At 47.1% G+C, this 57,671-nt stretch carries 51 protein-coding genes (1 of these 51 running past the window's edge); 22 read left to right on the plus strand and 29 right to left on the minus strand.

The window, feature by feature from the left end; all coding sequences use genetic code 11:
- Positions 1-82, plus strand: an 82-nt coding sequence (locus GWG06_RS28755) for an IS3 family transposase (protein WP_160718007.1), incomplete at its 5' end; no start/stop codon positions are given.
- 145 nt (positions 83-227) lie between these two features.
- Here the strand turns inward: GWG06_RS28755 and GWG06_RS28760 are convergent.
- A complete protein-coding gene (locus GWG06_RS28760; protein ID WP_160717937.1) occupies positions 228-761 on the minus strand; it encodes a histidine phosphatase family protein in 534 nt (177 codons plus the stop codon).
- 102 nt (positions 762-863) lie between these two features.
- Between GWG06_RS28760 and GWG06_RS28765 the strand changes: the two genes are divergently transcribed.
- The 4 genes from GWG06_RS28765 (at position 864) to GWG06_RS28780 (ending at position 8,357) form a co-directional block, all read left to right on the plus strand.
- Positions 864-3,239 (plus strand): S9 family peptidase, encoded by a 2,376-nt coding sequence (locus GWG06_RS28765; RefSeq protein WP_160717939.1) that lies wholly within the window; start codon positions 864-866, stop codon positions 3,237-3,239.
- A gap of 388 nt (positions 3,240-3,627) precedes the next feature.
- Complete coding sequence (gene glmS, locus GWG06_RS28770; RefSeq protein ID WP_127042512.1) at positions 3,628-5,463, plus strand: glutamine--fructose-6-phosphate transaminase (isomerizing); 1,836 nt, start codon at positions 3,628-3,630, stop codon at positions 5,461-5,463.
- A 129-nt stretch (positions 5,464-5,592) separates the two neighbouring features.
- Positions 5,593-7,794 carry a DUF4954 family protein gene (locus GWG06_RS28775; protein WP_160717941.1) on the plus strand — a complete coding sequence of 734 codons (2,202 nt, stop codon included), beginning with the start codon at positions 5,593-5,595 and terminating at the stop codon, positions 7,792-7,794.
- Entirely contained in the window at positions 7,782-8,357 is a 576-nt protein-coding gene (locus GWG06_RS28780) for a DNA-3-methyladenine glycosylase I (protein ID WP_160717943.1), read from the plus strand. Before GWG06_RS28775 ends, GWG06_RS28780 begins: the two co-directional genes overlap by 13 nt.
- Here the strand turns inward: GWG06_RS28780 and GWG06_RS28785 are convergent, their stop codons facing one another.
- The 9 genes from GWG06_RS28785 to GWG06_RS28825 form a co-directional block, all read right to left on the minus strand.
- Entirely contained in the window at positions 8,358-9,410 is a 1,053-nt protein-coding gene (locus GWG06_RS28785) for a cytochrome-c peroxidase (protein WP_160717945.1), read from the minus strand. It lies immediately after the preceding gene.
- Complete coding sequence (locus tag GWG06_RS28790; protein WP_160717947.1) at positions 9,411-10,208, minus strand: MbnP family protein; 798 nt, start codon at positions 10,206-10,208, stop codon at positions 9,411-9,413.
- 69 nt (positions 10,209-10,277) lie between these two features.
- Positions 10,278-11,516 carry a sugar MFS transporter gene (locus GWG06_RS28795; RefSeq protein WP_160717949.1) on the minus strand — a complete coding sequence of 413 codons (1,239 nt, stop codon included), beginning with the start codon at positions 11,514-11,516 and terminating at the stop codon, positions 10,278-10,280.
- 52 nt (positions 11,517-11,568) lie between these two features.
- Positions 11,569-12,351, minus strand: a complete 783-nt coding sequence (locus tag GWG06_RS28800) for an L-fucose dehydrogenase (protein WP_127042500.1) — start codon at positions 12,349-12,351, stop codon at positions 11,569-11,571.
- A gap of 16 nt (positions 12,352-12,367) precedes the next feature.
- The gene (locus GWG06_RS28805) at positions 12,368-13,192 is read right to left on the minus strand and encodes an amidohydrolase family protein (protein ID WP_160717951.1); all 825 of its coding nucleotides are present in this window, start codon (positions 13,190-13,192) and stop codon (positions 12,368-12,370) included.
- 166 nt (positions 13,193-13,358) lie between these two features.
- On the minus strand, positions 13,359-13,688 hold the full coding sequence (locus GWG06_RS28810) for an L-rhamnose mutarotase (protein WP_160717953.1): 330 nt from the start codon (positions 13,686-13,688) through the stop codon (positions 13,359-13,361).
- A gap of 5 nt (positions 13,689-13,693) precedes the next feature.
- The gene (locus GWG06_RS28815; protein ID WP_160717955.1) at positions 13,694-14,545 is read right to left on the minus strand and encodes a fumarylacetoacetate hydrolase family protein; all 852 of its coding nucleotides are present in this window, start codon (positions 14,543-14,545) and stop codon (positions 13,694-13,696) included.
- 17 nt (positions 14,546-14,562) lie between these two features.
- Positions 14,563-15,315: a hypothetical protein gene (locus GWG06_RS28820; protein WP_160717957.1), complete on the minus strand. Its 753-nt coding sequence runs from the start codon at positions 15,313-15,315 to the stop codon at positions 14,563-14,565.
- A gap of 64 nt (positions 15,316-15,379) precedes the next feature.
- Positions 15,380-16,162, minus strand: coding sequence for an SDR family NAD(P)-dependent oxidoreductase (locus GWG06_RS28825; RefSeq protein ID WP_202183150.1), 783 nt, complete (start codon positions 16,160-16,162; stop codon positions 15,380-15,382).
- 147 nt (positions 16,163-16,309) lie between these two features.
- Here GWG06_RS28825 and GWG06_RS28830 point away from each other — a divergent pair, with 147 nt between their 5' ends.
- Positions 16,310-16,990 (plus strand): M15 family metallopeptidase, encoded by a 681-nt coding sequence (locus GWG06_RS28830; protein WP_160717959.1) that lies wholly within the window; start codon positions 16,310-16,312, stop codon positions 16,988-16,990.
- Positions 16,991-17,166: 176 nt separating this feature from the next.
- Here GWG06_RS28830 and GWG06_RS28835 read toward each other — a convergent pair whose 3' ends face one another.
- From GWG06_RS28835 to leuC, 6 genes are all read right to left on the minus strand, one after another.
- Complete coding sequence (locus GWG06_RS28835; protein ID WP_160717961.1) at positions 17,167-17,553, minus strand: hypothetical protein; 387 nt, start codon at positions 17,551-17,553, stop codon at positions 17,167-17,169.
- Positions 17,554-17,950: 397 nt separating this feature from the next.
- A complete protein-coding gene (locus GWG06_RS28840; protein WP_160717963.1) occupies positions 17,951-19,459 on the minus strand; it encodes a 2-isopropylmalate synthase in 1,509 nt (502 codons plus the stop codon).
- 25 nt (positions 19,460-19,484) lie between these two features.
- Positions 19,485-20,564 (minus strand): 3-isopropylmalate dehydrogenase, encoded by a 1,080-nt coding sequence (leuB, locus tag GWG06_RS28845; RefSeq protein ID WP_127037249.1) that lies wholly within the window; start codon positions 20,562-20,564, stop codon positions 19,485-19,487.
- A 42-nt stretch (positions 20,565-20,606) separates the two neighbouring features.
- Complete coding sequence (gene leuD, locus GWG06_RS28850; RefSeq protein ID WP_127037251.1) at positions 20,607-21,206, minus strand: 3-isopropylmalate dehydratase small subunit; 600 nt, start codon at positions 21,204-21,206, stop codon at positions 20,607-20,609.
- Positions 21,207-21,220: 14 nt separating this feature from the next.
- A complete protein-coding gene (locus GWG06_RS28855) occupies positions 21,221-21,970 on the minus strand; it encodes a class I SAM-dependent methyltransferase (protein ID WP_160717965.1) in 750 nt (249 codons plus the stop codon).
- 12 nt (positions 21,971-21,982) lie between these two features.
- Positions 21,983-23,377 carry a 3-isopropylmalate dehydratase large subunit gene (leuC, locus tag GWG06_RS28860; RefSeq protein WP_127037255.1) on the minus strand — a complete coding sequence of 465 codons (1,395 nt, stop codon included), beginning with the start codon at positions 23,375-23,377 and terminating at the stop codon, positions 21,983-21,985.
- A gap of 153 nt (positions 23,378-23,530) precedes the next feature.
- Between leuC and GWG06_RS28865 the strand changes: the two genes are divergently transcribed.
- Both GWG06_RS28865 and GWG06_RS28870 read left to right on the plus strand, forming a co-directional pair.
- Positions 23,531-25,084, plus strand: coding sequence for a hypothetical protein (locus GWG06_RS28865; protein ID WP_127037257.1), 1,554 nt, complete (start codon positions 23,531-23,533; stop codon positions 25,082-25,084).
- Positions 25,084-25,647 (plus strand): NADPH-dependent FMN reductase, encoded by a 564-nt coding sequence (locus GWG06_RS28870; protein ID WP_160717967.1) that lies wholly within the window; start codon positions 25,084-25,086, stop codon positions 25,645-25,647. Before GWG06_RS28865 ends, GWG06_RS28870 begins: the two co-directional genes overlap by 1 nt.
- A 79-nt stretch (positions 25,648-25,726) precedes the next feature.
- Here GWG06_RS28870 and GWG06_RS28875 read toward each other — a convergent pair whose 3' ends face one another.
- Both GWG06_RS28875 and GWG06_RS28880 read right to left on the minus strand, forming a co-directional pair.
- Entirely contained in the window at positions 25,727-26,626 is a 900-nt protein-coding gene (locus tag GWG06_RS28875; protein ID WP_160717969.1) for a hypothetical protein, read from the minus strand.
- 23 nt (positions 26,627-26,649) lie between these two features.
- On the minus strand, positions 26,650-28,413 hold the full coding sequence (locus GWG06_RS28880; RefSeq protein WP_160717971.1) for an O-antigen ligase family protein: 1,764 nt from the start codon (positions 28,411-28,413) through the stop codon (positions 26,650-26,652).
- A gap of 70 nt (positions 28,414-28,483) precedes the next feature.
- On the opposite strand from GWG06_RS28880, the gene GWG06_RS28885 reads away from it, so the two are divergent.
- The 5 genes from GWG06_RS28885 (at position 28,484) to GWG06_RS28905 (ending at position 34,726) form a co-directional block, all read left to right on the plus strand.
- On the plus strand, positions 28,484-28,705 hold the full coding sequence (locus tag GWG06_RS28885; RefSeq protein WP_160717973.1) for a hypothetical protein: 222 nt from the start codon (positions 28,484-28,486) through the stop codon (positions 28,703-28,705).
- A gap of 161 nt (positions 28,706-28,866) precedes the next feature.
- On the plus strand, positions 28,867-29,391 hold the full coding sequence (locus GWG06_RS28890; protein WP_160717975.1) for an SMI1/KNR4 family protein: 525 nt from the start codon (positions 28,867-28,869) through the stop codon (positions 29,389-29,391).
- A gap of 194 nt (positions 29,392-29,585) precedes the next feature.
- On the plus strand, positions 29,586-33,698 hold the full coding sequence (locus GWG06_RS28895; protein WP_160717977.1) for an RHS repeat-associated core domain-containing protein: 4,113 nt from the start codon (positions 29,586-29,588) through the stop codon (positions 33,696-33,698).
- Positions 33,699-34,187 carry a hypothetical protein gene (locus GWG06_RS28900; protein ID WP_160717979.1) on the plus strand — a complete coding sequence of 163 codons (489 nt, stop codon included), beginning with the start codon at positions 33,699-33,701 and terminating at the stop codon, positions 34,185-34,187.
- 212 nt (positions 34,188-34,399) lie between these two features.
- Positions 34,400-34,726, plus strand: coding sequence for a hypothetical protein (locus GWG06_RS28905; protein WP_160717981.1), 327 nt, complete (start codon positions 34,400-34,402; stop codon positions 34,724-34,726).
- A 209-nt stretch (positions 34,727-34,935) separates the two neighbouring features.
- On the opposite strand, the gene GWG06_RS28910 is transcribed toward GWG06_RS28905, so the two are convergent.
- The 3 genes from GWG06_RS28910 to GWG06_RS30905 all read right to left on the minus strand — a co-directional run bounded on the left by GWG06_RS28910 (position 34,936) and on the right by GWG06_RS30905 (position 37,652).
- The gene (locus GWG06_RS28910; protein WP_127037272.1) at positions 34,936-35,673 is read right to left on the minus strand and encodes a LytR/AlgR family response regulator transcription factor; all 738 of its coding nucleotides are present in this window, start codon (positions 35,671-35,673) and stop codon (positions 34,936-34,938) included.
- 17 nt (positions 35,674-35,690) lie between these two features.
- A complete protein-coding gene (locus GWG06_RS28915; protein ID WP_160717982.1) occupies positions 35,691-36,785 on the minus strand; it encodes a sensor histidine kinase in 1,095 nt (364 codons plus the stop codon).
- 672 nt (positions 36,786-37,457) lie between these two features.
- On the minus strand, positions 37,458-37,652 hold the full coding sequence (locus tag GWG06_RS30905; RefSeq protein WP_202183151.1) for a class I lanthipeptide: 195 nt from the start codon (positions 37,650-37,652) through the stop codon (positions 37,458-37,460).
- A gap of 559 nt (positions 37,653-38,211) precedes the next feature.
- Here GWG06_RS30905 and GWG06_RS28920 point away from each other — a divergent pair.
- Positions 38,212-39,396 (plus strand): lanthionine synthetase LanC family protein, encoded by a 1,185-nt coding sequence (locus GWG06_RS28920; RefSeq protein ID WP_160717983.1) that lies wholly within the window; start codon positions 38,212-38,214, stop codon positions 39,394-39,396.
- Between the two features lie 22 nt (positions 39,397-39,418).
- Here the strand turns inward: GWG06_RS28920 and GWG06_RS28925 are convergent, their stop codons facing one another.
- Together GWG06_RS28925 and GWG06_RS28930 are read right to left on the minus strand one after the other, a co-directional pair.
- Positions 39,419-40,537 (minus strand): hypothetical protein, encoded by a 1,119-nt coding sequence (locus GWG06_RS28925; protein WP_160717984.1) that lies wholly within the window; start codon positions 40,535-40,537, stop codon positions 39,419-39,421.
- Position 40,538: 1 nt separating this feature from the next.
- Positions 40,539-41,180, minus strand: a complete 642-nt coding sequence (locus tag GWG06_RS28930) for an ABC transporter ATP-binding protein (RefSeq protein ID WP_127037280.1) — start codon at positions 41,178-41,180, stop codon at positions 40,539-40,541.
- A gap of 432 nt (positions 41,181-41,612) precedes the next feature.
- Here GWG06_RS28930 and GWG06_RS28935 point away from each other — a divergent pair, with 432 nt between their 5' ends.
- The gene (locus tag GWG06_RS28935; RefSeq protein ID WP_160717985.1) at positions 41,613-42,587 is read left to right on the plus strand and encodes a ribonucleoside-diphosphate reductase small subunit; all 975 of its coding nucleotides are present in this window, start codon (positions 41,613-41,615) and stop codon (positions 42,585-42,587) included.
- Positions 42,588-42,737: 150 nt separating this feature from the next.
- Positions 42,738-45,113 (plus strand): ribonucleoside-diphosphate reductase subunit alpha, encoded by a 2,376-nt coding sequence (locus tag GWG06_RS28940; RefSeq protein WP_160717986.1) that lies wholly within the window; start codon positions 42,738-42,740, stop codon positions 45,111-45,113.
- A 92-nt stretch (positions 45,114-45,205) separates the two neighbouring features.
- Here GWG06_RS28940 and GWG06_RS28945 read toward each other — a convergent pair whose 3' ends face one another.
- Complete coding sequence (locus tag GWG06_RS28945; RefSeq protein WP_160717987.1) at positions 45,206-45,373, minus strand: hypothetical protein; 168 nt, start codon at positions 45,371-45,373, stop codon at positions 45,206-45,208.
- A gap of 127 nt (positions 45,374-45,500) precedes the next feature.
- On the opposite strand from GWG06_RS28945, the gene GWG06_RS28950 reads away from it, so the two are divergent.
- The 4 genes from GWG06_RS28950 (at position 45,501) to GWG06_RS28965 (ending at position 49,684) form a co-directional block, all read left to right on the plus strand.
- Positions 45,501-46,958, plus strand: coding sequence for a coiled-coil domain-containing protein (locus GWG06_RS28950; RefSeq protein ID WP_160717988.1), 1,458 nt, complete (start codon positions 45,501-45,503; stop codon positions 46,956-46,958).
- Positions 46,959-47,268: 310 nt separating this feature from the next.
- Positions 47,269-47,637, plus strand: a complete 369-nt coding sequence (locus GWG06_RS28955) for a hypothetical protein (RefSeq protein ID WP_127037288.1) — start codon at positions 47,269-47,271, stop codon at positions 47,635-47,637.
- Positions 47,638-47,669: 32 nt separating this feature from the next.
- Positions 47,670-48,266 (plus strand): penicillin-binding protein activator LpoB, encoded by a 597-nt coding sequence (locus tag GWG06_RS28960; RefSeq protein ID WP_127037290.1) that lies wholly within the window; start codon positions 47,670-47,672, stop codon positions 48,264-48,266.
- A gap of 20 nt (positions 48,267-48,286) precedes the next feature.
- Complete coding sequence (locus GWG06_RS28965) at positions 48,287-49,684, plus strand: COG3014 family protein (RefSeq protein ID WP_235938586.1); 1,398 nt, start codon at positions 48,287-48,289, stop codon at positions 49,682-49,684.
- Here the strand turns inward: GWG06_RS28965 and GWG06_RS28970 are convergent, their stop codons facing one another.
- The gene (locus GWG06_RS28970; RefSeq protein WP_160717990.1) at positions 49,685-50,056 is read right to left on the minus strand and encodes a winged helix-turn-helix transcriptional regulator; all 372 of its coding nucleotides are present in this window, start codon (positions 50,054-50,056) and stop codon (positions 49,685-49,687) included.
- Positions 50,057-50,101: 45 nt separating this feature from the next.
- On the minus strand, positions 50,102-50,452 hold the full coding sequence (locus GWG06_RS28975) for a hypothetical protein (protein ID WP_160717991.1): 351 nt from the start codon (positions 50,450-50,452) through the stop codon (positions 50,102-50,104).
- Between the two features lie 106 nt (positions 50,453-50,558).
- Between GWG06_RS28975 and GWG06_RS28980 the strand changes: the two genes are divergently transcribed.
- Entirely contained in the window at positions 50,559-51,344 is a 786-nt protein-coding gene (locus GWG06_RS28980) for an alpha/beta fold hydrolase (RefSeq protein WP_202183152.1), read from the plus strand.
- Positions 51,345-51,434: 90 nt separating this feature from the next.
- Here the strand turns inward: GWG06_RS28980 and GWG06_RS28985 are convergent, their stop codons facing one another.
- Positions 51,435-52,970, minus strand: coding sequence for a hypothetical protein (locus GWG06_RS28985; protein ID WP_160717992.1), 1,536 nt, complete (start codon positions 52,968-52,970; stop codon positions 51,435-51,437).
- 324 nt (positions 52,971-53,294) lie between these two features.
- Here GWG06_RS28985 and GWG06_RS28990 point away from each other — a divergent pair, with 324 nt between their 5' ends.
- On the plus strand, positions 53,295-54,062 hold the full coding sequence (locus GWG06_RS28990) for a M57 family metalloprotease (RefSeq protein WP_235938587.1): 768 nt from the start codon (positions 53,295-53,297) through the stop codon (positions 54,060-54,062).
- Positions 54,063-55,536: 1,474 nt separating this feature from the next.
- Here GWG06_RS28990 and GWG06_RS28995 read toward each other — a convergent pair.
- Both GWG06_RS28995 and GWG06_RS29000 read right to left on the minus strand, forming a co-directional pair.
- Positions 55,537-55,893: a hypothetical protein gene (locus GWG06_RS28995; protein WP_160717993.1), complete on the minus strand. Its 357-nt coding sequence runs from the start codon at positions 55,891-55,893 to the stop codon at positions 55,537-55,539.
- Positions 55,894-57,671: the 3' portion of an RHS repeat-associated core domain-containing protein gene (locus tag GWG06_RS29000; RefSeq protein ID WP_160717994.1), read on the minus strand. It continues 6,325 nt past the right edge of the window; only the last 1,778 of its 8,103 coding nucleotides appear in the window; the start codon falls outside the window, past its right edge; its stop codon occupies positions 55,894-55,896.

Below are 57,671 nucleotides of genomic sequence, written 5' to 3' on the forward strand. Positions count from 1 at the left end.
CATCGAGTATTACAATAATGACAGGATAAAACTTAAACTAAATGGCTTGAGTCCAGTAAATTACCGTACTCAAGCCGCTTAATTTTTAAAATCTAATAAAAGTGTCCAACTTTTTGGGTGCACTCCAATCGTAGATTAAAGATGATATTTAATACTTATCCCTAATAATCTACGATTAGCTCTTCGCTTCTACATTCGTAATTCGTAATTCGCAATTCGTAATTTCTTTAATAGCAGCTTTCCTCCAGCACCACTCCCACACTTGACTTTCGTACAATAAACAATCTATCGAATACGGTTTCACCGATGGCCTTAACAGCTGGTTTGGCTTTGAGGCTGTGCAGGAGAGGCAGTAACGTATTGCTGTGTCCTACTATCAGAATGCGTTTGCCCCAGTCGCCGTGGCGGGTGATTTCGTATATGAGGGATTCGCCGGTGGTATCGGCAGCATAGATGCACGTGTCGAGGTGCAGGCGGAGGCGAAGGCTGTCGGCCGTCTGGATGCTGCGGATGTACCGGGTGGTGTATATTTTCTGCAGGCCGGAGTCTTTCAGGCAGCGATACAGGGCGCCGGCACGCTGTAGCCCCTCCGGGGTAAGGGTGGAGTCCGGGCCGGGATTTTTCTCGGCATGCCGTACAAGGAAAAAGGTGCCCGTCAGAAAAGTGGTATCCTCGGATACTGCAACGGGTTGTCTGACAACCGGTTTCGGTTTACAGGCAATGAAAAGCCCGCAGCATAGTAACAGGAGGAGTGTGCGCATATGGTATTGCTGAGGTCAGGGAGGGCTTACGCCCATCCAAAAATTAAGGCAATATATGGATTAAACCGTTACATTTATTGCCCAACAAAATAATGAACCGCTATGAGAAAATGGGTATTACCCGCCGTTATTCTTTTATCAGCCAACAGCGCCTATGCCCAGCAATCAGGGCCGCTTACCGTAGAAAAGATTATGCGCGATCCCAAATGGATCGGCGCCTCCCCGGATAATATATTCTGGGCTCCCGACAACCAGACCGTTTACTTCAGCTGGAACCCGGACAAACAGCTGTCCGATTCCCTCTACTTTGCAGGTGTTAAAAATACCACGCCCGCCAAAACCGCAGCAACCGACCGCGCACTGGCGGAAGCCCGCTCAAACGGTATTTACAGCGCAGACAAGTCGCTGCTGGCGTACTCCTTTCGTGGAGACATCTATCTGCAGGAAGTAAAAAACGGCAGAACCACGCGCATCACCAGCACCGTAGATGCAGAAGTAAACCCGGTTTTCAGCTTCGGCGGCAAACAGATCGTTTACCAGCAGGGACACAACCTCTTTGCATGGGACAGAGCTGCCGGACTTACCACCCAGCTGACCAGCTTCGATACCGGCAACAAACCGCCGGCAGAGAAAGCGGATAAAGACAAAGGCAACGCTCAGGAAAGATTCCTGAAAGCACAGCAGCTGGAACTGCTGGAAGTAGTACGCGACAAAAAAACCAAAGCCGACGCTGCTACCGCCTTCAACAAACAATATGATCCCAAGCCGCTGCGCAAGCTGTACCTGAGCGATAAAAGGCTGCAATCCGTGCAGATAAGCCCGGACGGACGCTATATCTCCTATCGCCTGTACAAGCCTTCCACGGATGCCCGCAATACCATCATCCCGGATTTTGTCACCGCTTCCGGCTTCACTACCGACATACGCGGCCGCGATAAGGTAGGCGCACCACAAGGTACCTTTGAGAGCTTTATCTACGACCGGCAGCGCGATACCGTACTCCCCGTCGTTACCAACGACCTGCCGGGAATCAAAGACCTCCCAGACTACGTAAAAGACTATACGAAAAAAGATTCTGGCACTGTCCGCGATGTTATCGTGAATGGTCCGTACTGGTCTGAAAACGGCTCACAGGCTATTGTTGACATCCGCTCACAGGATAACAAAGACCGCTGGATTGCCCTGCTCGATCCGGCCACGGGTAAGCTCAGCTCCCTGAACAGGCAGCGGGACGAAGCCTGGATCGCCGGCCCTGGCATTGGCTGGAGTATGGGCGGCGCCAATATTGGCTGGATAGATGAAAGCAACTGCTGGTTCCAGTCAGAAGCCACCGGATACTCGCATGTATACACGGTGAACGTGGGCACCCGCCAGCAGCAACAGATCACCAGCGGCAACTATGAAGTACAGGAAGCACAGCTCTCCCGCGACAATAAACATTTCTATATCACCACTAACGAAGTGCATCCGGGAGAAAAACAGTTTTACCGTATAGCCGTTACCGGTGGTAAGGCGGAAAGAATCACGAGCATGCCCGGCGCACACGAAGTGATGCTGTCGCCTGATGAAAAATGGATCGCCTACCGCTACTCCTATTCCAACAAACCATGGGAACTGTACCTGCAGCCCAACACTGCCGGCGCCAAACCCATACAGATAACTAACCTTTCGCAGTCCGCCGAATTCAAAGCCTATAACTGGCGCGATCCGGAAGTCATTACCTTTACCGCCCGCGACGGACAGCCGGTATATGCTCGTCTGTACACGCCTGACCCGGCGAAGAAAAATGGTGCAGCAGTCATTTTCGTACATGGCGCAGGCTACCTGCAGAACGCCCATAAATGGTGGAGCAGCTACTTCCGCGAATACATGTTCCACAACCTGCTGACCGATAAAGGCTATACCGTTATGGACATCGACTACAGGGGCAGTGCCGGCTACGGCCGCAACTGGCGCACCGGTATCTATCGCCATATGGGTGGTAAGGACCTGGACGATGAAGTGGACGGCGCAAAATATCTGGCAGAAAAATTGCAGGTGGATGCCGGCCGTATTGGTATTTACGGTGGCAGCTACGGCGGATTCATGACGCTGATGGGCATGTTCACGACGCCGGGCGTATTCGCTTCCGGCGCAGCTTTACGCTCCGTGACAGACTGGGCCCACTACAATCATGGCTATACCAGCAATATCCTGAATGAACCATTTACAGACAGTATTGCTTACCGCCGCTCCTCTCCCATCTACTTTGCAGAAGGGCTGAAGGGCAACCTGCTCATGTGTCATGGTATGGTGGATGTAAACGTACATTTCCAGGACATCGTGCGCCTGTCTCAACGCCTGATAGAGCTGGGAAAAAACAACTGGGAACTGGCTGTTTACCCGGTGGAAGACCACGGGTTTACCACGCCCAGCAGCTGGACAGATGAATACAAGCGGATATTGAAGTTGTTTGAGACAACGATTGGGAAGAAATAATTACGAATTACGAATTGCGAATTACGAATGAAAAGCGAAGATTAAAGCGGATGTTAGAGCGAAGTTGTAACGGATAGAATAAAGATATGAGTTGATTTCATAACAGAAATTAATTATCTGATATTCCTCCATCGCTTTTATCTTCGCGTTGCATTCGTAATTCGTAATTCGCAATTCGTAATTCGAAGCACAAGGGGAAATAGTGAACGATGTAACCGATATTAACATTCGGTTAACCGTCATTATTTTCCCTTTTTCATTTTATATTACCATGTCATGCGACCAGATGCCATATCTTTAACTAAGCATATATTAACACTTACTGATTTTATTTTCACAAATTACGCGATATTGCAACATTAAAACCTCACCAAAACCTTATTAGCAAATGTGTGGAATAGTAGCTTACATCGGGCAGAGAGAAGCCTACCCGGTAGTATTGAAAGGCCTTAAAAGATTAGAGTACCGCGGTTATGACAGCGCGGGTGTAGCCATTATCAACAACGGGTTGCAGGTATACAAAAAGAAAGACAAAGTAGCCGCGCTGGAAGAATATGCAACTTCCTTCGATATGCGCAGCCCCATTGCCATAGGGCATACCCGCTGGGCAACGCACGGCGAACCCTGTGACCGCAACGCACATCCTCATGTTTCAGGCGATGGTAAACTGGCCATGGTTCACAATGGTATCATTGAAAACTATGTACAGCTGAAACAGGAACTTATCAACCAGGGTCACGTATTTCAAAGTGATACCGATACAGAAGTACTGCTTCATTTCATCGAAGAAATTAAAAAACAAAACCAGTGCCCGCTGGAAGAAGCGCTGCGCATAGCACTCAAAAGAGTGGTAGGCGCCTATGTGATTGTACTCATTGATGCAGACAATCCGGATACCCTTATTGCCGCCAGAAAGGGCAGCCCGCTTGTTATCGGCGTTGGTAAAGGCGAACACTTCCTTGCTTCCGATGCCTCCCCCATCGTGGAATATACTAAAGAAGTAGTATATGTCAACGATTACGAAATAGCCATCATCAAAGCAGATGAGCTGATTCTGAAAAACATCTCCAACGAAAGACAAACACCATACATACAAAAGCTGGACATTGAACTGGCAGCCATTGAAAAGGGCGGTTACGACCACTTCATGCTGAAAGAAATCTTTGAACAGCCACAGACTATCTTCGATAGCTTACGCGGCCGCCTCGATGCCAAAAAAGGCACGCTCACCATGGGTGGTATCCGGGAATATGCCGAAATGCTCAGCAAAGCCAACCGCATTATCATCGTAGCCTGCGGCACCTCCTGGCATGCCGGCCTGATAGCGGAATATGTGATTGAAGAGCTATGCCGTATCCCGGTAGAAGTGGAATATGCCTCTGAATTCAGGTACCGCAATCCGGTGGTAGGCCCCGGCGATGTAATCATTGCCGTATCCCAGTCCGGCGAAACTGCAGATACCCTGGTAGCCATCGAAAGTGCCAAAGAAAAAGGCGCTATCATTCTCGGCATCTGTAATGTTGTAGGCTCTTCTATCGCGCGCCTGTCTCACGCCGGCGCCTATACGCACGCAGGCCCGGAAATAGGCGTGGCCAGCACCAAGGCATTTACCGCACAGCTGGCAGTACTCTGCCTCGTTGCGCTGAAAATAGCCTCCGAAAAAGGTTCTGTCTCCGCACAACGCTTCCAGCACCTGCTCGATGAACTGGAGCAGACATCAGATAAAGTAGCTACCGCACTTAAACTGGATGACCAGGTAAAAGCTATCGCCGATAAATACAAAGATGCCCGTGACTTCCTCTACCTGGGCCGTGGATACAATTTCCCGGTTGCCCTGGAAGGCGCGCTGAAACTGAAAGAAATCTCCTACATACACGCTGAAGGATACCCTGCAGCCGAAATGAAACACGGCCCCATCGCACTGGTAGATGAAAATCTGCCGGTAGTCATCGTAGCCACCAAAGACAGCTACTACGAAAAAGTAGTTTCCAACATCCAGGAAATCAAAGCACGCAAAGGCAAAGTAATAGCCATCGTAACAGAAGGCGACCAAACCATTCCACCCATGGCTGACGATGTAATTTTTGTACCTTCAGCAGATGAAATTGTAGCACCCATCATCTCCGTCATTCCTTTACAACTCCTCGCCTACCACATTGGCGTACTGAAAGGCTTCGACGTAGATAAACCCAGGAATCTGGCGAAAAGTGTGACCGTAGAGTAAATGTGATCATTTTATTATTTGAGATTTGTTTCCATGTACCATATTCATCCGGTATCCCGGAAGACATCCTTCATGGCAATAAATCTCAAATAATAAAATAACTACATCTCAAATTAAAAGATCGTATCCATGAATAAAATCCAAAAACGCCCCTTGTCCGATCTGGGGTATAACTTCATTGAAACCACGTTACCGAAAGGCAAGGACGAATACTACCTGCGCAATGAACAATGGAACCGGCAGGATCAATACCGGAATCTTTTTGCATATGAAGTAGAGGCGCTGGTGCGCAATGATAACAGCTCTGACGACTGGAACAAGATTTTTGTTTCCAATGAATTCAATCCGCAACTGGTGCAGCACTGCCATTTTTTCGGGATGGTACGTATCGGTAAACTGGAACCCTACTATCTGGAATTCCATAACCTGCGCCTGCCGGTAGGATTATACAACAGCACCATCTGCGCCTGCGATTTCGGGGATAATGTAGTAGTGCATAACGTGAATTATCTCTCTCATTATATTCTCGGTAATGAAGTCATTGTAGCCAATGTGAATGAAATGGCCACAACAGATTATGCCAAATTCGGAAACGGTATTCTGAAAGAAGGAGAAGCAGAAGGCGGCAGAATTGTGATGGAGCTTTGCAACGAAAACGGAGGCAGAAGCGTTATGCCCTTTGATGGCATGCTGCCCGGAGACGCTTATCTCTGGACCCGCTACCGGGACGATCTGCAGCTGCAACAGCAGTTCAAGGCATTTACCGAAAAACAGTTTGATAAAAGAAGAGGATACTATGGCATGGTTGGCGACCGCAGCGTCATCAAAAACTGTAAGATCATCAAAGATGTGACCATCGGGACAGATGCTTACCTGAAAGGCGCCAACAAATTAAAGAACCTCACCATCAACAGCAGCAGCGAGGCCAAGTCGCAGATAGGCGAAGGCTGCGAGCTGGTAAACGGTATCATCGGATATGGCTGCCGGGTATTCTATGGTGTAAAAGCCGTACGTTTTGTGATGGCTTCACATTCGCAGCTCAAATACGGTGCGCGCCTCATCAACTCCTACCTGGGCAACAACGCTACCATCTCCTGCTGCGAAGTACTGAATTCACTGATATTTCCCGCGCATGAACAGCATCATAACAACTCCTTTTTATGCGCCGCCCTCATCATGGGGCAGAGTAACATGGCTGCCGGCGCTACCATCGGTTCCAATCATAACTCCCGCGGCGCCGACGGTGAAATCATCGCCGGCAGAGGATTCTGGCCTGGCCTGTGTGTCAGCCTGAAGCACAATTCCAGGTTTGCCTGCTTCACCCTGATCTCGAAAGGGAATTATATGTCAGAGCTGCATATCAATATCCCTTTCAGCCTGGTACTGAATGATGAACATGACAACCGGCTGAAGATCATGCCGGGATACTGGTTCATGCATAATATGTACGCCATTGCACGCAACTCCTGGAAGTACGTGGACAGAGACAAACGTACCGACAAAACACAGCTGATAGAATACGATTACCTGGCGCCGGACTCTGTAGAAGAAATGTTTACTGCACTGCAGATCATGGAAACAGCCGTGGGTAAAGCCTGGTATGCTATCGAAGAAAACAGGCCAAAGAAGGAACTAACGGAAAAGGATATACGTAAAAAAGGAAAAGAACTACTGACGGAACAACCCGAAGCGGTAGCGCAGCTTACCATCCTGGCCACCGGTATGGAAAACAGCTCCCGTGAAGTACAGCTGCTGAAAGTACATAAGGCGTATCCGCTGTTCCGCGAGCTGATCGTTCTTTATGGTATCCGGAACATCATGGCAGCCGGAAAGCCGTCATTCCTGGCTTTGCAGGCGGCCATTAAATCCGCGAAGCGTAGCGAATGGCACAACGTTGGCGGTCAGCTGATGAAAGCAGATACCCTGACGCTGCTGAAAAACAAGATCCGGAAAAACAAGATCTCCGGATGGCCACAGCTGCACGACGCCTATGCAGAAATAGGCCGTGAATATGCATCCGACAAATTACAACATGCGGTAGCCGCCATGCTGGAAATTAAAGACGTACCTTTGAAAAACTTTACTACGGCATTACTGGCGCAATGGCTGGAAGATTCCATCCAGACAATGGAATGGATCACTGCGAACATCCGCCGCTCCCGCGAAAAGGATTACCAGAACCCCTTCCGCAAAATGACATACGAGAACGATCAGGAAATGAATGCCGTGGTAGGTAGCCTGGAAAACAACAGCTTCATCAATGAAACACTGAATGAACTGGGCGAATACAAAAACCGCGTACGACAAATCATTAACGAATGGGAACTGTAGAAAAAAAACGTTGCAGCTGGTGCGAGAAAGATCAGCTGTACAAAGATTACCACGACAACGAATGGGGCACTCCTAATCATGATGACCGGCACCTCTTTGAGATGATTAACCTGGAAGGCGCACAGGCTGGCCTGAGCTGGTACACTGTACTCAGCAAAAGGGAAAACTACCGCAAAGCCTTTGATAACTGGGATGCAAAAAAGATTGCGAAATACGATGAAAAGAAAGTAGCGCAGCTCCTGGAAAACGAAGGCATCATCCGTAATAAACTCAAGATCCGCGCTACCATTGGCAATGCGCATGCATTCCTGGCAGTACAGCAGGAGTTCGGCTCCTTCGACAAATACATCTGGTCTTTCGTAAACCACAAGCCTGTTGTCAATCACTATAAAAGCATGGGGGAAGTGCCGGCTAAAACAGCTATTTCCGACGCTATGAGCAAGGATCTGCTGAAACGCGGATTCAAGTTTGTAGGATCTACCATCTGCTATGCATTCATGCAGGCCACCGGCATGGTAGATGATCATTTTGACGACTGCTGGAAAAAAGCAAGGAAGAAATAATTACTCTATCAGTATTTCTTTCAGGTCTGCATTGTTAATCAGTGTATAATCCGTGAGTGTGTTGAGAAAAACATACAGCTGGCGTTTCTGTTCCGCCGTGAGCTGAATGCCATCTCTTACCAACGGATCAATGTTATCATTCCGTTGGGTACCGTGATCGTAGAAGTCAAATACCTGGTAGATATCAAAAAAGCGGCCGTCATGCATATACGGCGAGCTTCTCAGGATATTACGCAGGGAAGGGACTTTGAATTTGAGGTAATCGGCGGTACTGCCGGTGATTTTCATACGGCCCACATCATTCAGCGAAGGCAGGTACGGCAATCCGTTACTGCGATAACTCAGATCGGTAAATAAAGGTTCTTTATGACAGGCGGCGCACTTCTGCTGGTAGAGCAGATAGCCCGCCTGTTCTTCTGCTGTAAACACTGCTCCACCCTGTTTACGCATTACGCTGTCGTAGCGGGAATTACCGGAAATCATGGTGCCTACAAACTGTGTGATCGCTTTGAATAGCCGTTCGCTGGTGATCTCTTCGGAGCCAAATGCTTCCCTGAACATATTGCGGTAACGCGGGTCGGTCTGCATTTTCTGCATCAGCTCCTTCAGGTCAACGCCCATCTCCTTATGATCAGTGAAGGGGGTAAGTGGTTGTATTTCCAGGTTATTGACGCCTCCGTCCCACATAAATTCCTTCTGCCAGATCATATTAAAAATTACCGGCACCGAGCGGCTGCCCTGTTGCCCGCCTACCCCATGGCTGAGGGCATGGTCAAAATGGCCGAAGGCGGCGAACTGCTGATGGCAGAAACCGCAGGACACTGTACTGTCACGGGAAAGGCGGTAATCGTAGAATATGAACCGGCCCAATGCCACTCCCTGGCGGGTGAGCGGGTTACGGGAGAAGTCATATACCGGCGCCGGGAAACCTTCCGGCAGCTGCAGCGTATATGCATCCGGGTTATACATGCTCCTTCCTTCCTTGCGGCAGGCATGGGCCAGGCAAAGCAGAATGGCAAATATGCCGGTGATATATGTTGCCTTATGGTTCATCTACTGTCCGTTGACAATACTTTTAACAGTAAACATGTGTTGATAATTAGCAGCCAGCTGCATGGCATCATTACCGGGGGCCATGATGACGGCCATTTTAGTAAAGCTGATGGTATTGGGTGTAAACCATTTGCCGGCGTTGGCCTGCAGATGCAGCTGCGGCAGCTTGCCGGCGGCTATCGTCAGGGGTTGTGGCAAAGGGATGGTAACCGGCTGTAAAACGCTGTAGGGAGGCTTATATCCCCCTACATGAAACTGAAACTCATGGGAAGCGGAATTAATGACCGGCGCTGTTCCTTCCAGCTGCGCCATGATGTAGCCGCTGTTCCAGGTCCAGAAGAGGCCGTGTTCAGGCGCGAGCGCGCCGGATTGTACTCCGCTGTTATTGCGGGCGCTGTCGACCCCGATGAGCAGGCGCACAGCAGTATAGCGACCGGCCGGAATACTGTCCAGCTGCAGCTGCCGGGTGCTGTCGATGGCATCATCCAGCAGAAAATAGGAAGGAGCAGATTTAATGATTCTTCCTGATTCATCTACAAAAGCAAAATTACTGAGATAATAACGGAAACGGGTAATCGTGAATTTCTCTCCGGAAGGATTGGTATACTCCTGGTTTCTCTGCAGGGGCTGGTCATTCATCACGTGGGTGACGTATAGCTGCAGTGAAGCATAGGTGACAGGGGCTGGCGGTGGGTTACCTCCGCCGGAATTACTTTTGGAACAACTGAAAAGACCGCAGCTCAGCAGACAAATCATCAGAAAGCACACGGTGTGGATAGTAAAAATCCGCAAAATCATGGTTTTCCTGTTTCTCTCAGGAAGTTACGATGATTTTGCGGATTTATCTTGTAAAAGAAAGCGTGGTTGTTAACTTCTGCGATAGCCTTTACAGCCGTAATAAAATACGACCATAAAGCAGAGCAACGGAATGCCGTAAGCCATGGCGGTTGATTTCCACTCTGTTACAATCCCCATCAGGTAAGGTACAGAAGCGCCGCCTACGATAGACATTACAATAAACGAAGCTCCCTTTTTGGTATGTTTGCCGAGGTCTTTCACTCCCAGTGCAAAAATAGTCGGGAACATGATAGACATGAAGAAAAACACCAGTATCAGGGCATATACAGCGGGTGCGCCGTTGCCTGTCATCACAAATGCGCATAATACCACGTTGATCAGCGCGTAGATAGCCAGCAGTTTATTCGGCGCAATTTTACGCATCAGCGCGGTACCTACGAAGCGGCCGGCGAGGAACAGCACCATACCGGCAGATAACAGGTAAGCGCCTTTTTCGTTGGAAGTGCCTTTCCAATATTCGGTGGCATAGTTGATGAACAACGCGCCAACACCTACCTGCGCAGCCACATAAAAGAACTGGGCTACCACCCCCCACACAAAATGTTTATGTGCAAACAGCGGCCGCTGGTCCTGCATAACGGCCTCTCCTTCCGCTTCCGCCTCTTTGATTTCAGGCAACGGGGTGCGGTAAAAGAAAGCGGCAATCAGCAATACAATCACGCCAATAACGATATAGGTCAGCTGAACAGTAGTCAGATCATCCTTACCACTGCCGAAGAACAATGCACCGCCGATCACAGGACCTAAAAAGGAACCCAGGCCATTAAAGCACTGGGACAGGTTCAGGCGCTGTTCGGAGGTTTCCTTCTCGCCCAATACGGTCACATACGGGTTGGCAGCCGTTTCCAGGCATGCCAGTCCGCAGGCCAGTATAAACAATGCCAGCAGAAAGAAATCGAAATTAAGGGCACGGGCAGCCGGATAAAAGAGGAATGCACCGGCAGCATACAGGAGCAGCCCCATGATGATGCCTTTCTTGTAACCGAATTTATTCATAAACATGCCGGCAGGAAGCGCCATAATGAAATATGCACCGAAGTAAGCGCCCTGCAGTAAAGTAGAGCGTTTAGGCGTGATATTCAATACTTCCTGGAAATGTTTATTCAGTACATCCAGCAGGCCATAGGCAAGGCCCCATAAAAAAAACAGGCTTGTAACCAGAATAAAAGGTAAAAGGTAGTTACCCGCCTTCGCCCCTTTACCGGGCGTGCTGGTATAGGTGGAATTACTTACTGCGCCTCCGGCCATAACGAAGAAAATTTAGTGTTTCAGGTTAAAGTAAAAGTTGGTTGGCAATCGCTCAGCTGATGGATCGGTCGAGGTGTGTATAACCTCCGTCAACGTATAGTATTTGTCCGGTTGTATGTGATGAGCGCGGCGACAACAGGAATACCGTTGTGTCGGCGATTTCTTCTGACGTGGTCATTCTTTTTTCAAAAGGAATTTTAGCGGTGATAGACGCCAGCTTCTCTTTCGGATCAGGTAAGGAGTTGATCCAGGTTTCATACAGCGGGGTCCATACTTCCGCAGGAATTACGGTATTGACCCGCACGGAATGCGGCAGCAGTTCTACTGCCCACTCGCGGGTCAGCGCATTGATAGCACCCTTGGAAGCCGCATAGCCGGAGGTATTACCCTGCCCGGTGGTAGCCACTTTGGAGCCGATGTTCACGATATTGCCCCTGGTGCTTTTCAGATACGGCAGCGCATAGTGCGCCAGGTTGTAATAATGGGAGAGGTTATTCTGTAATGACTGCATGAATTTCTCCGGGTTACCGCTTTCCAGCCCTACGCCATCATTGGCGCCGGCGTTGTTCACGAGTCCGTCTATCTTTCCGAATTGCGCTACGGTTTCAGCGATCACTTTCTGACAATCTTCTACTACAGACAATTCTGCTTTAATACCGACAGCTTTACCACCGGCTTTTACAATATCGTTCACGGTTTTGTTATTGTCTTCCTCATTTCTGCCGGCAATCACTGCTACGCCACCCTCTGCAGCTACCAGTCTGGCAATAGCTTCTCCTATTCCTTTGGCGCCTCCGGTAACAATAATTACTTTTCCCTGTAATCCTAAATCCATATTCGTGGTATTGATGTTATAGATAATAAAATGAGACGGCATTGCCTCCCATTATTTGATGTTGTTCTGTTGTTGTGAGCCTGGAGATGTAGCTGGTTACAATCTCTTTTACTTCCTGGTAGGAAGCTGCCAGCAGGCATACCGGCCAGTCGGAACCGAACATCAGGCGGTTGGGCCCGAATGCTTCCAGTACCACATCCAGGAACGGTGTAAACTGTTCCTGCTTCCAGTGATGCCAGTTGGCTTCTGTTACCAGTCCGCTGAGTTTGCAGTATACATTCGGGGATGCTGCTATCTCCCGCATATGTGCGGCCCATGCTGTAATATCCCCGGTTTTAAAATCCGGTTTCGCCATATGATCTATGACCAGCCGGTGTTCCGGGAACTGCTTCACAAAAACGGCGGTAGCGGCTAACTGTTTCGGATATACGAGAATATCATAAGAGAAATTAAATTTCGCCAGCGCACGGATGCCCCGGCAAAAATCTTCTCTCAGTAAAAAATCTGTATCCGGCTCTGCCTGCACAATATGCCGGAACCCTTTCAGCTTCGGATGCTGTGCATATGCTGCCAGTCTTTCTTCCACATCAGCAGCCCTGAGATCTGTCCAGCCCACCACGCCCCTGATAAAGGCGTGCCTGTCTGCCAGCTCCAGCAGAAATGCCGTTTCTGCTTCCGACTGATCTGCCTGTACGGCCACACATCCTTCCATACCGTTTTCTGCCAGCACAGGCTCCAGGTGTTCCGGAAAGAAATCCTTCCTGATCACCGGCATAGAGTCGTCTATCCAGGCGTCGCGGATGGGATTGTATTGCCAGAAATGTTGATGCGCATCCAACATGGGTTGTTTTGATTAATGGTCCTATTTTTATTAATTACTAATTACGAATTGCGAATTACGAATGAAAGCGAAGAACAAAATAAAGATTATGCTATCATCATCCGCTTTGTTCTTCGCTTTCATTCGTAATTCGCAATTCGTAATTCGTAATTAATAAAAATAGGATCTATAATGAAAATATCTTATCCATCATGATCCACTTCTCTCCTGGCTTCGCCACAGGCAATGCCTGCTGGTATTTCCACATGAGCTGCTCCCATTCCTGTACTTTAGGATTGGCAGCGTCCATAGCGCCTTTTTGCTGGAAGGAGAAGGTATCGTTTACTTCCATTATCATAAACAGGCGGTTACCGGCGCGGTAGATTTCCATGGCGGTGATGCCGCTGTCTGTGATACTCTTTTTTATTTCGGGCCATACTTCGCGGTGATAGGCTTCGTATTCGCTTATCAGCTGCGGATCATCCACGAGGTCCAGGGCCAGGCAATGTCTTTTCATGTGCGTTATTTGAAGGCTACAGCTGTTTGTCTGGATGTTCCCAGTCCGTCGATACCCAGTTCAATCACGTCGCCGGCTTTCAGGTATACCTGCGGATTCATGCCAAGTCCTACGCCCGCCGGGGTTCCGGTGGAGATCACATCTCCGGGGAGCAGGGTCATGAACTGGCTCAGGTAAGATACAACGAATGGTACGTTGAAAATGAAGTTGGAAGTATTGCCATCCTGCATTTTCTGACCATTAACGGTGAGCCATAAACGAAGATTATTGACATCGCCGATTTCGTCTTTGGTAGCGAGCCATGGACCAAGCGGAGCGAAGGTATCGCAGCTTTTCCCCTTTACCCACTGACCGCCTCTTTCTATCTGGAAGGCGCGCTCGCTGTAATCGTTGTGCAGGGCGTAGCCGGCTACATATTCCAGCGCATCTTTCTCTTCCACATAGGATGCCTTTTTACCGATCACTACCACCAGTTCCACTTCCCAGTCGGTTTTTTCACTGTTACGCGGAATGACGAGATCATCGTTCGGACCTACCAGTGCAGAAGTGCTTTTGAAGAAAACGATCGGCTCTGCAGGGATAGCAGCGTTGGTTTCACGCGCATGGTCTGCGTAGTTGAGGCCGATGCAGATAATTTTGGAAGGACGCTGAATAGGTGCGCCCAGGCGTGTGCCGGCAGGTATCTGCGGACAGCTGCCACTGTGCTGTGCCCACCAGGCGGACAGGCGTTCCAGTCCGTTGGTTTCAAAAAATTTCTCTCCGTAATCTTCTCCGAAAGCGCTCACATCGAACATATCGGCGTCTGTAACTACGCCTGGTTTTTCCTGTCCTGGCAATCCAAACCTGATCAGTTTCATTTCAGTATTTTTAATTGTTATTTTTCTATTTTCTTGAGCGTCTGCACCTGCAGGCGTCCATCTTCCACCTTCATATCGATGAAGGGTTCTACCTTACCGTCTTTCACGAGGGAGAAGTAGATGTGGTCCTGGTTGGCAGTTTCCTGTATCGTAGGCTGGTAGCCTGCCGGTACGGGAACGAACATACTTTTTCTGACACCGCCGAATTCCACATACAGCTCTACGCTGTCTTTGGTCGTAGCGTCAGGTTTAATTTCAGCGATAAAATCTGCGATGATCTTTCCTGACTGGAAATTTTTCCGGTAAGATTTTTTCAGATCACCGGCTGCACTTACTTTACCCAGGCCCATGGTATTTTCCATATATTTCCAGATACGTTCAGGCGGTGCGGTGGCCCATAGTATTTTCAGGTCATCGCCGCTCTGGCTCGCATGGTAATACCTTACCGCATGGTTAGGTTTCAGTACACCGATATAGCAGCTGTTAGGCTCATCCCACAACACTTTATAGAGTTCTGATTCAGCCGCATCTTTCAGTACAACCTGTTCAAAAGTTTTCTCTTTCTTCAGTTCTTTGATCTGAAATTTAATGGTAATCTCCTGGGTATCCTTTTCCTTACCGGAGATAACAACTGCCACCGAACCTGCCGGAGTGGCGGGTTGCAGCGCAGTGGCCGTATCAGCGGCATTTGCATTTTTATTATTGGTTCCCTGGTTGCAGGCAGTGAATCCGATGGCTGCCAGCGCCAGCCATACACGAAAATGTTGCATGATCTATAATTATAAATGAATGAATGTTAGGCTGTAAGATACCTACATTCATCACATTAATAAATTAATTATTCAACCGGATAAAGCCGCCATCAATCGGATAATCGCATCCGGTGATGAAGCCGGCTTCGTCGGAGCAGAGGTAGAGTGCGAGGTTGCCCACTTCCACCGGTTTTGCCATGCGGCCGATAGGCTGTGTTTTACTCAGCTTATCAAACATTTCCGCTTCCTTACCGGGATAGTTTTTAGCGATAAATCCATCCACAAACGGCGTATGCACCCTGGCCGGAGATACGCAGTTACAGCGGATGTTGCTGCCCAGGTAATCTTTAGCCACAGACAGCGTCATGGTGAGTACCGCCCCTTTACTCATAGAGTAGGCCAGCCTGTCAGGGATGCCTACACTGGAAGCGATAGACGCTATATTGAGGATCACGCCGCCACCCTGCGCCTTCATCTGTTTCACCACGGCATACATGCAGTTATACGTACCTTTTACATTCACCTGGTATACGCGGTCGAAGTCCTGTTCAGTAGTATTTTCCAGATTACCTACGTGGGCAATGCCCGCGCAGTTGACAAGAATATCCAGTTTGCCGGCTGTTTTCACAATACCTTCCATCACGCTGATCACTGCGGCCTGATCTGCCACGTTGCAGGCATGTACCTGCGCCTGTCCGCCTGCAGCCCTGATTTCTTCCGCCGTGCTTTTGCCTCCTTCTTCATTCAGCTCTATAATATGTACCTGCGCACCCTGAGCGCCAAAGGTTTTAGCGATTGCCTGTCCTATGCCGCTACCGCCTCCGGTGATAACTGCCACTTTGTGATCTAATCTGAACAGCTCCATAATAAAAAATTTAAGGGTTCTAAAATACCTATTTTAGCAAGGGCATTGCAATTGTATTTTCACTGTATTTCATACTTTCTTGCCTAATTTTCGCAAAATTCAATAATTTTCGGAGGAATTGAATGCATCTCATCAAATTTTCGAGTCATGAAACACCTGCTGCTGACCATCCTGGCAGGCGCTCTTTTCAGCGCTGCCCCTGCCCAACAGATAACGCCCAACAAATACGGGCTGCGCGTACTTACCACCTGGCAGCAATATGATACCCTGGTCAGCAAAGACAGCAGCCAGCAGCTGGTAGACCTGGAGACATTTATTCCGGGCATCAGGAAAGATGTGCGCTATGCTACCACCAACAATTTCACCAGGCAACAACTGTATACCGGCACCGCCATCTACCTGCGCAAACCCGCCGCTGTAAAGCTGAAAGCCATACAGGCAGCACTGGCGAAGAAAGGCTACGGCTTGCTGATATATGATGCTTACCGCCCCTATCACGTTACGGAGGCTATGTTTAAGATAATCCCCAATGATAAATATGCCGCCGATCCCCGGAAAGGATCCGGGCATAACCGCGGCGTAGCCGTAGACCTCAGCATGGTATCCCTGAAAACAGGAAAGCCCGTGGCCATGCCTACGGACTTCGACGACTTCACTATAAAAGCGCATGAAAACTATTACCCTTCCGACCCCACCATCACGGCTAACCGCAAACTACTGCGCGACACCATGAAACAATACGGCTTTAAAGGCTCCAGCACGGAATGGTGGCATTTTTATCTGCCAGATTATACGCGGTTCCCGCTGATGGACATTGTTTTGAATTAATTACGAATTGCGAATTACGAATGAGGAGCGGAGATTAACGGGGAGTTATTATTTGAGATTTGGTTATTTGAGATTTTGCAGCTTATCCTGGTTTTCTTTTGTACCGGTAAGTACAAGGGAAAACCAGGATAAGCTGCAAAATCTCAAATAACCAAATCTCAAATAAGTAAATGCATTTATCGTACAACAACGGTATCTATCTTAATATTATTGCTGCCCCATCTGAAGTAGTAGGTACCAGGGACGGGCTTTTTAATACTGTAGGTGGTGTTCATTACTATAATACCGGCCAGACAGCTTGTATTAGGTAAGGCGGGCAGTTTTTCCAGGTCCACAAGGCTGATTTTCGCAGAGTCTCTTACAAAAAACTTACCTAGCCTGGCGCAACCGCTTGATACGTAACTGATTTTAAAACGCAGGCTATCCGGGCTTCCGGTAGTAACTGCACTTACTTCCGCTACAGGAAAAATACCTTCTATTACCGGATCAACCGGTATCGGTCTTGTAGTGGCATCGTCTTTCTTACAACCCATAAAACCGGCAACCACGGCCAGTATAAGCATATTTTTACAGAAGAACATGGAATATCATTTGTCGTTAAACGACAAATGAAATCAAAAGGTTACAGATTGCCTGATATAATTACGAATTACGAATTACGAATTGCGAATGAGGAACCCATACTTATCAGGCAGGAATTTGGAATTAATTATGAATTAAGAATTATGAATTATGAGTTAAAGCGAAGAGCAGAGCGAATGATTTTTTACCTATCCGCTCTGCTCTTCGCTTTAACTCATAATTCATAATTCTTAATTCATAATTAATTCCAAATTCCTGCCTGATAAGTATGGGTTCCTCATTCGCAATTCGTAATTCGTAATTCGTAATTAAAAAAAAGAGGGACTACGGATGGCACTAAACATCCATAATCCCCTACTAAAGCTGCTTTATTGAGATTTAGTATATTTTGTTCAGCGCATCTACGTAGGCGTGAACGGAGGCGTTCACGATGTCGGTAGAATAGCCGAAGCCGTAGAATGACTGGCCTTTGTGTTTTACGCGCATGTTTACTTTGCTGATGTCTTCGCTGCCGCCGTGCATGGCCTGGATGCTGAATTCGTCCAGGTCGATATCATCCTGGATGATGGCGTGGATAGCGTTGATGGTAGCGTTTACGGGACCGTTTCCTGCGGCGCTGGCTTCTTTTTCTTCACCGTTGATTTTCAGTTTTACGGTAGCCATAGGGCGCAGCGGGTCGCCGCATACAACCTGCAGGAGCGTTACTTTGATAGCTTTGTTATCATCGTAGTGGTTGGCATCGCCGTCGCCCATGAGTTGTTGCAGATCGGCGTCGCTGATTTCCTTTTTGTTGTCTGCCATTTCCAGGAAGCGCTGGTATACTTCATCCAGGTTGATTTTCTCCAGCTTGTAGCCGAGGCGCACCAGATGATGTTTCAGTGCGTGGCGGCCGCTGCGGGCGGTAAGGATGATAGCATTGGAGTTGAGGCCTACATCTTCCGGGTTCAGGATTTCGTAGTTCTCGCGGTGTTTCAGTACGCCGTCCTGGTGAATACCGGAGCTGTGTGCAAAAGCGTTGCGGCCCACGATAGCTTTATTGGGCTGTACCGGCATACGCATCATGGTTTCCACGAGGTTGCTGATTTCGTAGATACCTTTTGAATTGATGTTGGTATGATAGCCGAGTGTGTGGTGTGTTTTCAGGATCATGGCCACTTCTTCGAGAGAGGTATTGCCGGCGCGTTCGCCGATACCGTTGATGGTGCACTCCACCTGTCTGGCGCCGTTCACTACACCTGCGATGGTGTTGGCAGTAGCCAGTCCGAGGTCATTATGGCAATGTACGGAGATGATGGCCTTATCGATGTTGGTGACGTGGTCAACGAGGTATTTTATTTTAGCGCCGTACTGGTCTGGCAGGCAGTAGCCGTTGGTGTCGGGGATGTTGACGGTGGTGGCGCCTGCAGCGATCACCGCTTCGATCATCTGAGCCAGGAAGGCGTTGTCTGCACGGCCTGCATCTTCAGCGAAGAATTCCACGTCGTCGGTGAATTTGCGGGCATATTTTACAGCTGCAACGGCGCGCTGAAGGATATCTTCGCGGGTGCTGTTGAATTTGTATTTGATATGCATATCGGAGGAGCCGATACCGGTGTGGATGCGTTTGCGTTTGGCGAAGCGCAGGGCTTCTGCTGCTGCGTCAATATCGGTGGTGTTGGCACGGGTCAGGGCGCAGATAACCGGTTCGGTTACCGCCTTGGAAATTTCCACCACGCTCTGGAAGTCGCCGGGGCTGGAGATGGGGAAGCCTGCTTCGATGATATCCACACCGAGGGCTTCCAGTTTTTTAGCAATCTGAATTTTTTCTACAGTAGTCAGCTGACAGCCAGGAACCTGTTCGCCGTCGCGCAGCGTAGTATCGAAGACGTATACACGATTTTTATCCATGATAGCGTAATGTTTTAGTGGATGATTAATTCAGGTTTTCCAGTACTTTAGCTCCCATCGCATCTGTACCCATTATGAAGTCGTTAACAGTGTGTTTGTTAGCGATGTCCATCGTTCTGTAGCCTTGTCTGAGGGTAGCTTCTACGGCTTTGATCACGCGTTGTGATTCTGTTTTCAGGCCGAAGGAGATATCCAGCAGGAGGGCAGCAGAGAGGATAGATGCCAGCGGGTTGGCAATTCCTTTACCTGCAATGTCGTGTGCGGAACCGTGGATGGGTTCATAGAATCCTACCTTGTCGCCGACGGAGGCAGATGCCAGCATACCCATGGAACCTGCTATCTGGGAGGCTTCATCGGTGAGGATGTCGCCGAAGAGGTTACCGGTGAGTACCACGTCGAAACGTTTAGGATCTTTTATCAGCTGCATGGCAGCATTGTCTATGAACATATGTTCGGTGGCTACATCCGGATATTCCTTTGCTATTTCCTGCACTACTTCTCTCCAGAGGCGGCTGGCTTCGAGTACGTTGGCTTTATCTACGGAGCAGAGGCGTTTGTTGCGGGTACGCGCGGCTTCATAGGCTTTGCGGGCAATACGCTCTACTTCATAGCGGTGATATATCATCAGGTCTGACGCAGTGTTGCGGTCTTCTGTCCTTTTCTTCTCCCCGAAATACACATCGCCTGTTAGCTCCCGGAAGAAGAGGATATCTGCTCCGCGTAATATTTCCGGCTTGATACTGGAGGCTTCCAGTAATTCATCAAACAATTTGATCGGGCGGAGATTGGCATACAGGCCCAGTTCCTTTCTGATTTTCAGCAAACCTTGTTCTGGTCTTACTTTCAGCGTAGGGTCGTTATCATATTTGGCATGTCCGATAGCGCCAAACAGGATAGCGTCACTGTTCTTGGCTTTTTCCAGCGTTTCATCGGGAAGCGGATTGCCCGTAGCTTCGATGGCTACGTGCCCCATGATTCCTTCTTCAAACGTGAAGTTGTGGTGATAGTTTGCAGCGATGGCCGACAGTACTTTTTGTCCCCATGCTGTTACTTCCTGTCCTATGCCGTCGCCGGGTATTACCAGGATTTTCTTCTCAACGCCCATAAATTACTTTTAGCTTTTAGTATATAGCTTGTTTGGTGTAGCTTAAAAATTAAATTCCCTTGTTGTTTCGTATTGTCCTATTTCCTGGCGCAGGCTCAGCAGGTAGTCGATATCATCGTATCCGTTGAGCAGGCAGGTTTTTTTATACGGGTTGATATCAAAGCTTTCCTTTTCGCCGGTAGCTTTGATGCTGATGAACTGGTTTTCCAGGTCTACTTCGATTTGTGTCTGCGGATCGGCTTCGATAGCGCGGAAAATGCTGTCGAGAAAATCTTCGCTCACCTGTACGGGCAGGATGAAGTTATTGAGCGCATTGTTTTTGAAGATGTCGGCGAAGAAGCTGCTCACCACTACTTTAAAGCCGTAGTCGGCGATGGCCCAGGCGGCATGTTCACGGGAGGAACCGCAACCGAAATTTTTACCGGCCACCAGCACTTTTCCGCTGTACATGGAATTATTCAGTACGAAGTCGGCTTTAGGCTGATTGTTGGCATCGAAGCGCCAGTCACGGAACAGATTTTCCCCAAAACCATCTCTGGTAGTAGCTTTCAGGAAGCGTGCCGGGATGATCTGATCGGTGTCAATATTTTCGATGGGTACGGGTACCGCGGTAGAAATCAGGTGTTGAAATATTTTACTCATGATGATGTTGCTGTTTAAATTTTTATGGCAGATACCCGCAGGCGAACGTAATCAGCATACAGGCTGCCATCGCGGGTGAGGGCGGGGGCCAGTTCCTGCTGCACCTGCTGCAGGATGCTGATTTTATCTTTTTCCGGAACGGCGGCAAAGAAATGATGTCCGAACATCTCCAGCCAGTCGATGATACCGGTTGCGGCGTCTGCCAGTTGTGTAGGGCGGTCAAAGAAATGGATACGGTCTATCCTGAATCCTGCCTTTTCGAGCAGGGTGGCGTATTCCGCGGGGGAAGGGAAATACCAGAACGGTATGTAGGTATGTCCGTGGGCAGCCATCACTTTTTCAAGTGTTGTGAGGATGCTTTGTACATTACCCTTTCCTCCCATTTCAATCACCAGTCTGCCACCTTTATTCAGGTGGGCATGCATGCGTTCAATGGCTTTTTCTTTTTCGCGGACCCAGTGGAGGGTGGCGTTGGAGAAGATGGCATCGAAGGTTTCCGGTAACGAAAAGCTGGTAGCATCGGCTACTTTAAAGGTTACGTCCGGGAAATGCTGTTGTGCGCTGTGCACCATTTCCACGGAGGCGTCGATCCCTGTTACGCTGGCGCCTGCGGCGGCCAGCTGTGAGGTAAGTTCGCCGGTACCGCAGCCCAGGTCCAGGATGGACTCTCCGGCCTGTGGTTGCAGCCAGTCTTCCACCAGGCTGTTGCCATAGCCGAAGACGAAGGCGTGCTTATCTTTATATAATGCTGCGTTCCAGGACATGATGCGGTTGGTTTATAAACTACGTACGTCTGTTACTCTTCCTGTCAGCGCAGCAGCAGCGGCGGTAAGCGGGCTGGCGAGGAAAGTACGTGCATTGGGTCCCTGGCGGCCTTCAAAGTTGCGGTTGGAGGTAGAGATACAGTACATGCCGGCAGGAACTTTATCTTCGTTCATGCCCAGGCAGGCGGAGCATCCGGGTTCGCGCAGCTGGAAGCCGGCGTCAGCAAAGATCTTGTCGATACCTTCCTGTTTAGCCTGCGCTTCTACCTGTTTGGAACCTGGTACTATCCATACCACCACATCTTCCGCCTTCTGTTTTCCTTTCACAAAATCTGCCACCAGCCGCAGGTCTTCGATGCGGGAGTTGGTACAGCTGCCGATGAAAACATAATCTATCTTCTTGCCCAGCAGTGCGCTGCCCGGCTGCAGATCCATATATTCCAGGGATTTCTTGAAAGAAGGTCTTTCCTTCTCTTCTACTTCACCCAGTGCCGGGATATGCTGCGTAACGCCCATGCCCATACCGGGGTTGGTACCGTAGGTAATCTGCGGTTCTATATCGGCTGCGTCGAAAGACAGTATCGTATCAAACTGCGCATCGCTGTCGGAATACAGGGTTTTCCAGTACGCCAGGGCTTTGTCCCAGTCTGCGCCCTGTGGAGCGAACTCGCGGCCCTTGATATAGTTAAAGGTGGTTTCATCCGGGGCGATGAGGCCTCCGCGTGCGCCCATCTCAATACTCATATTGCAGATGGTCATACGCGCTTCCATGCTCAGGCTGCGGATCGCTTCGCCGGCATATTCCACGAAATAGCCGGTAGCGCCGGAAGCAGAGATTTTAGAGATGATATATAAGATGATATCTTTTGACAGCACACCGTTTTTCAGCTGGCCGTTCACTTCAATTTTCATGCGTTTGGGCTTGTATTGCAGGATGCACTGCGTAGCAAGCACCTGTTCTACTTCGGAAGTGCCGATACCAAAGGCCACTGCGCCAAAAGCGCCATGGGTGCTGGTATGGCTGTCGCCGCACACGATGGTCATGCCTGGCAGGGTGATGCCCAGCTCAGGTCCTATCACGTGTACGATGCCCTGGTACGGATGGCCGAGACCATACAGCTCAACGCCGAATTCGGCCGTATTTTTGGTCAGCATCTCTACCTGATGACGGCTGAGCGCCTCTTTAATAGGCAGGTGCTGATCCATTGTCGGCACGTTGTGATCTGCTGTGGCCCTGGTTTTCTGCGGACGAAACACCGGAATTCCGCGTTTGCGCAAACCATCGAATGCCTGCGGACTGGTTACTTCGTGAATAAAATGCGTGTTAATGTACACGGCATCCGGATATCCCGCCTTGCTCATCACAATATGACTATCCCAGATTTTATCAAATAACGTTTTTCCCATCCTTATTGCTTCCTTTTAAAATGTTTATACCTTCAAATCTAATGGTCTATCTTTGATTGCCATATCGCTAAATTTGCTTTAATTACAACTTTTAAAACACCTTGATACACATCAACTAACTGTATATCAATTATTTATAAGATTTTATTAACGATGCCCAACAGTCAAAGCGACGCCTTATTCATATTAATAAAAACTCTTACAAAAGCAGAAAAACGCAATTTTCAGCTGGCGTTCAACAAAAACAACACAAAGGACGATGTACTGTTCATCCAGCTTTTCAATACGCTGGACAAAATGAAAGAGTACGACGAGGAACAGATACTGAAGAAGGTACCCGATTTAAAGAAACAGCAGCTAAGCAATGTAAAGGCACACCTTTACAAACACCTGCTGTCCAGCCTCCGGCAGCTGTACAAACAGAAAGATCCGCTGATAGACCTGCGCGAACAGCTGGACCATGCCCGCGTACTCTATAACAAGGGGTTATATAACCAGAGCCTGAAAATCCTGGCCAAAGCCAAAACACTGGCGATGGAACAGGAAGAAGTAATGCTGGGGTATGAAATCATTGAATTTGAAAAACTGATTGAATCCAGACATATCACCCGCAGCCTGGAAAACCGCGCCGAAGCGCTCAGCGCAGAGTCGCGGCAGATAGAACTGCAGCTCACCAATATCAGCCGCCTCAGCACCCTGTCATTACGGATGTACGGGCTATACCTGAAATTAGGCCACGCCCGCAACGAACGGGACGCCGAGATGGTGAAGTCCTTCTTTGAAAGCCAGCTGCCACAGCGGGATTACTCCCTGATGAGCTTCTATGAGAAAATATACCTGTATCAGGCATCTTCCTGGTACTATTATATTTTGCAGGACTTCGTCATGTATTACCGTTACACACAAAAGTGGGTAGACCTGTTCAAACAATATCCGTCCCTGCAACGCACGGATATGGACCTGTATATCAAAGCCCAGCACAACCTGCTGACCGCCCACTTTTATACCTCCAATTCGGAAAAGTTCAAGAGCGCACTGTGCGACCTGGAGAGCTTCATCAAAGCGAATGAAGAACATTTCCATGAGAATACCCGCACCTCTGCCTTTGTATACCTGTACACCGCAAAAATCAACCGGTACTTCCTGGAAGGCACATTCAGCCAGGGCCTGGCGATGGTGCCGGAGCTGGAAACAGAGATCAGCAACCATACCCTCAAGATTGATCAGCACCGCGTACTGGTATTCTATTATAAAATAGCCTGCCTGTATTTTGGTAGCGGCGACAACAGCAAGGCCATCGTTTATCTGAACAAGATCATTAACCTGAAAATCGGTAACCTCCGCGCAGATATACAGTGCTTTGCCCGTATACTTCATCTCATTGCGCACTACGAGCTGGAGAATTACAGCCTGGTAGAATACCTGATCAAATCAGTATATCATTTTATTTCCAAACACAAAGACCTTGGGCTGGTCATGGAAGAAATCATGAAGTTCCTGCGCAGGTATATCTATGCGAACCCGAAAGAGCTGCGCAGCGCCTTCGTAGACCTGAAAGACAGGCTGGAACAGATCTCCGAAGATCCCTACGAACGCCGGTCCTTCCTTTACCTCGATATTATTTCCTGGCTGGAAAGCAAGATAGACAGCATTCCCGTACAGGAAGTGATACATAGAAAATTCATCAATAAAGAAAAAAGAATCTGATGTCCGAACAGAAAAAGTACCATTTTATTGCCATATCCGGCAGTTTAAGAAAAGGCTCCTACAACACGATGACCCTGAAAGCCCTGCAATCGCTGGCACCTTCTCACATTACCATAGAACAGGCCTCCATAGCGGATATCCCATTCTATAATGCAGACCTTCACACCGAGCAGCTCCCCGAACAGGTAGTGCCGCTGGTGAAAAAAATCAAAGAATCAGACGGTGTTATTTTCGTTTCTCCGGAGTACAACTACTCTATTCCCGGAGCGCTGAAAAACGCGATAGACGTGCTTTCCAGGCATCCGGACAAACCATTCAACGAAAAAGCCGTGGCTATTCTGGGCGCCAGCCAGGGACAAATAGGCACTGCACGTATGCAGTATCACCTGCGCCAGGTAATGGTTTTCCTGAATGCGTTTGTCATCAACAAACCGGAAATCATGATCGGACACGCACAACATAAATTTGATGAAAACGGCAACCTGACAGACGAGTTCATCTCGAAGCAGCTGCCACTGTTACTGGAGTCTCTGTGCAGACTGAGTGACAAAATGGGCGCATAACCCCACCACATAAATACAGCGGCTGACCCAAAAGCATTCTTTTACTTTTCGGTCAGCCGCTGTTATAGTATATAGTATATTATTCAATAGTACCATCGGCAATACCGGTATTAGCAGGCGCCAGACCGGGTTGCAGGTCAATGGAAGCATTGGCAGGAGCTGTGATCACTTTCAGATAGTTTCCAAAGTCATGTGGATTCTCAGCAACGCTGATATTAATACCCGCTTCTTTCAGTGCCTTGATCGCATAGGAAGTTCCGTTGAAACTATTGAGGGAATAGGTATAGTTACCATTGGAAGGCAATTGATTGGTCAGGTGGTTAATAACCTTGTTAACCGACAAGCCGGTTAAATTAACGCTCATCTTCACCGTATATCTTATGCCGGCATTGTCAAGTATCTGTCCCGGATAATCCGGATAACTGGCAACATTACCACTACCAGGATAAAAACCGAAGCACCTGTTAAAACCCACATCAGGCTTGGAAACACCAACGTAGGTTGCACCTCCGTAGACTCCGTTCTGCAGTACGTATACCGTCAGTTTAACCCCCTGGTTAAAAAGCAGCCCGCCTATCTGTGTATCAATATTATTGATCTGGCTACCATAGAGTTCAACCTGCCGGTAGTAAACGGGACAATTGGTCGTGCAGGCTACCGGCTGGTTGGGAGGAGTTGGTAACGGTGGCAGTACACTGTCCGCCCACTTGGCTGTTTTTATCATCGACTTATTAACCCTTACCTGGTCAGCATTCTGAGGACATTTGTAAGGCGCTGCAAAGTAATAGGGATCAAATACATCAGTGGGGTCAAGGCATGTACTTGTGAACATCGCCGTGGTGTTATTAAATGAGCTTTTCTCATTATTCATTTCTCCGGGATTGTCAAATCCTGTTTTACTGCAGGCATATAATACAATGCCTAAAAAACCGATAAGATAAACTGCTTTCTGTTTGAACTTGTAAGTGGAATTCTTCATACTATTGTATTTAAATGATGAAACTATTTTGTGGTCAGCCGCAGCATTCTTGCCCTAATAGAGTCAATTTCAGCGGAAGGCACTTTCACAGGGATATCCAGAATTTTTCCGGCAACAGTCACAGCTTTCTCCTTCCTGTTATTCCCGAGGTATAACAGGACCAGGAAATAGGGCGGGTTAAATTTTGAAGGGACCATATATGCTGCATCGAGGAAGGATTTTTCTGCTGGTTCAAATTGTCCGGCTGCCTGATATGCTTTGCCCAGATACATGGATAGGTCTGTATTTGTCATTAGTTCCCCGGCCTGCGTGAATATGCGGATACTGCTATCATACTCTCCCAGCTCATACAACTGCGCCCCGTAGTTATACAAAAAGGCACTCCGGTGTTTCAGGGAAGGATAGGTTTGCCGGTAAAGCTGCAGCCCCTTTTTCTTGTCAGCGGATGCAGTACTGACTGCCTTCAGCCAGGTATTACACGCAATATATTGTTGTGCCGTATAGAAAAAGAGCCCCAGGCAACTACCCAGTATAAGTACCGGGAATGCTTTTTTCAACGCGGCCGGAAATGCTTTAAACTGAATAATAACAGGCGCTTCGGCGGAAATAACCGTGACGCTGAACAGTAACAGGATTAAAAAGATGGTGATGTGAAAGGTGTAATAAAATAATGCTGTCAGCAGGATGGCTATCAGCATACTTCCTGCAAAGGAAAAAGAACGCTTCAGCAGATGAAATATACCGGCGAGTACCACCGCAAGTAAAGTAAAACCTGCCAGTCCGAAGTTGACCAGCAATTCAATATACTCGTTGAAAGCAGTAGAAACATTTCCTGCCAGCTGCCTGTACGGCTCATGAATAGCTGCGCTTTCCCTGAAATAACGCGCCTGCTCCAACAGGTAATTTTTCTCGAAACCGCCAATTCCCCAGCCCAGGAAAGGTTTGCTGACAAACAACTGCCATGCATTCTGCCAGATAAACAAACGCCCGGCAGCGGAATCATACTTCACCACAAACATCACGACCAGCACTGCTACAAAACCCGCTACTATCAGCCATTTTTTTACTGCTGACAGCTGCAACCGTTCACGTCCGGTCAGGCCGGCCAGGAAGATAAGTACAAGAACAGCTGTCCTGCTTTTCAGTATTATGGCAAATACGGCTGTTAAAAACAATGCTGTATAACAGGCCAACCTTAGTAACCTGGGTGTATTCACTGCTTGGCCGGCGATATACAGCAATACCGGTGAGCAGCAACTCAGAAACATGGCAAAAATACCCGTATTAAGAAAAGTACCGTTTACCCGCTGTACAGATGCCCCTCTGCCACCTACCAGATAACTCAGTTGCCAGCAACCGACAGCCAGCTCAATAAAAACAATCAGTACTATGACAAGTGGAAGAACGAATGGAGATTGCTGCTGCAGATGCCGCAATGGAAAATATAAAAAAAGGATGGAGAGAGTGGTTAATATCCCATCTCTGATATAAAATGCGGAATGAAGTAATGTAAGCGAAGCAGCAGACACACATAAAAAAAAGGCAGCTGTCACCAACAGATCAATCAGATTAAGTTTCAGGTTGATTACTACTACCTCCTGCAGAAAATACTCCGTAAAAAAAAGAATGGATGCAGCAAAAAAGAAATAGGTGCGTGGTATTGCATTCCAGCCACTGATAAATACATTTTCGGTACACGCCAGCAGTAAAATAATTGTTAATGCAATAATATAGTAAAGCGTACGGCCCGAAAAGCCAAAGGCGTCATTGGATACTGGGAGCTTCATTGCTACTGAGAATTAGGGATACCCGGAAATGCTATAAGTTATAGGATAAAAGTCAGAAAAAAAAACGCACATGATAACTACAGGCACATTCTTCCGGATATGGTATCTGCATATTAATACCCTTTTCCTTTTCGCATATACTCCGCCGATAGCCAATCATGGTGGCAGTAACGACATAGCGGATAATCCTGTAACTTTAACCGGTGGTTCCAATCATACCGGTATGAGACGTATGGAAGATGCCATTACAGCATACGTGAGGGTACAGATAATACCGTTTACGTGGAAGTGATAGCCAACTATTCAGATAACCTGTTACCGGATAATGTGACTATGTATGCCATTGATCAGGATGCAGACGTCATCGTGGATGAAACCATACCAAACGGAATATATCAAAATCATGTCGCCTGCGGCTGCCATTAAATATAAAATTTTATGTACAACGATATTGTGACAATAACTCAAGAACCAAAGATATTCGGAGATCAGGATTTCCTCGACACCTTCCGCTTTGAGAACGGTTACCCCTTCCCCCCTTCCTATACGGCTTTCTGCAATGAACTGGGATACGGAAGACTATGTGACCTGTTTCTTATCTATATTCCGATGGGGGATCATCCCGATTCCTGGGTGGTACAATACAAAAAAATGAAGGGCTTGTTTGATTACTATCTGGATCCTCCGCTGTTTGCTATCCGCGAAGCGGAAGGAGGAACAGACCTGATTGCCAATGCCATCCCCTTTGCCAGAAGTGAAAACGGAGAGTTTTTGTTCTGGGATATCAGACATCCGCAGCCTCATGGAGAATTTCCTGTTTATTTCACAGATTTCTCCACAGGCATCCGGCCGGCAGGTAATTCATTAACAACATTTATAAAAAATGTTTCCGGAGAAGCTACCTTCAAGTCAGTATTAAAATTCTACCAAAAACCACTGGAGGCTTCATTTCAGGGATTTAAAGAACTGATATGGTAAACATTTGAAGTTTTATCATTTGAGATGTTGTTACCAGTCAGTCTGTATTGCTGAATATATCAGATCAGTGCGGATGTGGATTGTGTTACGGAATCTCAAATGATAAAATGATAAAATCCCCGATAATTTCCTATTTTCATACCCTGATTTATCATTGTTAATACCCGGATTAGCCCAAACCATATCTATATATTATGCTAGTCAGCAATAAACATTTTATTCCGGTCATAGGACTGGATATACATTTTGTCATTCTGTTCGGGTTTCCGGTACCGCTGCCACATCCATACATTGGCCTGGTGATTGATCCGATGGATTATGTGCCATTTATGGGCGCTACAACAAAGGTAAACCATGTTCCCAGAGGGAAAAGCGACACCAGCGGAAAACTCGTATTCCTCTTCCACATCCCGATGGGAGGGCCTTTCCTGATGGCTCCCATGATCGGGCATGAGTCAGTGAATTTCTATGGCAGCAAAAAGGTGATGGTGGAAGGCAACCTCATGAGTCCTTCGGGTCATATGCTGATGACCTGTAATGATATTGGTATGCCGTTGTCGTTATCTCCCGGAAAGAAGTTCATTCCTATTCCCAGTCTGTATCTGCCTACTTCCTACTCTATCCCGCTTTCCTTTGGCAAGCCGGTGATGGTGGGCGGACCATTTGTACCAGACTGGTCAGGAGTCCTGCTGAATCTGATCATGTCTTTTGGATTCGGGGCGGCCATGAAAGGACTGGGAAAACTGGGGAAAAAGGCGCTCACCAAATTCAATAAATCCCTCAAAAATAAAATAGGAAGTAATAAACTCAGCAAAGCCCTCTGCAAGAAAGGGTTTGAGCCGGTAGACCTCATACAGGGTATCGTGATCTATGATGGTGTTGACTTTGAGCTGCCGGGCCCTGTTCCTTTAAAATGGGAACGCTCCTGGAACAGTGACAGCCCGTTTGAAGGACTGCTGGGGCATGGTAATCACCTCTGCTATGATATGCGCATAGCAGAACTCCCTGCAGAAGACGCTACCGCCGTACTGCTGGGAGATGGCCGCACGGCAGTATTTGAGCTGCTGCCGTATCCCGGTAACAGCAATTATCACCGGCATGAGAAATTACTGCTGACCAGGACAGACACCGAAACGTATACGCTGTTTGATTATGAAGAAAGAAGAAATTATCACTTCAATAAGCTGCACCCGGCAGACAAACAATACCGGCTGATCAGTATCACCAGCGAAACGGACGATATCATCAGCTTTCATTATAATGGCGGCGGGCACCTGCTCCGGGTGACAGACAGCGTTGGCAGGCACCTGCTGATCAGCAGTGATGAAAAAGGCCGTATCAGCGAGGTTATTGCCAGACATCACGGCGAAGAGCGGCTGCTGGTAAGTTATGCCTATAACGAAAACGGCGACCTTACGGAAATAACAGATGCGCTGCAGCAAACTACGTATATCCATTACCGTAACCACCTCATGACGAAGAAGACAGACCGTAACGGCATCTCCTTCCACTGGGAATACGACGCACAGCAGCGCTGCATACATACGTATGGCGATGGCGGCATCATGGAAGGCTTCCTGGAATATCATCCCCGCGAAGGTTTCAACCGCATCACCAACAGTCAGGGGCATACCACCACATATTATTATACCCCCGGCTTCGTGGTATCAAAGATCAAAGATCCCATGGGCAACGATGTATGCTTTACCTATACAGACGCCATGGAACTATACCGGGTAACAGATCCGGAAGGCGACAGCACCGGGTATACCTACGATGAAAAGGGAAATATCACGTCCGTAGTATATCCCGACGGCTCAGAACGGCGCTCCGTATATAATGAAAATGGTCAGGTAATACTCGCTGCCGACGCTGCCGGCAACAGCCGCTCCTTCATCTACTACAAGGACCCCGCACTGCAGGGCCTGATGCACACCATCACGGAAACAGATGGCAGCATCCGAATTTTCCGTTATGATGAAAACAAGCGGCTGAAACAAATAGAAGATGAAAAGGAAAACGCGACTGTCTTCACCTATGATGACGATCATAATTTAACCGCCGTGCGGCTGCCGGACGGCGCTGTATCCCAATGGCAATACGATGCCTGGGGACATTGTACACGCCTGGTAAACCCCATACAGGAAGCACAGGAATTTCATTACGATACCCTGGGCAGGCTGATATCCGTTAAACAGGCCAACGGTAACGAAGTACGCCTGCAGTATAATGCCTATAACAACATTATACAGATCAATAACCAGCAGCAGGAAGTAAAGTACACCTACACCGCCATGGGCAGCCTGAAACAACGCGAAGAAAAAGGCGCCAGGCTACATTTCGTGTACAACCGTGATGAACAGCTGAGCAGCGTGGTCAATGAACATGGCGAGAGTTACCGGTTTACCCGCAACGCTGCCGGCGATATTGTCAGTGAAACAGGTTTCGATGGCATTACCCGCCACTTTGAAAGAGACAGCGCCGGTAAGGTGACCAAAGTACACCGCCCCGGCGGCAAATGGAATGAATATGAATACAATGCCAACGGTCAGCTTACACGTGTTACCTACAGCGACGGCAGCTGGGAATCGTATATCCGTGACCGTAACGGCGCTGTTACAGAAGCCGCCAATCCTTTCAGCTCCGTAAAGTTTGAACGCGATAAAGCCGGCCGCGTCATCAGGGAAATACAGGATGAACATGAAGTACAAATCATTTACACCGCAGCGGGGAAAACGGTAAAAAGCAGCCTGGGCGCAGATATACACACGCGGTGGAATAACCGCGGCAATATTGACAGCATCTCCGCAGGCGCATGGAATACACAGATACAGCGCAACCTGCTGGGGCTGGAAATTGAACGCTCCCTGCCCGGCGGCGTAAAAAGCCGCTGGACCTATCACCCCGGCTCATCTGCCCACGGCACACCGGATGCGCATGAGGTGACCGCAGGAAGTAAAACATGTTACCACTCCCGGTATCACTGGAATGGCAGCCAGCAGCTGAAACAGATTATCAACGGCATTACCGGAGGTACTACAAAATTTGGGCATGACGAATTCGGCAATCTCGCATGGGCGCTGTATGAAGATGGACAGTATGACTACCGCCTGCCGGACAAGGCCGGGAATCTTTATAAAACACCCACCCGCAAAGACAGGGAATATACGGCTGGCGGCCGGTTGGTAGCTTCAGACAAAGCCCGCTACCATTATGATGCAGCCGGGAATATGACCAGGAAAATTATTACCGGCAACGCCACCGTTGCCAGCTGGGAATATGAATGGTTCGACAATGGCCTGCTGAAGCAAGTGCGGCGGCCGGATCAGAAAATCGTCAGCTTCCGCTACGATGCCCTGGGACGCAGAACCGAAAAGGTTTTCAACGGACGGCTGAAGCGCTTCCTCTGGAATGGCAGCACCCCCCTGCATGAATGGGAATATGCGGAACAGGAAAGACCCCGCCTTATTGTTGATGAATATGGAGCCATCAGCCGCAGCCACCCGGAACCCGTTCCTCCTGAAACGCTGACCACCTGGGTATTTGAAGCCGGCACCTTTTGTCTTGCTGCCAGACTGGATCAAAGCGGATACTATTCCGTCATCAATGATCACCTGGGCACCCCATCGCTGGCCATAGACGAAAAAGGACAACCCGCCTGGAGCGCCACGCTGGATATTTACGGTAACGTACGCCAGCTGGAAGGGCGCAAGGATTTCATTCCCTTCCGCTATCAGGGACAATATGAAGATATCGAAACAGGCTTGTATTACAACCGCTACCGGTATTACAGTCCGGAAGAAGGCATGTACATCAGTCAGGACCCCACCCGCCTGTTCGGGGGAAGACGCTTGTACGGCTATGTCAGCGATAGCTGCACCAAAGTAGATGTATTCGGCCTGGAAGGCACCGTAGGAAAAGATCTTATCATCAGCGGCAACGCCACTAAGCCGGCTTCGCCGCGGCCCGGCAAGGATATTCCGGTTGATGAACACGGCATGGTAAAATCACAGGCCGACGTAGAATGGCCGGAAGGCAAATCCAGCTTTGATACCGTAGAAAATACCAGTAAGGTCCTCAGCGATACACAGGTACATAAAGTACCTGCAGAATCGGCCCTGCCGGAAGGACTTGCCATCAAGGCAGACGGAAAAGATGTAGGCGGGCCGCGCGCCAAAGGTCATCATACCATCTATCCTACCCGCGATATGAGCTTTGATGAATTCTCGGCCAAAGTAGGGGAACTGGAGTCGCAACATATCGGAAAGATTGATAAAAAAGGTAACTTCAAACCAAAATGTGATTAATTGGAAACAACTAACTTTTCAGCAGACTGGGAAGCGCTGCGCGAAGCAGAAGCTACGTATATCCGTACCCGTGCAGCCTACTTCAAAAGCAACCGGGAAACCATTCTTTACGATATACAACGTGGGCTTACCAGCACACCCAATACCATAGAATATACGCTGGACCTGCTGGCACTGCTGGGAGATGACATTAAAGAAAAAGTGATGACAGAGCTGGTAGCCATCGCACTGGATGGAAAAGAAACCTTTGTGCCGCTGGCAAGAAATATCATCATCGAAATGGATAGCGGCTATCTGAAGACTATTTTGCCTGATCTGGTACAACCCTGGCTGTCAGCCAATCCGGATAATGATTTCATCTACAAAAATATAGCACAGCTGTATTATAAATCAGACCTGCATACAGCACTGACGCACTTTATAGACACGTATTGCAGGAATAGCAGCAACGAGGATATACGTGAGATTTACGAAGACTATAAGGAGTGAATTAATTACGAATTACGAATGATGAATTACGCATGAGAAGCGAAGATTTAAGCGGATAAAGAACTTAAATCTTCGCTTCTCATGCGTAATTACCATCTCCCCCACTGCTATATTTCCCCGGCAACATTTCCTTCCTGTAATGAAAATATTGTTAATCCAACAATCCGTACACAGCAAATGTACATCGATGTAGTATTTTTTATCTGCTGTATGTGTTAATGTACGTTTGTGTCATCAAGATAAAAACAAATGAAAATAAAATACACGTCACCACGCTCATCAGCTTATTGTTTCTTGCTGTGCTTCCTGTACAGGAAAAAAGTGGTAACCTGACCAGGGTTACAGCTTCACTCAGTAAGACTCCTATGCCATTTGCAACATCAGCCACAAATTCCTGTACTATTACCAGATTCACCTGCTCCCCAGGCGCTCCCTACAGCAATTACTATTACCAGATTAACACTATCAGCATTGAATTTTCGGAGAGCCAATGGTATGCCGGTAAGCATAGCCAGTCAGGCGGCATCGTGTGCCATTAAGCCAGGCTGACGCTATTTTGATAAAGATCTTTCCTTCCGCCCCTTCAACGCGAAAAGTCCTGGGTGCAGCCAGGACTTTAGCATATTCCTTCAGACATCATGAACCCATGATAAACAGCGTTGTTCCGCTGTAGAGAAAAAACGCCAGCCAGGATTCCCTCCGTCGCTGTGCAACAGCAGAGAATCCTGGTTTGATATTGCAAAATAATTTATTTCTTCAGGCGTATCAGTTCAAAAAAAGCAGTCTTGAAAGTGATGCCGATGGGAATGTAATGCTGCGCCTGATCTTTCTTCTTTATGATTACCTGGTTACCTTCCACCGAAACGATCTTATTCAGTGAAATGATAAAAGAATTATGTACACGGGCAAACTGTGATTTAGGCAAAATATTTTCCAGGTCTTTCATATTCATGAGCGCAAGTGTTTTATCGTTGCCACAGTGAAAAGCCACATAATTCTTGATTCCTTCAATATAATCAATGTCTTCAAAATTTATTTTTATCTGCTTGCCTTTATGCTCTGTCTTTACAAAAAGATAGGGTTGGTCGGTCTGTTTACTGATGTCAACGTCCATACGTTGCATAAAAAGGGCCTGAAACAGATTCAGGGCTTTCTGCGACGCTTTCAGGAAACGCTGATAGGTAACAGGTTTCAGCAGGTAATCAACAACATCATGTTCAAACCCTTCCAGCGCATATTCACTGTAGGCTGTAGTCAGAATAACCTTCACCTGGTCGTTTATAATCTTTAAGAGATCAATACCTGAGATTTCCGGCATATGAATATCCAGAAAAACCAGATCGATCCGGTTGGTGCTGATATACTTCAGCGCTTCCAGGGCATTGGTAGAACTGCCGGCCAGTTTCAGAAAGGGCGTCTGGTTTACATATTTCTCCAGAATTTCTACAGAGTGTTGTTCATCGTCAATTATATAGCAGTTTATCATAAACCGGATTTTACAATCTATTGCAGTGTCACAGCAGATTCACCTGTTATTTTCAGGTTCAGTGTATAGAAAAATTCCTTGTTATCAATCTGCAGGATATGCCTGTCAGGATATACCTTCTGCAGGTGTTTGGCTACATAGGCCAGTCCGATTCCGTTGGATATTTCCTTCGGGCCGAATCTCTTCTTGTTATGAATGAAAAAGGAGATATACGTAGTATCCGCTTCCAGCCTGACAGTCAGCGGATGCGCGGGATCATGCATATCGCCATGCTTAAAGGCATTTTCCAGCAGGGTAATCAAGGTATGCGGTACAATCCGGAGGTGCGGGTAGTTTACCTGTTTTTCAAAACTGATGTATACGTTATTGCTGTATCGCATTTTATAGATACTGATCAGGTAGTCGATATTATCCACCTCTTCTTCCAGAGAGACAAATCCGTCGTTATCTACCTTGCGGAGAGACGATCGCATGATATGCGTCAGCGCTACGATACCTTCCGCCACTTCAGGATGGGTATCTTCTACTTTATTGTAAAAGTAGCCTAATGTATTAAACAGGAAATGCGGGTTTATCTGCGTTCTCAGCACTTCATTCTCCAGCTCCAGCTTATCCTGCACCAGCTTCAGCTGTTCTACTTCCTTCTTCGCCATTTCAATGCGGATGGTCTGGACTTCTTCTTTTCGTTTAATAGACAACCGCGCAAACCAATATCCGAATGACAGTAGGATAGATTGAAACCACCACCAGGTGGAACCTATAGATTGTTCAAAGGGAGTGAACTTTCTGGCAGATGCTTTAGTCCCCAGCCAATACCCGTCTATTACCGCTAAAACCAGGTAGTGGATGATATTATTCAATGCCAGGGATACCAACAGCCAGCATGCATAGGAAAAGTACTTTTTCCTTTCAAAAAAAACGGGTAACAGAAAATCTGCGTTTGAATAAAAAAAAACTGCGCAGATCAGAAATATCTGTACGTTTTCAACAAGTATCACCTCAGGATACCCTGCCTGAACAATATATACGAAGATACACACAGATGCATACAGCAACCATATGATCAGGTGTATCCAGAATTTATATCTGACGCTGGTTGTTTCCTTCCTCATAATTTAATCGGATATTTTCACTTCATCTCCGGTAATTCCCTGACATTACCGGCAGAAGCTATTTCGCCATATTGCATGATAGAATAATTGCGGACTTAGTACTGCGCCTTTCAGACAGGTAACAGGAAGATTCCCGGTCATCAGGCGCCCTGTCACCATCACGGATTTTATTTATAACGGTTAGGGCAGCATGTACAATTATCTCTTTTTCCAATGATAATTTTCTGATGGTGCGATACTTTTGTTTCATGGGCAACATAGATAGAGGGTGTTGGCAACTGAATAAGTAAAGAAATACTCCGATAATATAATAAAAATAAGGGGAAATAATGCCGGCGGGAAAAAAAATGTATCGTTTTAGTATTATTCAGGACGGATTAGCATTTTGTCTGTATTATCATAGTAATGCCAATATCTTTTACATTTCTGTAAAAGGTATTGGCATGAATACTCCATGGTAAAATCACAGGAACTGCGCGCTAGCAGAGGCTACAGGGTACAGTCTGACCCGGTTTTCTTTCCGCCGGCACCATCAGTTTCAATCATGGCATGTGGGTTGAGCTGGATAACTGCTTCATTTTTCAGGGATAGTTTTTCTGGTACTCTTTGTTTCTTCAAAGGTAAATAACTGAATGGTAAGGGATAAACAGGTAATTATGGCGCGTGATACGGTTATATCACCAAAGAATTTCCTACATATTCCGTAGGTCTGAATGTTGGCACTGAAAGTGTGCAATAAGTTGTATGATCAGCTGTCTCATTCCTTGAATCACCTCCGTAAAGTTTAGTCATATCCTGCCGGCTGAGATGAGTAACGATAGTTTTTTTCAGCAATAATTTTTTGCGGGTACTTTTTTCCTTTTTCATGGGTAAATGATTGATTGGATCAGGAAATCGGGTGAACGTTTTGTATATAAAAAATCAACACGATACAGTAGTACGTAGTTTCGCAGGCATTCCACGAATATTGCGCAAATTCTTTTAAAACGAACAGGTAGTTTCATCCGTCCCCAAATTGGTGCGCCTGGTGGGTATCGTGATGGTTTGATCAGTCGTATCGGTTCTGACAGGTTTAGTCACGTCATTCGGGATAAGCTGGATAACGACTGCTTTTTTCAGCGATAATTTTTTACAGGTACTGTTCTTTTTTTTCATGGGTAATAATTGAGTTTGTCAGGGGATGCGGGTTAATTCTGAATTGTATGATAAAATTACCAAGTACGGGTAATATGGGAAAAAGAAATGTACCGTTTTGCGTTTCTTCAGGATACATTGCCTTTTTGCCGGTATTTTTGAAAGGACACTGCATGCGTAGTACAGTCATCCCCGATCATCCTTACCGCATCCATACATACAATCTGTCAATCGGTGTATCATATTTCCCGGAGGTATCCGGCTGTTTTATGTTTGTCGAAATTACGCGAAGATGATTACGCTGGATGAAAATATTGAAACTATAGTCTGGACAGCCCATGAAACAATTATCAGCAGCCCGGTGTCAGATGACTCTTTATTGAATGGGAAAACAGGCATGGTACTCTATTATCACTCCATGTTTCTGGCTTATCAGCGCAAAGAGTTTGCTGACAGGGCTTACCAGCTGCTGGAAGAAATTTTTTCCGGTCTCAGCAGCGGATCAACCACCTTGTCTGGCGCTTCTCTCAGCCATGGTGTCTGTGGCCTGACCTACGCGGTTACCCTGCTGAAAAAACAGGGGTTCCTGGATACTGATCTTTGCCAGGAGCTGGGTGAGCTGGATGCATATCTCTATCAGGTGGCATTGCAGGAGGTAGAAAAGGATTACCTGGATTATCTGCATGGAGCTTTCGGTATTATCTGGTATTTTACGGAGCGCCTCCCTGATCCGGTTATCTTGCAATATCTGGAAGACATCATACATAAATTATATGCGCGGCGCATCGTTACGGATCAGGGTATCTGGTTCAGGAACAGCGTCATCAATCCTGCAGAAAAAGAGGAGATCAACTTCAGCCTGTCGCATGGTCAGTGCGCATTTCTCTGCATTCTGTGTGATCTGCTGGAAAAGGGTATAGCGGAAAATAAGGTGAGATTTCTTTTAATGGAGGGTATCCGGTTTATTAAAGGCCAGCTGCTGCAGATAGATCTCCAGCATAATCAATATTCCTTTTTTCCCCTGACTATGCCGCGGGACGGAAAGCAGCCAGCTATCGCCAACAGGCTTGCCTGGAGCTACGGAGATCTTAACGAAGCGTTGCTGTTCTACAAAGCCGGCCACCTGCTTCATGATCCGAATATGATAAAATTCGCTGACCTGATCGGCAGTACCTCTATCATGCGGCAGAGTACTGATACTACCTTATGCACTGACAGCCACTTCGGTTACGGTACTGCCGGGCTTGCACAGTTTTATCACACCCTTTACAGGCATACCGGATGGGATAAATACAATACCGCAAGGGAATACTGGGGCACTGCCACCGCCAGGCTGCTGGCAGAGGATATGGATGCCGGGCGCTTTGCCGGCAGGGAAAGTTCTTTACTGGAAGGCCTCGCCGGACCGGTACTGGTGCTTTCATCCCTCATCTCCAGTGAGGAGTTACCCTGGACAGGTATATTCCTGCTGCAATAGCTGCAGGATATTCAGGTGTTAATTATTCTATATACGGTTCATACGACCGGTATTTGCGGAAGAAAATAACAGCCGCAGCTATCTGCAGCAGTATAATGGCGGGCCATTCATACCTTCCCAGCACCATGAACAGCACCACAAAGCTGATCAACAGCACATAGCGTACCTGTATTTCAGGATTAATCTTCGGGTAAAATAACAGGCAGCGGAATAGTACCAGCAGCGAAAAGGCCAGGGCGAATACCATTACCAGTCCGGCGGCAGTGGCCAGGGTGCGGGCATTTACAGCGATCATGATTATTTCAGGAAGATACAGGATAGCGTATACCCCCATCAGGCGGGAGTAATGACGGAACATGCTGATGGGCAGATTGTCCATGAAGTTAAGCCAGGTATCATCAAAGGCGCGGTGATGTAATATAATCTGCAGATGCAGCAGTACGGAGAGCATAACCCCTATTTCCAGTCCCCGTAATTCGAAGTATTCGCCGCTGCGCATGAGGTAGAAAGTTATCCACAGCACCGCGGCAGAAAATAATTTTGTGCTGAAAAGGCGTCGGGGAAACTGCGTCAGCAGTTCATATAAAAAAAACAGCACCGGCGGTTTGGTGAAATGCCGGTTGATCCAGCGTTGCAGCTGCCCGGTGAAAAACAGCACATCCGGCTGAGCCAGCTTCCTTTCATATAACGCCAACGGCCAAACGCACATGGCTACATTAAATACTATTACAATGCCGGCAGAGAGCATCCATCCTTTCTGTACCGCCACACTGGCGGCGATAGCGGCATATATCAGCACCGGCATGTAGATACCGGTGTGAATGAGGAACCATATTTTTCTTCTCTTTTTTTTCTCCATACTGCCCATGGTAGCGTACAGGAATTCGTAGCCCTGGGTTTGCATGACCTTGAGTACAAAGCCGGTGCATTTGAGCAGATAGGCAGTCCACAGTAAAAGTACGAGCAGCAGAAACCCTTTGTTACCGAGGAATCCCAGCATCAGGGAATAGTGATAGCTAATCAGGCTGCTGCTGTTGACTACGCCGAAAAGCAGGTAGAACAGTACCAGGAAGAAGCCGGTGTTCTGCACATAAAACTGCCGGGTGAATATTTTTTGCAGGATGGCGGTGGTGGCACGCATATTAATTGAGCGTAATATTTTTATCCGCGATGCGCAGGGTGCCCGTGAGGGTGATCTCTTCCGGGTCCAGTGGCTGATGCGAGGTAATAAGGAAAGAAACGCCTTCAGCGTGGCGGGCACGTATAAGATCGTACATGATGGCCAGGGTGCGCGTATCGATGGTGATGAGCGGCTCATCCAGGAGGATGACGGCGGGGTTGCCGGTAAATGCCAGCAGCAGGGATAATTTTTTAAGCATACCGCTGGAGTAGGTACTCACCGGGTTATTCACAAAAGCATTTATTCCCATATGAGCAGCGATGTCGGTAATCTGCCGGCGGTCGCCTCCTTTGGTACCCAGGTATAGTTCCAGCAGGTCGCGGCCGGTGAGGAAGGCGGGGTAGAAAGGTTCTGCCTCCGCGTAGTTGATCAGGCGGCGGAACTGCACAGGGTGCTGGCGGCAGCTGGTGTTGCCCTGCAGGATAATATCTCCTTTAAAGGGAATGAGTCCGGCCATCACTTTCATGCAGGTGGTTTTGCCGGCGCCGTTTTCGCCCTGCAGCCAGTAAATGCCGGCGGGCAGCTCCAGGCGTGGTATATCAAGAACAGGCGCGGACTGGTAGCTTTTGGTAACCGCATGGAGCGCAATAACCGTTTCGGACATACGTAAATATTGAGACACAAATATGAAAAAATATGGAATATATAAAGGTTAAATTAAGAAAATCTTTTTTACTGTTGATGTTCATGCATTTAGCGGTTCATTAGAAAAAAGTGTATATAAGGAGCCATGAAACTGTCATTTTTTATCACACAAAAAAGAATGTTTATATGAGTAATGCACATAGCGTGAAACATGCTACCACACTATCTTTTAATAATGTTCACATTCTTTTTCCACAGCGGGTGGAAAACTAGATTCTCTCTCAACTAACCGGGTGCTTACATTTGTAATCCTGGACGTATGGATTTTTAGGATCAGCGAGAACTGGAAAACAGGTGGGTGAATGCAAGGAGAGAGATGTAATTTTTTCAGTATACCGGCCCCAATCGAAAAACCGAGAACCGCGACAGTACCCGAATAAAAATATTATATATGAGTAACGAGAATGAAATTCTTTTAAAAGAGAACAAGGACCGCTTTGTGTTATTGCCAATCAAATATCCTAAAATATGGGAGCAGTATAAGAAACACGAAGCCAGTTTCTGGACAGCGGAAGAAATAGATTTAAGCAGCGATCTGAAAGACTGGGCAGGCCTCAACGATGGTGAACGTCACTTCATATCACATGTACTTGCATTTTTTGCTGCCAGCGATGGCATTGTGAACGAGAACCTGGCCGTGAATTTCATGAGCGAAGTACAGATTCCGGAAGCCCGCTGTTTCTATGGTTTCCAGATCATGATGGAGAATATCCATTCTGAAACATACGCATTACTGATTGATACATATATAAAAGATCCGGCAGAGAAAGATCGTCTGTTCCACGCTATTGACACGGTACCTGCCGTGAAGAAAAAAGCGGAATGGGCACTGCGCTGGATTGAGAACGGCAGCTTTGCAGAGCGCCTGGTAGCCTTTGCTGCAGTAGAAGGTATCTTCTTCAGCGGCAGCTTCTGCTCTATCTTCTGGCTGAAGAAAAGAGGTCTGATGCCCGGCCTGACCTTCTCCAATGAGCTGATCAGCCGCGACGAAGGACTGCACTGCGAATTTGCCTGCCTGCTCTACAGCATGCTGGAAAACAAACTGAGCGAAGAACAGGTACACACCATCATCCGTGATGCTGTTAGCTACGAAAAAGAATTTATCACAGAAGCCTTACCGGTGAACCTGATCGGTATGAACGCCGACCTGATGTCACAGTATATTGAGTTTGTGGCAGACAGATGGCTGGGCGAACTGGGCTACTCCAAAATATTCAACGCGTCTAATCCTTTTGACTTCATGGAAATGATTTCACTGCAGGGTAAGACCAACTTCTTCGAAAAACGTGTGGGTGATTACCAGAAATCCGGCGTTATGAGCGGTACCAAGGATTCACAGACCTTCAGCCTGGAAGAAGATTTCTAGTCGTGCCTGCTAACGCGATTTAGCCATAGCAGCACCACAACAGATTATTTTTATTACCTAACCGGAAATCAGCTACCCGCTGACTTCCATTTACTAACCTACTCTGGCTGGCGGATCATCCCCGGCAGCCGGAAGCTAAATTCTCTTCCCATGTACGTTATAAAGAGAGATGGCAGAAAAGAAGCGGTAAAATTCGATAAAATCACCGCCCGTATTGAAAAACTGTGTTACGGTTTCAATACTGAATATGTAGACGCCATTGATGTAGCCAAAAAGGTAATACAGGGATTATATGACGGGGTAACGACTTCAGAGCTGGACAACCTGGCCGCTGAAACCGCAGCCTCCCTTACCACCAAACATCCTGATTACGCCCTGCTGGCCTCCCGCATAGCTGTAAGCAACCTGCATAAAAATACAGAGAAGTCGTTCTCCAAAACGATGCGTAAACTGTATAACTACATTGATCCCAAAACCGGTAAGAACGCAGCATTGCTGTCTGACGAAGTATGGGACATCATTGAGAAAAATGCAGACATCCTGGATTCCAACATCATCTACGACCGCGACTTTGCATTCGACTACTTCGGCTTCAAAACCCTGGAGCGCTCCTATCTGCTGAAAACAGACGGCAGAGTGGTAGAACGTCCGCAACACATGTTCATGCGCGTGTCTGTAGGTATCCACAAGGAAGATATCGAATCTGCCATCAAAACGTATAACCTGATGAGCGAGCGCTGGTTCACACACGCCACGCCTACCCTCTTCAACGCAGGCACACCGAAACCGCAGATGTCTTCCTGCTTCCTCCTCACCATGCAGGACGACAGCATTGAAGGTATCTACGATACCCTGAAACAAACCGCGAAAATTTCCCAGAGCGCAGGTGGTATTGGTCTGAGCATCCACAACATCCGCGCTACCGGCTCCTATATCAGCGGCACCAACGGTACCTCCAACGGTATCATCCCGATGCTGCGCGTATTCAACGACACCGCACGTTATGTAGATCAGGGCGGCGGCAAACGCAAAGGCGCTTTTGCCATCTACCTGGAACCATGGCATGCCGACATCTTTGAATTCCTGGACCTGCGCAAAAACCACGGTAAAGAAGAAATGCGCGCCCGCGACCTCTTCTACGCCCTCTGGATGCCGGATCTGTTCATGAAACGCGTGGAAGCCAACGGCAACTGGTCCCTGTTCTGCCCGCACGAAGCACCCGGACTGCACGAATGCTGGGGAGAAGAATTTGAGCAACTGTTCGAAAAATACGAACAGGAAGGCCGCGCCCGCAAAACAGTAAAGGCACAGGACCTCTGGTTCGCCATCCTCGACGCACAGATTGAAACCGGTACTCCTTACCTGCTGTATAAAGATTCTGCCAACCGCAAATCCAACCAGCAGAACCTCGGTACCATCAAAAGCTCCAACCTGTGCACCGAAATCATTGAATACACGGATGCAAACGAAGTAGCCGTATGTAACCTGGCTTCCCTCGCGCTGCCACGTTTCGTCAACGAAGGCCAGTTTGATCATCAGAAATTATATGAGGTAACCTACCAGGCTACCCTGAACCTGAACAAAATCATCGACCATAACTACTACCCGGTAGAAGAAGCTGAACGCAGCAACCTGCGTCACCGCCCTATCGGACTGGGAGTACAGGGCCTCGCGGATGCGTTCATCCTGATGCGCTATCCGTTTGAAAGCGATGAAGCGAAAAAACTGAACAGCGAAATATTTGAAACCATCTACTTCGCTTCCCTCACCGCCTCCAACGACCTGGCCAAAAAAGACGGACACTACGAAACCTTCCCCGGATCACCTGCTTCAAAAGGTATCCTCCAGTTTGATATGTGGAACGTAACACCTTCCTCCCGCTGGAACTGGGATGCGCTGAAAAAAGCCGTTGTGAAGGATGGTATCCGTAACTCCCTGCTGCTGGCGCCGATGCCTACTGCATCCACCTCACAGATCCTGGGTAACAACGAGTGCTTTGAACCATATACTTCCAACATATACACCCGCCGTGTACTGAGCGGAGAATTTGTGGTAGTTAACAAACATCTCCTGAAAGACCTGGTAGACCTGGGCCTGTGGGATAATGAGATGAAAACAAAAATCATCGCTTCCAACGGCTCCATCCAGCATATTGCAGAAATACCTGCCAATATCAAGGAACTCTATAAAACAGTATGGGAAATCAAACAGCGTAATCTCATCGACATGGCGGCAGACCGCGGCGCGTTCATCTGCCAGTCACAGTCACTGAACCTGTTCGTGGATACCCCTACTACTGCCAAACTCACCTCCATGCACTTCTACGCCTGGAAGAAAGGTCTGAAAACAGGTATGTACTACCTGCGTACACAGGCCGCTGCACAGGCAGTACAGTTCACCGTGGAAAAACAGGGCGGACAACAGATCCAGCCTGTAGTTGCAGCCGGCGGCGACGTATCTATCGACGATATTCCCGTAGGAGCTGTTTGCACCATGGAAGAAGGTTGCGTAACCTGCAGCGCTTAATTTAAAACTGGGTTAATTAAGTATAATGAATCCCCGGCTTTTTTCAAGCCGGGGATTTTTTGTGCGCAGGCACTGACAAGATCAGTAAATGATCAGGAAAAGTTGCCCGGGCTATTGTCACCGGTAACAGCTGTCAGATATAAATTGCTGCCCTCTTTAAAAGCAATACCGCCAAACAGCCCCCGGAAGCGGGAAAGACGGATATGCGGTGCTACCACCGTATAAAAACCGCAACGGCGCCTGTTATTCCAGGTCTGCATATTTTTTCCCTGCACGATAAATTACGTCCAATATCCTACCTTCGTTGTATTATCTGTCAGCATATTTATTTATTCCTTTAACGCACGTGGTTGCCGGATTGATCCAGAACTGTAACCCTGTACCATTATGAAATTAATACACATACTCATTACCCTTCTGTTCTTCTTTTCCGGGGCATACAGCCAGCAAATACAGGAGAAGAAAGACAGCATCACGCACCAGGTACAACAGGTGCCGGAGAAATTCATCTCACAGGCAAAAGCCAAATCAGACAAACTGAATAAGCAGGTTACCAACCGCACGGATAAAGCGCTGAAGCGCTTCCTGAAAGAAGAAAAAGCCATGCAACGCAAGCTGGCCAGGATAGATTCGGTGGCTGCCAAAAATATATTCACCCGCTCCATTGATTCACTGGGCAACCTGCAATCAAAGCTGCGTTCCAAACTGGGCAGCAAGGTTCCCGGCGCCCTGAACCAGTCTGGCGGCGCTTACCTGGACAGCCTGCAAAATTCACTGGCCTTCCTCAAAGGTTCCAAAGACCTGCTGAAACAATCCAAAGGCATTACGGATAAACTGGGAGGCGCTACCAAATCCATCGACCAGCTGAAAGACAAGCTGGCACAGGCCGAAGCTGTCAAAGCCTTTATCCGGGAGAGAAAACAGCAACTGAAGGAACAACTGGGCCAGTATACCGGCTTTACCAAAGACCTTCAGAAGATGAATAAGGAAGCCTACTATTACGCACAGCAGGTAAAGGAATACAAGGAAATTTTCAAGGACCGGAAAAAGGCGGAGCAGAAAGCGATGGAGGTCATCAAAAAGATGCCTGCCTTCAACGACTTCATGGCCAAACATTCGCAGCTGGCCAGTCTGTTTAACCTGCAGAGCGGGGCTGCCTCCGCACAAAGCCTGGAGGGCCTGCAAACGCGCGCACAGGTAGAACAGCTTATCCAGCAGCGCATCGGCAGCGGCCCTAATGCAGGCGCCGCGGTGAGTCAGCAGATGGCCGAAGCCCGCAGCCGTTTTGATGAACTGAAAAGCAAATTCCCGGATCTGGACAATGCCGCGGATATGCCCAATTTCAAGCCGAATGAAATGAAGACCAAAAGTTTTCTGCAGCGCCTCGAATTTGGCAGCAACATACAATTCCAGCGCAGCAACCAGTTCTTCCCCAGCACCGGCGACCTTGCCGGTCAGGTAGCCTATAAATTCCACAAGAATGGCAGCATCGGGCTGGGCGGCTCCTTTAAGCTGGGCATGGGCACCGGCTTCAACAATATCCGTTTCAGCACACAGGGTATGGGCATCCGTTCGTTTATCGACTGGAAGCTGAAAGGCACCTTCTACCTGAACGGCGGCTATGAACAGAATTTCCAGCCCAACTACACCGTTCCCGAAAATGCGCCGGCCACCACCACCGAAGGCTGGCAGAAATGGACCCCCAGCGGTCTTATCGGCCTCAGTAAAAAATATAAAATCAACAATAAGCTGAAAGGCAACATGATGGTTTTATTCGACTTCCTCTATAATCAGCATGTGCCGAGAACGGATCCGATTAAAGTGAGAATGGGATATAATTTTTGATGAATTACGAATTACGAATTGCGAATTACGAATGCAGGCGCGAAGAACTAACCGAAGATTAAAGTGGATACTTCTGGTTATCACCTTTAATCTTCGGTTAGCTCTTCGCGCCTGCATTCGCAATTCGTAATTCGTAATTCGTAATTAAAATTGTTAAGGTCTTGCAAAAACTCCCCCCTCCATAGGGGTATAACAATATTATCTGCGTCATAGTAAGAGAATAGCAGCCAGCCTCAGGGGCTGGTCCTTATCTGTACCACAAATAGTAAATGCCATGCGAAACAGCTGTTTTATTACTTTTCTTTTGCTGATGACTGCAATAATGCCTGTAGTAGCGCAGGAACGCGTTCCGGATCAGAATCCCCGCTATATGGAGAGCTATCTGCATTATGCGCCGCTTGCCGATTCGCTGAATGCCTTTCATGCCACTACCCTGCAGCAGACATATAAGGCCTATAACTATTTTGAAGCCAAAGCCGAAAGAAAAGCGCAGCGCAGGGAATGGCGGCAGCAGCGCAGGCTGCAGAACATCCGCTACAGCCCGTCCTGGCAGTATACTTCACCCTGGGGATATGATGATTATTACTACTATCGTCCCTATCGCCGTACCGCCTCTATGTTTACCAGCTACTTGACGGCCACGGCACTGGCATTTGGTATTTATAGCCTTTGGCGTTAGTATTCCAGCAATCAATCTAAAAATTCATATTCATGTTTAATGTAACACAGGGCGCTGTGATCAGCGCACTATGCGGCTGCCTTTTCCTGGCGGCATGCGCTCCGCGTCAGGTAACCAGAGTAAGCGAAAACGAGCAGATAGATGTCAGCGGCCGCTGGAACAACACCGACTCCCGGCTCGTAGCAGAAGCTATGACCACCAACATTCTGTCAGAAAACTGGTTATCCGATTTCCTGCAGCAGCACAAAGGCGCCAAACCGGTTGTTATCGTAGGACTTGTCAGCAACAAAAGTCATGAACACATAGATGCAGAAACCTTTGTGAAAGATGTGGAACGCTCTTTTGTTACCACCCAGAAGGTAAAGCTGGTACAGGCGGGCAGCAAGCGCGAAGAGCTGCGCGGAGAAAGGGCAGACCAGCAGAAGAATGCCAGCGTATCTACCATGAAGAAATGGGGACTGGAAATAGGCGCAGACTATATCCTACAGGGTTCCATCAACTCCATCGTGGATTCACATAAAAAGAAGAACGTTACCTATTACCAGGTAGACCTTGAACTGACCGACATACAGAGCAACGAAGTAGTATGGATTGGCAACAAGAAAATAGCCAAGTACATCCGCAATTAAAGCATTGAACAGACGAGACTATGCGCCATTCATCAGGAGGTAAATGGACGTTGCTGTTACTGGCAATGTCCATGTCCTGCCAGACCTATAACAACAAGATAAGCAGCTATTACAATCACCTTTCCACAGGAGAATTTGACGCCGCCGGCAAGGAGCTGGACAATAACAGGTTTCTCCGGCTTAAACGCAACAGGTTACTTTATCAGATGGAGAAAGGGAAGGTGGCCTTTCTCCGCGGCGACTATCAGCAGAGCAATAATTGTCTGAATGCTGCCGACTCTCTGCTGGAGAGTCATTTCAATGCCGTCCTGGATCAGGGTATCGGGCTGCTGCTCAATCCGGCTATGCAGCAGTACCGTGGTGAAGATTTCGAAAAGCTGCTCATCCATTACTATAAATCGCTCAACTATCTGCAGCTGCGTCAGCATGAAGATGCAGTTGTAGAAGCACGCCGTATTACGCTGAAAAATGATGCGCTGAACGACAGGAAGAATAATAACGACCGGAAGTATGCCAACGACGCATTTGCGCTGATGCTGCAGGGTATGATCTATGAGAGCGTGAACAACATCAATGATGCATTCATCTCCTATCGCAATGCAGCAGACATTTTCCTGAAAACGACTGACACCGCCTACTACGGAGTGAAGATGCCTGCGCAGCTGCAGCAGGATCTGCTGCACATGGCTTATCTGAATGGTTTTGGCACGGAGCTGTCCTACTACGAAAAACAGTTCAACACCACCTATACACCGCCTAAAAAAGAAGAGGGCGGCGATCTCATTCTCTTCTGGGAAAACGGGCTGGCGCCGGTGAAAACGGAAAATAATTTCTTCTTTACCCTCACCAAAAACGGGTTGGGCAGCGTAGGATTTACCAACGAAGAAACCAATCTGTTCATTCCGTTTGACTTCCGGCTGTTTCCCAAAGAAAATGCAGGCAAACTGGGGTATATGGAAACGTTCCGCGTAGCCTTTCCGAAATATATGGAGCAGCCGCTGTATTACACGAATGCCAGCATATCTGCCAACGCTGCGCCGGCTGTGCCTTTAGAAAAAATAGAAGATGTGAACCAGCTGGCTTTCCGCACGCTGCAGGAGCGGTTTATTAAAGAGATGTCGCTTGCCCTGACCCGGCTGGCCATTAAAAAGCTGGCAGAGCATCAGTTGAAAAAAGAAAATGAAACGGCAGCACAGGTGTTTGACGGGTTGGCATTTCTTACAGAAAAAGCGGACACCCGCAACTGGCAAAGTCTTCCTCATGCCATTTATTATGTGCGCATACCATTGAAGAAAGGCCGCAATGATATATCGCTGCAGCTTAGTAACGTGCACGGCCAGACGAATACGGTGAAACTACAGGTAGAAGGGAATGGCATGCTGCAGGCAAGGCACTACAGCTCCTTACAGCGGGGATAATCAGGGGAGGGCGGGCACCACCTGCCACTTCTTTCCCCAGTCCTGCAACCGGAGGATAAGTTCCAGCAGCTCACGGCCTTTCTCCGTAATGCTGTACTGTATCTGCAGGCGGCCGGAATCAGGGAGCGTTGTTTTAACAATCAGGTCTTCCCGGCTTAACTCTGCGATGCGCCGGCTCAGCACCTGGTCTGACAAAGTGGGGAAATACCTGCTGATCTTCCCGAACTGATCCACGCCATCAGCAATGCAATAGAGTATCTGCATCTTCCATCGCAGCCCGATACTGTTCAGCACTACATTCACATCACAGCATATCGCCAGCTTCCTGAAGTTTTCCGCATTGGTAGAATTTTCCTTTAACAGACTAGCCATCTTTTTACATTTTTCATTCAGGTAAAAATAGGCAACCAGACTGTCTTATTTCTTCGCCCGGCGGCTACCTGCCAGTAACCCGGTAGCCAGCGAAATCATAGCCGCCACACTTAACCCCAATCCGAAATAAAAGGTAGCCTGATCCCGGTTAAACATCGTCAGCAATAACAGCATAGCTGCCACTACGGGCGCCAGCAGTATGATATAGCCTTTGGCTTTGAGGGCACGGTCAAATAACATTATCAATCCCCATATCACCAGGCTGAAATAAACCGCCCCTGAAAATAGTAAAAACATCAGCCGTTCACTTTTCGCCGGCGCCCATAAGTGGAAACACAGATAACACCAGATAGCAGCCAGCAGCAGATACATTAAAAAGACACGCGAATACTTCATACAAACTATTATTTCGATTAAGACAGCTTCCAATATCATTACTCACTTTCGGGTGGGTTATTGCTCACGTTTTCTTCTCCCGATAATTTTACAAAAAATATGACATATGAAAACAACACATCTGCAAAGATACCTGATAATGGCATTGCTCCTTATCTTTCCGTTCCGCACGCTGCTGGCGCAAAACAGTAAACCCGTCTATGTATTGGTGCATGGCGCCTGGCACGGCGGATGGTGCTGGCAGGAAGTAAGCCGAAAACTCCGCGCACAGGGATACGAAGTGTATACCCCCAGTATGAGCGGCATGAGCGAGTATAAGCATACGCGTACGCCGCAAACCAACCTCAGTACACATATCACTGACATTATCAGTCTGCTTATCCAGGAAGACCTGCATCACGTAGTGCTGGTGGGGCATAGCTATGCCGGCGCTGTCATTACCGGAGTAGCAGACAGTATCCCGGAGCGCCTGGAGAAGCTGATATACCTGGATGCCCTGCTGCCACGCAACGGGCAGAACCTCATTTCCCTGCAGGAACCTGCACAACAGCGGCGGCTTAATGACTTAATAAAGCAGGGTAAAACTACCGTTCCGATTATGACTGCAGACCTGTTTGGGGTAACAGATCCCGCCAGGCTCAAATGGACAAATGAACGGCTTACGCTGCAACCTATCCGGACGTTTGCAGAGCCACTGCGGCTGAAGCATGTATACGGGAATAATATCCCGCTGGTATACATTGGCTGTACACAGCCACAGCTGCCGGTTATGCAGCAGTTTATTGATGCGGTAAAAAAAGACAGCGCATGGAAATATTACGGGCTGAAAACGGGTCATGATGCCATGATTACGGCTCCGGAGGAGTTAACGAAGCTATTGGTGGAGTTATAGGAGTTATCATCTGCAGCCCCGGGTAGCTGCCTGGGGCTGCAGATGATAAAATAATTTAAAGCGCCGGTATTTTGCTGTAAGCGCTGCTGCTTACAATTTAAACCAGACCAATCTCCAGCTCAGGTCTTTTCCACGTTGTTCTCCTTTTACCACTACATAAGCTTTCCTTTCTGCGTTATAGTCGCAGGCCTTAAACACCCCTGTATTATGATCTCTTTTCTCCACCTGTTCTCCCAAAAGATAATCAGCTGCAGGCACATCCTTATCGCCGCTCAGCGTATAGTAAAACGCATCGCAATCGTCTATCGATTTTACTTTACCCAGGTTCTTTCCCTTCTGTGCTTTTTCTATGTTATCCGCATCATCATTCAGAAAGAGGTAACTGTTAGCGCCGGTATTCAGATAACCGAATGCTTCCAATGGTGATGGTTGTTTATACGCCAGTTCAAAGTAGTTGTATGCATTGTAAAAAGTGGCCGTTCTGATCATTTCAGCACGCCAGTGGCGTCTGGGTAATCTGTATCTTTTCAGTTCCTCCATACTTTCCGTTGATAACACACTTACTATATAATCCTCCATAGACACCTGGGAAAAAGAATGGGAAGGTGTGGACCGGCTCTCTAAAAAAGTGAGGTTTTCATATACAACGGTAAATGTACCATCTTCATTGGGGAAAAGGTTCTGGGGCGCCACGGACTCTTTCCTGCTTAATAACCTGGTGGCAGCTTTTTTGTTGAAAGGATCGATTACGGTGACCGCATATCCTTCTCTGGCGGTTATTGCCAGCAACATCATTTTTTTAGATGCGGCGTTGTAGCGTGCCAGGGAAGCAACTGCCGGCTTTGTAATAGTGGCCAGCCTGTCTACTGTCAGCAAGGTATCTCCTGTTACGAGTGTACCCAACAGCAACTCCGTTTCTTTTCCGCCGGAAGCTACCGTATTGTAGCCATAGGCCAGTATTCCCAGTTTATTTTTCTCCAGCGGGGCAATACCCAGAAATTCCATGTACTTATATTTCTCTTCCGGCGATTTATAAAAAGCATGGCTTAGCTCTTTGTTATCAGGGCCATAGATGGAAACAACTACCCGCTTGTTTCTGTCTGGCTGAAAACTATTCATAGCCACCACAGCGTACCCATTACCTTCCGGCATTGCCTCAGCAAAAAAGTCCGGTTCCGGTACATCAGCAAAGGCTACGCCCAGTAATTTGAAATACGAAACCTTCTCCAGCTCGCCGATAGTGGCTTCCTCTTTTAATGCGCCGGTAGCGGCATCAATTACCAGCCGTTGTAATACCACCTGATGTTTATCCACAGCGCTGATGAGAACGACCACTTCGCCGTTCATATCATACACGCCTTTCACGCGGAAGCTGCTGCCTTTACCAAGATGGGGGTGTAATTGTTTAGTAGCCTTCACCATAGATTTCGGGCTGTAGATTCTTACTGTCAGCGCCTTTTTGCTGAGGCCCATATAAAAGGTGTTACCATTTTTCATCAGTAATACCTTCTGTATACCTACAGATTCATCTTCTCCGAAGACCGGGCTTTGTGAGGCAATTTTCAGTTGTCCGAAGGAAAGGATACTCAGTAACAGGAGTACCGGTATCAGGGATAAATACTTCATAGATGAGATATTGAGGTTGCGAACTTACTAATTAATCCGGGTACGCAATTAATTATTAAAATACAACTTATCATGAATGATGATTACCGTAAAACCCTGATGGGGCCGGGCATTACGGCAATAATTTTATTCCTCACATTACCTCCGGTGCACTTTCCAGGCTAGCGATAGTGATTCAATTACATATAACAAAAAAACAATTTATTAAATACTAAAATCTAAACTGCAACCAAATTACCGTGACAGGTGTTAGTTTTAGTTAGTTTTTAATTACTCATTATTTTATTTAACCCAATTTATTATTTAACCCAAAATCTGTCTAGCATGAAACATTCTAATGGATTCTTCATTAGCGCAGTCATCTGTATGACTTCATTAACCCTCCTCTTCTCTTCCTGCTCAAAGAATGAAAAAGAATTACAAGTGCCATCGCCCGCTCCCAATGCAGAAGAGATGACGAATTATCTGGTAAATCAGGGATTTGACCGGGAGCATATTGTATTTGACAAGGACCGTGTTGTTATTGAAAGTGATATCATTATGTCTCTTTCAGATCTTAAGCAACGTACAGCCGAGTGGAAGGCTAAGCCTGAAACTGAACACCGGCGGGGTACTTACATCGTAAGCAATACCTATAACACCAACATTAAATTCTACCTTGATCCGGCTATACCTCAGGTATGGAGAACGGCTATTCAGGGAGCGGTGAACAACTGGAACGCCGTAAATGGTACACGTCTGGGTATGTCTATTGTATCCACACAGGCAGGTGCAAACACCAGGGTTTTCATGGGCTATGAAAACGCCAACTGGATCGCCAGGGCTTATCTGCCAGGATCAGACAGCAGACCAGGCGTAACGGTGGAAATTAATTCCAAATATAACAGCATGTCTGCCAGCCAGCAGCTGTTTGCCATCACGCATGAATTTGGTCATACCATCGGTTTCCATCACACCAATCAGGCTACCGGTGTATTCATCAACGGAACACCTACCTCTGATCCGAATTCTGTGATGAACTCCACTGTGCTTCCATGGAATGGATTTACAGCAGGAGATGTTCGTGCGACACAGATTTTGTATCCGCAATAGTTGGTGGTATAAAAGGTTTTTCAGGGCTGGCTGGATGTGGATCCAGCCAGCTTTTTATTTTATAACAATGACGAATCGGGCATTCTTTATAATGTTTACAGGTTTGCATTAAAGAGCTGTGGCTTCAAGCAAGCGGCCATTACTATATCTTTCCTTAAAATAAACAGTACCTTTCCGGTCGCGATATAACCAGATACCGTCACGGAGTGGCCGGTAAAATGTCCGATGCTTACTACCGCTCTTACCTCCTAACTTTCGGATATATATAGTCTCCGTATGCAATAAAGGAGATGCAGCATAGTGGCCTTCTATCCTTATCCCACCGGAATCATTCAGTATCTGAAAATTGAGGTCCCCGGCTTTATTAATATTAAATGCCTTCATTAATTTACTACTGTCTGAGCTCAGGTTTGTCACGACGGAAGAATCATTTGGGTTAAATAGCTCAATATATTGCTTATTGACATCTAAGAAAATGGGGTATTTCAGACAGATAGTTTGGCTGTAAGTTTTTGTGACGTATAGACAGGTAGTAATACAGATTATAAGTGCTTTAGTGAATTGTTTCATAATAGCCCTTTAATAACTTTTTCAGTAAAATTCAGCCGGTAGTTGACTACAATTCTTCCGTATTATTTCAAGCCAGATTGAATCATAAGTAAGCTCCTTTGGATTGTCCAGGTATGGAGATAAATCCAGTAACTTTCCGGTTTGCAGATCCAGATTTAATATTCCCATCAATGCACTATCATGGTTATGTGTGTGATAAATCCGAATACCCAGTGATGGGTTTATAGAGTCTCCAGGTTCACTAACATGTATTCTATAATCTGACAGGTACAATTTAGCCTCCGGCTGATAATTGCTTGTCTGAAACATTAGGTTTAGTGCTTCATCGCAATCCGCGACACTTGACACCTCCGGTTGTTTTTCAGTAGCATTAAGTGTCCTGGAGATAGTATCAATTCGTTCAGGTACAATAACTATACTATCGGCTTCTGTTTTTTCATACCGCGTTGTTTCATTACATGCCGAAATAGCCAGGTAAAAAAAAATAAAATAATATTTATTCAATTGAAATTGATTTATTATCAAAGATTATTCTTTTAAGTATTTTATCAATGAAGCAATAATTTCAAAACTAATCTTCTCATTTTAGTATTAACAATACAGCTATTCATAGCCTACAGTTTCTAAACACATATCCACTCCTCTAGTATCTATATTTTGGATGTTATAATCTTACAGAATCCACTACTTTCATATATTCTAGACTATTCATATTATATTTGCCCGATAATTAATTATTCATCGTAAAAGGTTGATCCGTCCCAAAATTTGAGATAAAAAGATTAGTTACTTCTGAGCGGAGGAAATTGAACTACTGCAGTACAAGAAGTTACTTTAATTTTATTTATGCATATCTCAACCAATTCATAAATACAACAAGGGGTATCCCCCTTGTTGTATCATTTTATTGCAACAAATTATTTCTTCTCTTAAGATTATGTAAATCCTTTGATGTATAATTTTTTAATTCTGCAATCAGTCTCCCATTTTTTATCCAAAATGTTTCTCCCCAACCTTCAGAATGTAAACCATTCTGATCAAAAAAACTAATTGAATTAGAATTATCAATATCGTAGATATACAACTGAATATCTGAATTATTTGTCAGAGATAGTAGAAGATTTCTCAACTGAACAATTGTCGGACTCCATTCAGCATACATAAATATTATACCTCTTTCAATTAAAGAAACGTTTATGGAATAATCTCCCATAATGGACTTTGGATACTTTGAGCATAACAATTCAAGTTCAGACTTCATTTACTTCATTTTATATTGAACAGTTTTCTGGACAAATTCATCTGCTGTTCCTGGCGCTATCACTTTGGACTTTTCAGAAACTAATTTAGCTTTATCCTTTAAAAGATCTCCTAACTTACCAAAAAACGAATTTTCTGGAGCAGAAAATGTAATTGTAGTCCCGGAACGAGACAGTCTTGCTATTTCAGATAACTCTGCCTCGAATAATGGTGAATTATTTATCACGATTCGTTCTGCAGACCCACTAGCAAATGTTGAAGACAAAGGCCTTCCATTAGCAAATCTAGAATTTACAGCTATATCTGTAAATCCTGCAACTTCTCCTTCTCCATAAATATTATATCTCCCTCTACCTCTACTACCTAAATTCCCTGCCCCTCCAGCTGGTAAAGCCGCATTTTCAGGGCCTATTGCAGCATTATACTTTGCAGCTGCAATATTAGCCATATCAGCAATAGACCTTGAGCCATTCTTTCTACTTGCAAAATCCTCAAATGAACTATAAGTTGTTCTAACATCAAAGTCCTTCCATTCTTGCGGCTGATTAGGATCTAAACCGCCGTGTCTATCAATCGGTTCCCTGTAGGTATCATGTATTGTATATAATTGGCGTTGATTTACTCTCGTCTCATAGACTGGAACTGGTGCATCATTATATATTCCATGGCCACTGCGATATCCGACAACTACGCGATCTACGATATCCTTTTTACCAAGATACTTAATAACTGTAGATCCATCTTTCCCCTTTAAGTTAGTAAAATGGTATTCCTCCGCTCCATCTAGATCTATTGCTTGTATTGGAGTATTTCCAGCAAAAGAATATGGTGTATAGTGTGGGTATTGTTTGGTCAAAGGGTCAACCGTTAAAAATCTGCTCACCCTCGGATCATACACCCTCATTCCATAATCCTGCTGATTCCCATCACCCTTCACTTCATTATCATTCTCCTTCCCATTAAACCCATATCTATATCTATCCGTCCCTAAACTCCATGCCTTCGTAGACAATTGCATTCCAAACGGAGCATAGTCTGTCATGGAGGTGATGGTCTTCGTATCCGAGATGGTTCCCATCACATTTCCCAGGTGATTGGTTAACTCATAGGATAACAGATTGCTCTGCCCCCATAGTTGTACCGCAGTATTAGTACTAAGCGACATATTCGGCGACCACATACCTACGCGTGAACTACCATACAGGTGTTGTTCCTTCCAGTAAACGGTACTACCGCTCCCGTTATCACTATATACTGCCAGCGGGTTACCCTGCGGATCTCGGATATACCAGGTTTTAGTTATGATTGTAGTTGTGGCTCCTTTATTCTTATACTCCTTATAAACGCGGTTACCAGATGGGTCATATTTATAAACTAAAGAACTCCCTCCGTCAAACAGAATACTTTGGATTTTACCGTAAACATTCCAGTTGACAGTGATTTTGGCCGACTTATCCTTGATAAGATTACCTATCTCATCATAAATATAGTTATCCGCTTCCATTCCGTCAATGTCATTCTTATATATGTTAGGATCCACCATATCTGTGATATGGCGTAATCTGTTGGACTGCAGATTACCTGCCCCATCCCGTGGGTAATGATAGGTCATATCATCCATCGGCAAGCTCGTATCACGGGTACCATTTCTGAAGTAAGACAGGATATTACCATTATCATCGTACCTGATATCTTCCTGAAAATCCTGCACCACTTGTGCCAGCCCCCAATTCGTAGTACCGGCAGTCAGCTCGTGCTGCCGCATACGCACCAGACGGT

This window comes from Chitinophaga solisilvae (assembly GCF_009928525.1).
Lineage (GTDB): Bacteria > Bacteroidota > Bacteroidia > Chitinophagales > Chitinophagaceae > Chitinophaga > Chitinophaga solisilvae.

Excerpts from the sequence above, each read along its gene's own strand:
- leuC (WP_127037255.1), bottom strand. The coding sequence starts at position 23,377 with ATGGGAAAAACGTTATTTGATAAAATCTGGGATAGTCATATTGTGATG.
- GWG06_RS28970 (WP_160717990.1), bottom strand. The coding sequence starts at position 50,056 with ATGGCTAGTCTGTTAAAGGAAAATTCTACCAATGCGGAAAACTTCAGG.
- GWG06_RS28940 (WP_160717986.1), top strand. The coding sequence starts at position 42,738 with ATGTACGTTATAAAGAGAGATGGCAGAAAAGAAGCGGTAAAATTCGAT.
- GWG06_RS28795 (WP_160717949.1), bottom strand. The coding sequence starts at position 11,516 with ATGGCCGGAGGCGCAGTAAGTAATTCCACCTATACCAGCACGCCCGGT.
- GWG06_RS28910 (WP_127037272.1), bottom strand. The coding sequence starts at position 35,673 with ATGATAAACTGCTATATAATTGACGATGAACAACACTCTGTAGAAATT.
- GWG06_RS28980 (WP_202183152.1), top strand. The coding sequence starts at position 50,559 with ATGAAAACAACACATCTGCAAAGATACCTGATAATGGCATTGCTCCTT.
- GWG06_RS28920 (WP_160717983.1), top strand. The coding sequence starts at position 38,212 with ATGATTACGCTGGATGAAAATATTGAAACTATAGTCTGGACAGCCCAT.
- GWG06_RS28790 (WP_160717947.1), bottom strand. The coding sequence starts at position 10,208 with ATGATTTTGCGGATTTTTACTATCCACACCGTGTGCTTTCTGATGATT.
- GWG06_RS28760 (WP_160717937.1), bottom strand. The coding sequence starts at position 761 with ATGCGCACACTCCTCCTGTTACTATGCTGCGGGCTTTTCATTGCCTGT.
- leuD (WP_127037251.1), bottom strand. The coding sequence starts at position 21,206 with ATGAGTAAAATATTTCAACACCTGATTTCTACCGCGGTACCCGTACCC.
- GWG06_RS28945 (WP_160717987.1), bottom strand. The coding sequence starts at position 45,373 with ATGCAGACCTGGAATAACAGGCGCCGTTGCGGTTTTTATACGGTGGTA.
- GWG06_RS28775 (WP_160717941.1), top strand. The coding sequence starts at position 5,593 with ATGAATAAAATCCAAAAACGCCCCTTGTCCGATCTGGGGTATAACTTC.
- GWG06_RS28840 (WP_160717963.1), bottom strand. The coding sequence starts at position 19,459 with ATGGATAAAAATCGTGTATACGTCTTCGATACTACGCTGCGCGACGGC.
- GWG06_RS28995 (WP_160717993.1), bottom strand. The coding sequence starts at position 55,893 with ATGAAGTCTGAACTTGAATTGTTATGCTCAAAGTATCCAAAGTCCATT.
- GWG06_RS28805 (WP_160717951.1), bottom strand. The coding sequence starts at position 13,192 with ATGTTGGATGCGCATCAACATTTCTGGCAATACAATCCCATCCGCGAC.
- GWG06_RS28810 (WP_160717953.1), bottom strand. The coding sequence starts at position 13,688 with ATGAAAAGACATTGCCTGGCCCTGGACCTCGTGGATGATCCGCAGCTG.
- leuB (WP_127037249.1), bottom strand. The coding sequence starts at position 20,564 with ATGGGCGTTGAGAAGAAAATCCTGGTAATACCCGGCGACGGCATAGGA.
- GWG06_RS28870 (WP_160717967.1), top strand. The coding sequence starts at position 25,084 with ATGTCCGAACAGAAAAAGTACCATTTTATTGCCATATCCGGCAGTTTA.
- GWG06_RS28935 (WP_160717985.1), top strand. The coding sequence starts at position 41,613 with ATGAGTAACGAGAATGAAATTCTTTTAAAAGAGAACAAGGACCGCTTT.
- GWG06_RS28925 (WP_160717984.1), bottom strand. The coding sequence starts at position 40,537 with ATGCGTGCCACCACCGCCATCCTGCAAAAAATATTCACCCGGCAGTTT.
- GWG06_RS28955 (WP_127037288.1), top strand. The coding sequence starts at position 47,269 with ATGACTGCAATAATGCCTGTAGTAGCGCAGGAACGCGTTCCGGATCAG.
- GWG06_RS28835 (WP_160717961.1), bottom strand. The coding sequence starts at position 17,553 with ATGCTTATACTGGCCGTGGTTGCCGGTTTTATGGGTTGTAAGAAAGAC.
- GWG06_RS30905 (WP_202183151.1), bottom strand. The coding sequence starts at position 37,652 with ATGAAAAAGGAAAAAAGTACCCGCAAAAAATTATTGCTGAAAAAAACT.
- GWG06_RS28785 (WP_160717945.1), bottom strand. The coding sequence starts at position 9,410 with ATGAACCATAAGGCAACATATATCACCGGCATATTTGCCATTCTGCTT.
- GWG06_RS28915 (WP_160717982.1), bottom strand. The coding sequence starts at position 36,785 with ATGAGGAAGGAAACAACCAGCGTCAGATATAAATTCTGGATACACCTG.
- GWG06_RS28815 (WP_160717955.1), bottom strand. The coding sequence starts at position 14,545 with ATGAAACTGATCAGGTTTGGATTGCCAGGACAGGAAAAACCAGGCGTA.
- GWG06_RS28930 (WP_127037280.1), bottom strand. The coding sequence starts at position 41,180 with ATGTCCGAAACGGTTATTGCGCTCCATGCGGTTACCAAAAGCTACCAG.
- glmS (WP_127042512.1), top strand. The coding sequence starts at position 3,628 with ATGTGTGGAATAGTAGCTTACATCGGGCAGAGAGAAGCCTACCCGGTA.
- GWG06_RS28880 (WP_160717971.1), bottom strand. The coding sequence starts at position 28,413 with ATGAAGCTCCCAGTATCCAATGACGCCTTTGGCTTTTCGGGCCGTACG.
- GWG06_RS28895 (WP_160717977.1), top strand. The coding sequence starts at position 29,586 with ATGCTAGTCAGCAATAAACATTTTATTCCGGTCATAGGACTGGATATA.
- GWG06_RS28950 (WP_160717988.1), top strand. The coding sequence starts at position 45,501 with ATGAAATTAATACACATACTCATTACCCTTCTGTTCTTCTTTTCCGGG.
- GWG06_RS28865 (WP_127037257.1), top strand. The coding sequence starts at position 23,531 with ATGCCCAACAGTCAAAGCGACGCCTTATTCATATTAATAAAAACTCTT.
- GWG06_RS28765 (WP_160717939.1), top strand. The coding sequence starts at position 864 with ATGAGAAAATGGGTATTACCCGCCGTTATTCTTTTATCAGCCAACAGC.
- GWG06_RS28830 (WP_160717959.1), top strand. The coding sequence starts at position 16,310 with ATGAAACACCTGCTGCTGACCATCCTGGCAGGCGCTCTTTTCAGCGCT.
- GWG06_RS28975 (WP_160717991.1), bottom strand. The coding sequence starts at position 50,452 with ATGAAGTATTCGCGTGTCTTTTTAATGTATCTGCTGCTGGCTGCTATC.
- GWG06_RS28990 (WP_235938587.1), top strand. The coding sequence starts at position 53,295 with ATGAAACATTCTAATGGATTCTTCATTAGCGCAGTCATCTGTATGACT.
- GWG06_RS28800 (WP_127042500.1), bottom strand. The coding sequence starts at position 12,351 with ATGGATTTAGGATTACAGGGAAAAGTAATTATTGTTACCGGAGGCGCC.
- GWG06_RS28875 (WP_160717969.1), bottom strand. The coding sequence starts at position 26,626 with ATGAAGAATTCCACTTACAAGTTCAAACAGAAAGCAGTTTATCTTATC.
- GWG06_RS28885 (WP_160717973.1), top strand. The coding sequence starts at position 28,484 with ATGATAACTACAGGCACATTCTTCCGGATATGGTATCTGCATATTAAT.
- GWG06_RS28965 (WP_235938586.1), top strand. The coding sequence starts at position 48,287 with ATGCGCCATTCATCAGGAGGTAAATGGACGTTGCTGTTACTGGCAATG.
- GWG06_RS28855 (WP_160717965.1), bottom strand. The coding sequence starts at position 21,970 with ATGTCCTGGAACGCAGCATTATATAAAGATAAGCACGCCTTCGTCTTC.
- GWG06_RS28960 (WP_127037290.1), top strand. The coding sequence starts at position 47,670 with ATGTTTAATGTAACACAGGGCGCTGTGATCAGCGCACTATGCGGCTGC.
- GWG06_RS28820 (WP_160717957.1), bottom strand. The coding sequence starts at position 15,315 with ATGCAACATTTTCGTGTATGGCTGGCGCTGGCAGCCATCGGATTCACT.
- GWG06_RS28780 (WP_160717943.1), top strand. The coding sequence starts at position 7,782 with ATGGGAACTGTAGAAAAAAAACGTTGCAGCTGGTGCGAGAAAGATCAG.
- GWG06_RS28985 (WP_160717992.1), bottom strand. The coding sequence starts at position 52,970 with ATGAAGTATTTATCCCTGATACCGGTACTCCTGTTACTGAGTATCCTT.
- GWG06_RS28825 (WP_202183150.1), bottom strand. The coding sequence starts at position 16,162 with ATGGAGCTGTTCAGATTAGATCACAAAGTGGCAGTTATCACCGGAGGC.